The following is a 55,709-nucleotide window of genomic DNA, read 5'->3' on the forward strand; positions in this document are numbered from 1 at the left end:
TCTTCACTCAAGTAGTTAACATGGGGCTGCCGCGCGGCGATTCCTTGACGCCGCGTATTTCATTGTCGCGCAGGAACAGGAATCAAGAGACCAGTACGACGTTGAGCTGAACTACTTCAAGTGGTTGATGCGCTATGACAGCCGCAATCTCAAAGCACTTGCGCACTATCGCGGAAGAAGCTCAGGACGCGAAAATCCAGATTACCGATACACCGATCGATCGGACCCGAACGAAAACGATCTGTGGGTATCAGTCCAGTTGATGGGCATGGTCGGCTTCCACAGGGGGCGCATTCGATTCGACGTGCACCCTCGCCTAGTCCCACAAATCCGTGACCCAAAAAAATCCCACTGGTTGAGCTTGCGTATATCGACGGCTTTCACACGCAGCCTAGCGCGCGCGATCTATGACCAAGTCCTTCCTAGTGTCCAAATGGCCGAACGGAATGGGTACCGCTGGAAGACATGCGCAACTGGCCCGGCAAAATGGGAGCGAACGCCGCCATCTTCAAATACTTCAAGCGCGACTGGCTAGAACCCGCCGTGCGTGAAATAAATGAGGTGTCGGACATCGAACTGTCCTATGAGACTAGGACCGAGTCCAGCACGTCGAAGAAAATCGACCGCATAAGGTTCCTGCTGAAGCGCAAGGATACCGCGACGCTGCGCTGGCCAGCTTGGCTGACGCCAGCCACTTGTACAAAATTCTCAAAGAAGAATTCAACCTGTCTACCAATCAGTTCAGCGAGATTTCCGAGAACCGCGAAGTCTGGACCGATGCACACATCCAGCAGGCCGTCGAATACACGCGATTCAAACTCAATCGTGACAGATAAAAAGAAGTCCCGCCGGCTACCTGATGCGAGCCCTACGCGATAACTGGAATGTCTGAAGCCGAGCGGAAGATGGTCGAGGTTCAGGCGAAGCTACTTACCGAAGAAACTGCGCGGATGTCATAAAAACCGAAATCCAGAGTTCGGTTGCACGCAGCATCGCTTCGCGCGAAGAAGAAGTCCGAGCACGTATGAACGAGGAGTCGCGTAAGGGCCGCGAACACTTCAACGCGGCGGACGCCAAAACCCGCAAGGAACTGGTCCGCGCATGGGTTGCGTCGCGGGAGGGCAAGCTGATGCTGCGTCGTATGAAGCTCGAGGCCGCGACTGTAGCGGAAGAGGATGTCGTCGCGAATACGGAACTGGTTTGGTACTTGGGGCAATTCGTATTCGGGCGCATGAATTCGTCTCGCGCATCGGCGTGAGTCTCAGCATGAGCACCTGCGTGTTTCTAAGCGGTTCACTGTCGCGAGCTTTTTGAATCACCGGCGGCCTTGGGAATGTCCGCGTCGGATGAACTTTGAGCCACCGCGCCTATCGAGCTTTGAGCCGGGGTGGAGACGGCCTAAAGAAGGACCGGTTGTGGATAAGTGTATGGGTTTGCGGAGTGGTTGTCCTCCTTCGTATGAGGTTGTATTGAGGAGTGGAAGCCGCCTCTGGCTACACGAACCTGTCCGCATTTTTGTGTGCGAGGCGGTTAGCGGAGTTACCCGCGTGCGTTGGTAAAACGCTCACCAAACAGAATAGCGAACTGGTTCATGGCGGAGGACCAGTCGAATGCCGCCCGTACAGACTTCGCCAGCACGTTGCGCAATGCCAGCCACAGTAGCTTGATGGCGGCCTCGTCGTTGGGAAGTGGCCGCGGGTCTTGTCGATTTCATCCGTGGTGTAGACGACACGGCGTATGTCGGGCGGAAACACGAAGAACGTGTGTGACGTTCTCCCAGGCCCGTCGCCACGACTGCACGATGGTCGGATACTTCGCGCCCCATGGCCCTTCGGCAAAGGCCTCCAGGGCCTGCTGCGCGGCCTGTTCGTTCGCGGCGGCATAGACGGACGCAGCGCTGCGGCGACGCCTTTGCGGTCCTTGTAGCTGGCGTATTCCAGGCTGTTGCGGATCAGGTGCACGATGCAGGTCTGCACGGCCGTGCGCGGGTACGCCGTGCCGATCGCCGCGGTCAGCCCCTTCAGGCCGTCGACCACCGCGATCAGGATGTCCTGGCAGCCCGGGTCTTCAGTTCATTGAACACCTTCAGCCAGAACTTCGCACCTTCGGTCTGCTCGATCCACAGGCCGGGCACGTCGCGCGCTGACCGTCGGCCTGAATGCCCAGCGCCAGATACACCGCCTTATTGCTCACCACACCGTCGCCACGGATCTTCACGCGCAGCGCGTCGAAGACACCCACCGGATACATCGGCTCAAGTGGACGGCTTTGCCAGGCAAGCGTTTCGGCCATCACCTCATCGGTGACCGAACTGATGAAGTCGGGCGAGACCTCGGTGCCATAGCTTTCGGCCAGAGAAACGCCTGGATCTCGCGCACGCTCATGCCGCGTGCGTACATGGCAATGATGCGTTCGTCGAAGCCCGTGAAACGGCGGCTCGTGCCAGGGAATGCAGGATCGGCTTCGAAGCGGCCTCACGGTCGCGCGCAGATCGACCCGCACGGGGCCACGCTCGGTGATGAGTGTCTTGCCGCTGGCGCCGTTGCGTTCATTGGTCTGCTCAGCAGGCTTGGGCTGGCCGGGCCGGTAGCCCAGATGCATGTTCATTTCGGCGCCCATCGCGCGTTCGATGGAGCGCCTTGTTGAACGCCAGCATCAGGTCCTGGAACCTCGGCGGGCGTCATCGGACCCTTCACCAGTTCATCCAGCAGCGCTTCAGGCAGTTCAGGCAGCGGCCCGCGGCCGCTGCCTGAGACGCGACGGTGCGTTTCTTTTCATCGGCATATCCATGACCTTGCTCCCTCATGATATGCCCCGCCCACGAAATTACGGATAGGTCCTGATCTCGTCGACGAACCGGCTATGAAGATAAGTGCCTTCATGGACCGGCCGACCGGTGTGCGTCGAGCTTGGGTCGACCGCCACCTTCATAGAACACACCACGTAAATCGACGTGGCACAAAAGAATGTCGAGTGCGCAGGGAGTTTTGGTTGTCCGCGAATTCCTTCGATAGTCGACCCCAACGCAGAAAGAAGCGGGTGTGCCATTCAGCCCACGGCTGGATTCACGTGAGCCGAACGCAAGGTCGTCCGGACTTCAGTCATCGTCGATTAACGATTCCCGGCGGAAAATGCCCTCGTCGAACTGCGAAGCTGTTGTTACGTCCGAGCTTTGCAGACCCTTTGCGCGCGTTGCCGCATTCGCGCAGAGCATCGAGACGTCGCTAGAGTTCCTTTTTGCAATAATTGACAATATCGATGTAAATCGAAAGTTCATGCCGGGGATATTACCGTTTGGCAATAAAGACCGTGAGCCGGCTCACGTCCTAGGCGCCAGAGCGGGACCTCCTGAACGAAAACCTTCGACCTGTTGTGGCTCCGTCGCGTCATTGGATGTCGGCGGCCGTCGATTTCAAGAGGTGAAAGGCAGGGCTTTTTTGTGAAGCTTTCGACATTAAGGCCGTTAGCCGGCTCCCCCCCAAATCGTAGCCAAGTGATACGTCTATAAAGCGCTCGAAATTCGCGTCTCTTTTGCATGATTTCCTTCCTGCCCGACGCTGATTCAATTGAGTCGGCACAAATGATCGACCGTCATCTTTATTCCGCATAAAAAACAGATAGCGCTCTCGACAGCGCCAGGTGGAATATTCCGAAGAGGACCCAGAGGGAATCATCTTCGATATGGGCGCGCGTAGACAGCGTCAAGCAGCCGCGGCCGGTCAGCGACAACTATTTTGGCCGGTCAACGGGTGTAGTTGTCGATGGCTAATTCATAGTTGTCGCGCCTCCATCGTATTGTCGTCGGGTAGTTGTCGCCGGCGCGCGCTCTGTTGTCGCTGGCCTTTTCGACGGCGGATAAGCTTTCCACATTCAGTTCGAAGATCGTCGAAGTGATGCACGAGCCGGTCGATGGGCGCGACCGTCATGCCGGGGTCAGGGAACACGTCATTCCAGCCCGAGAACGGTTGATTGGCCGTTATCAGAAGACTTTTACGCTCGTACCTCTCGGCAATCAGTTTCGAAACAGCACGCTGGTCTCGGCCTGGTCCTTGCGCGCGTATGACAGGTCATCAAGGACGATGAGATCGAAGCGGTCGAGCTTGGCCAGCGCAGAAGGCAACTGCAGGCTCTGGCGTGCCGCCTGCAGCTTCTTGGACGAGTTTCGCTGGTGCGCGTGAACAGCACGCGGTATCCGACGTCGATCAGGGCCGTGCCCGATGGCCGAACCTAGATGGCTTTTCCCGGACCCCAGGCGAACCTGCAACACACTGCCCATCAATCATTGCGACGATGTCGTTGTCCGCTATCCGTTTCACCCGCGCTTCGGCGAGCGCGTTAATGTCATTGGAATGAATCGCTATCGAGGCGAGTCGTACCTGATCATCATGCAACCCGATGGCAACTCGCGCTCATCTTCCGCCGTGGATGACCGGCGAAGCAGCAACTCGCAATGTTCTATCGTTGTGCAAGCCGGAATTACCGCATCGGGGCGTTGATCGAACTTCAACGCCTGGTCAGCGCCGCTTATCTTCTTCAGTGTTGTCAACGCACAGGGGATACGTGTGATGCCGCAACAGTTGATGGTGCAGCACGATCTGTTCGAGGGGAGCAGCGAGGAAGGACCTCGCCCGCAGAGGTGGTTAGCGGACGTAGTGGCGCAGTTGACACTGTTGATGCAGTCGGTGATCGATGCAATCGAGTGGAGGTGCGCGATGAACAAGATCCGCGCTGAGCATCTCTCCGCGCCTCGCCTATGTTATCGTTCGTCAGTCGACCGTGGACCAAGTGCAGCATAATCGTGAGAGCCAGTTACGTCAGTATGGACTCGCCGATCGTGCCCGCGTGCTCGGCTGGCCTGAGGTGACGTCATCGATGACGACCTGGGGCCGCCTCGGGCTCGGGTATCCATCGGGCCCGGCTTCGAGCGCTTGCTGGCCGCCCTTTGGGAGCGGCGCGGTGGCGCAGTATTTCTGTATCGAAGCGTCCCGGCTCGCGCGCAACGGGCGTGACTGCACACGTTGCCTCGAATTCTGTCGGCTTCGTCGGAACCGATCCTGGTGGATGAAGATGGTGTATATGATCCGCGCGAGCCTAACGACCGCCTGCTGCTGGCATGAAGGGCACGTTATCCGAGATGGAACTCTCGACGTTTCGTCAACGCTCCAAGCCGCGCTGGATCAGAAGGCCAAGCGCGGGGGAGTTGTTCATGACCGCACCGATTGGCTACATGCGTGTTTCCGAACAACCGCATCGAGAAGGATCCGGATCTACGTATTCGTGAAGCGCTCGATCTGGTGTTTCGGAAGTTTTCGCGAGTTTTGGTAGTTGAGGCAGGTTTTAATCTGGTTTCGACAGGAGCGCATTGAGCTACCGGCGGCAAGCTATGGCCCGGAGGGCCGTTATATTGTCTGGAAACTACCGGTCTATAACACCCTGTGGCAATGTCCTGACGAATCCCAACCTACGGCGGGGCATACGCATTCGGCAAGACCAAAGACGATTGTGCGCATTGAGAGCGGTCGCAAGCGGCTGTACAGCGGCACCCACGTCAATCGCGAAGAAATGGCAGGTCTTGATCGTCGAACACCACGCGGGATACATTAGCTGGGACGAGTACGAGGAGCAATCGCAAATTGATCACCGACAACGCCAACATGAAGGGCAACATGGTTCGGGGGTGCGGTCAAACGCGGCGGTTTTGCTGTTGGCCGGTCTCATCCGCTGCGGCCATTGCGGTCGCAAACTGCACGTCGCGTATTCAGGCACCAAGGGCGACCATCGGCCCGCTATAAGCTGTCAGGGCAGCATGATCAATCATGGCGGCCCACCGCTGCATCTCGTTCGGTGCGGTGCGCGTAGACCAACGCGTCGCTGAGGGAAGTTCTACACCGACTTGAACCATTGGGCATTCGCGCATCGCTGGACGCCATTGAGCGCAAGCGCCTGAGTGAGGATGAGCGAGTCCGGCACAAGGAACTGGCGCTCGAACAGGCACGTTATGAAGCTGCTCGGGCGCGTCGGCAGTACGATGCGATCGATCCCGATAACCGGCTGGTAGCCTCCGAGCTTGAGCGTCGGTGGAACGACGCGTTGGCAAACACAAGCGCAGCGGCAGTGCGAACTGGATGCGCTGCGCGAGCAGCCTGCAGACTCACTCAGCGCCACCGCGCGCGACGAGCTCATGAGATTAGGAACTGACCTGCCCAGGTTGTGGAATCACCCTGCCAGTGCCATCGAGATCAAGAAACGTATCTTGCGCACCGTGCTCAAAGAGATTGTCGTCACCAAGCAGGACCACACCATCCGGGCGCTCCTACACTGGCAAGGGGGCGATCACACCGAGCTCGAATTTGAAACGAACCGGACCGGTCAACATCGCTGGGCCACTGACGTCGAAACGATCGACATCGTTCGAGCCTTGGCGAGAACGCTTGCAGACCAAGGCATCGCTGCTGTCGTTAATCGTTTAGGCAAACGCACGGCGAAAGGGCTTTCATGGACAGCGGCGCGAATTTGTATCTTGCGCAAAGACCATGCGATAGCCGCTTATCGCGAGGGAGAGCGGCAAGAGCGCAATGAGCTGAATGTGACGGAAGTCGCGGCGCTATTAGGCATCAGTACACCGACCGTCTTCCGGCTGATCCGCATCAAGCGATTGCCTGCCACGCAGGCGTGTCTTGGCGCACCGTGGATTTTACGGCGCGTCGATGTCGAAACGTTTATCACAGCAAGAAGTGCCATCGAGGGTCCGCAATCAGCTGACCCGAATCAACTATCCATTGATCTTCAATAACATAGGGAGGTGAGCATTATGTCTCGTGTCCGGGTGGCCCGAACAGAAGGACCGTGGCGCCTTTCTCCAGCCATGACTCGCCAGTGGCCAGCGCCGTGACATGGGCCTTCGACACCATTGGCACGGCGCTGAAGTCGAAGGTGGCGAGCGTCTTGGTCGGGTCCATCTGCGACTCGGTGCGGTGCCGCTCGATGCGTCGTTTGGCGCGCTCAGCCAGCTCGTGCTCAAGCAGTGCGCCAAGCAGTCGCGTGGCCTGCCAGCCTTCCTTATCCGAGCGCTCGGCGAACTCGGGCCACAACCTGCCGATCGTTGGCAAGCGCAGCTCGTTGAGCATCAGGGCCAGGCGGCCACCATCATGTGCGGGCGCGTTCATGCTGCCATCTCCTCGAGCAGTTCGTCATAGACGGCAACGGGCGGCATCTGAACCTCCACCTCAGGACACGAGGCCTCACGGGGTGCGTACTGCTCACGCAGCGCCTTGAGATCGGGCAGCTTGCCGGCTTCCAGCAATACGTCAAGCTGTCCGGCCAGTACGGCCTCCACGCCGTGCAGGCCGGCGAGTTCAAGCAGGCCAACCATCGTCTTGCATGCTTCGCGTTGCGACAGGCGGGCGTCGAGTTGTTCCCAGGTCCGGCGGTAGGCCTCGCGCGGGAACAGTGCGTCACGAAACGCGAGCCCCTTGAATGCCTGCGGTTTGCGCTTCAGGGAGCCAATGAAGTGGCGGTAATCAAGCGCGTGACGGTTGTCGTGGGCACGGGAGCCCCGTGCGGTGCTGTGCACCAGCACGCCAGACAGGTAGCAGTCGAGCCGGTCGCCGTAGACGCGCACCTTTAGCCGGTGACCAATCAGGCGCGACGGCGCACTGTAGAGGATGCCGCGCACCGTGAACGTGCTGCAGCGGGTCACAGGAGCCTCCTCCTCGACGAAGTCGGTGGTACGGTACTCCGGCAGATCCTGAAGCTGCTGGCGCTCGATACGGAACGCGGCTGCGTTGCGCCGGTTTCGACGCATCACCTGCTCGCGGATGAATTCATCGTAGGCGGCACGATCAGCGAAGTCGCGATGGCCACGAAGCATCAAGGCCTGATCGACCGCATCCTTCAGATACCGGTGCGAGGATTCGACACTCCCGTTCTCATGACCCAGACCGCGATTGTTGCGCGTGCCCTGCATGTCGTAGTGATCGAGCAGCGCCTTGTAACGGGTCGTGAAGTCCTCCTTCTCGCTCAGGTTCTTGAAGGCGGCCGACAGGCTGTCGGTGCGATGCTCGCGCGGGCAACCTCCCGCCTGCCACAGGGCGTTCTGCAATCCGGTTGCGAGGGCCTCGAAACTCTCACCGCCCTCCACCACGCAGGCGTACTCCCAGCGTGAGAACGCCAGCACGAAGTGATACAGCCGGTGCTCGAACGGTGCGCCGCCAATCGTCACGCACAGCTTGCTCATATCGGTGAAGTCCGACAGCCCGCGCACGCCGGGCTGATGCTCCTGGGGGAAGAAGATCTCCTGACTGGGGCCTTCAAGTGCCCGCCATTGATGAATGCGCCGCTCCAGCGTGCGGCGCATGCCGTCGGGATAGCGCTCCGGGTGATCCTCCTGCAGCTTGCGCAGGATTGTGATGCCCATCAGATGGGGGGCGTTACGCAGTAGCGGCATGATCTCGCTGTCCCAAACATCGGCGAACGGGTCGGGACGGGTGCGCCAGGACCGCCGGGGCTTCTGGGATGGCAGAGTCGCGTCACGCTCGATGCGGCGTGCGCTACGCACGCTTATTCCAGCCTTGGCGGCCGCGACTTCCTGCGGATGGTGTTTGCGCTTGTTCATGTAAAGGCGAACCTGTTGGTCGGTAATGCGGGTTCCAGACATGAGCTGATCGCTTCTTCTTTAGGAATCGATCAGCCATCCTATTGCCCCGCCGACGCGGCGCCGCCGGTGGTTCGTCGTCTCCGGCGGCTACGCCGCCTGCGACCCCTCACCACCGGCCAAACCAATCGTCAACGACCGGCCGAGATAATTGTCGCCGCCCACGCGCGTCTGCGCACTGAAGCGAATCACTGGAAGCTATTCGCCTTCTTTCTGCTCTTCGTTGCCGGTGGGGCGGTGTACACCCGGAATCCGCCGCCGTCCGTGGTTAAAGCTTACGGTGTGTCTTCCGACGCTAACGGCCATGCGGTTGTCAGACAGTTGACGGCCTATAAGCCGGATGACCAGGCGATCCGTACCGCGTTGAAAGAGACAGTAGAGAGCTGGTTCACGATTGAGCCAGTACTGACAGACGATATCCAGGCTTCGCGTATGGCGCGAAACATCAATGCCGTCAAGGCCATGATGGTCGGCAATGCGCGTAACCAGTTCGCCGACTGGATCAAGGCCGACGCTCCGTTTCAGGCTATCACGCTCAACCCCAAGCTCGTGCGGGAGCCACGCGTCTTCAACGTCGCATTGCTTGAGGACTCGACGGCGGTCGTTGAGTTCACAACCAGCACGACGCAATCACCAACGGACAAGCCGGTCGTGCAGAAATACGCGCTGACTTTCCGCTATCAGATCGTCCCGCCCACTGCCGAAGACGCTCTCGGCCGCAATCCGTTCGGGCTCTTCTATCCGTTGTTCTCCATGCAGAAGACCCAATGATGAACGCCAGCCGAACGCTTGTCTCACTGGTGGCCGCCGCGCTGTGCCTTGGCGCTATGTGTCAGTCCGCCAGTGCCGCGAGAAAAAGCGGCGCGCCGTCGGGTGCGTCGTTCGATATCGCGAACGCCATGAGCGATCCGATGAGCCCAGTTAATCCCTACAACGCTGGCACCGATCCGGTCACGATGCCCGGTGATGCGCGTATGGCGGTGTTCCCGTACAGCCGGGATCAGATCTACCGGATCATGACCGCGCCGTTGAAGAACACGACCATCGAACTCGCGCCCGGTGAGCGGCTGACCACGGACCCAGCGATGGGCGACTCGGTGCAATGGATCGTCGACACCGACGGAGGCAACCATGTATTCGTGAAGCCGATCAAACCCGGCCTCGTCAACACGTTGCACCTGACGACGAACCTGCGCGAATACGATATGACGCTTGTCTCGTCGCCGATGGGCGGATTGTTCTATCAGACCGTCCGCTTCAATTACCCGGGCTCCTTGATGGCAAAGGTGCGTGCGCGCGAAGAGGCCGGCTATGAGTCACGTGACGGACAAAGCTCAACTAACGATTCCGGTCCCATTGGCGTGTCTCCGGACAAGCTGAACTTCGATTACACCGTTTCTGGCTCCGCGTCGTTTCGGCCTGAAACAGTGTTTGACGATGGCAAGTCTGTCTGGCTGCGCCTGCCAGCCGACGCCCCGTTTTGCGTTCCGATCGTGAAGGATCACGGTGATGTCGTCAGCCCGAACTTCATCCGCCGCGGGCAATACATCGTCATTCAGGAAATGGCGAAGGAAATCGTGCTGCGCGCGCCGAACGAGGAAGTGACCATCAAGCGCGGGCGTCCGGGCCTGTTCGGATTTTGAGCTGAGTTATGGCCAACCAGAACGGACAACCGGATAGCGACCGGGCGACGATCGTGAAGGGCAAGTCGCCGCGCAATGTGCTGATCAGTGCAGGCGTGGTGGTGGCCGTTGTTATCGGCGCGCTCGGCTTCTATTATCAGGTGCAGGAAGGCAACAAGGCCGAGGAGGAAGCGAAACTCCAGAAGAAGGCCAAGCAGGCCGAGATTGTCGACAAGTCGAACAACACCCAGGATCTGAACAAGACCATCGACGACCAGATGGCTGCGGCTCGCCGCCAGGCAGCGTCGGAAGCTCGGGCTGCGGCGCCGCGATCGCAACCGGCCGGAGGCACTGGCGCATCACCGGCGCTGAACGCCGATACGTTTCTCGGCGATCAGCACACGGAGCAGGCGAAGTCGCAGGCCGACTCAGACGCGGTCTTCGCCTCGCCGATATTCCGCGCTGGCCTGAAGGTCAAGGACACCGGCCCCCAGCAGGCACCGCAGATCCCGGGGATCCTCACCCCTGCGCAGGTCGCCGCACAACAGGCCGCGGCGCAGCAGGCGGCAGCCGGCTCGGTAGGTGACCGGGTGGCAGCTGCGCTGTCGGCTGCTGGCGTTGGTGGACAACAGGGTGCGCGCGCCTACTCGAGTCAGAACCACGACGGCGCCTTCATCAGGAATGCCGCGACTCAGTCCGGAGACGGTCAGGACTTCGCGCGTACCGGTTTTGTCGGGCAGGCGCACGGCTGCGTCCTGTCGCCCCCGCATCACATCCCGGTGCTGTCAATCGAAGGGCTGAATTCGGACCGGCCCGGCACGGCTGCGCTGGTCGTCGAAAAGGACGTCTACGACAGCATCCGTGGCGACTGCCTGATGATTCCGAAGGGGAGCATGATTACCGCCCCCTACAGTTCCGACATTCAGCCTGGCCAGGAAAGCATTCTCGTCGCCGCTACCGAGATGCGTCTGCCGAACGGCAAGCACGTGCCGCTGTTCGGCGCGCAGGGCGCCGATGCCGATGGGAAAGCGGGCTTTTCCGGCGACGTCAACAATCACTTCCTGAAGATCTTTGGGACATCGTTCCTCGTCGCGGTCCTGCTGCGCAAGTTTGACGGCGGTGACACCTCCACAACGACGGGGCCGCTTGGCGTCACGCAGGTCGGCAGTACGGCGGGACAGGTCGCTGCGACAACCGCGCAGTCCGTGCTCGACCGCTACAAGAACATCCCGCCGACGATCACCGACGAGCCGGGTGAGCGCCGTTTCATGTTGAAGGTCAATCGCGACATTTACATGGAGCCGTACCGTGATCAGTAAGCGATCTGCTCTTGGCTTGCTGATCGCGGTGTTCCTTCCGGTCGCGCATGCCGCAACGATTGAAGAGGTCATTAGCCCGACCAGCGTTGTGCTCGCCAACGGCACAGCGCGGACAATTGCGGCGATCGATGGCAAGCCGGTGTTCTATTGCGGGCTTCAGGCCTTCGAATCGTGGGCGGCGCACCTCGTTGGTCAGCCGGTCGGGAGCAATCCGGAGACCGGGATCACCGTGGCGGTGGATGCGCGCGGGGTTTCGCTGGCCCGGTTGCTCGTGAGCAAAGGCTGGCTCCAGCCTCCGACGCTTGATGAAGAAGCACAGGCAGCTAGCACGGAGAGACGCGGAGGTTGGGCGTGCGCGGGCGCGGTCGCGCCGTTCGAAATCATGCACAGCAGTGTCGATCCGAAGGTCCTCGCGGGTATCGCGCTGAACGAATCGGGACTCAATGGTCGGGCTTGGCCGTGGACGTTGAATATTGCCGGGCGAGGCTTTTTCTTCAAAACACGCGAAGACGCCTATCGCGTGGTGATGTCGTTGATCGCGCACGGCCGCAGCGACTTCGACGTGGGGATCATGCAAATAAATTGGGGATACCACGCCCGGCGATTCGCCTCGCCGTGGGATGCCCTCGCGCCTGCGACGAGCATTCGCGTTGCTGAAGACATCCTCAACGAGAACTACAGCAAGACGCATTCGGTTGCAAAGGCAATCGCCTACTACCACAGCGCCAATCCGGTTCCGGGCCAGGCGTATCTCGCGCGCTTCGCTCGACACCTCAATCAGATCCAGGCCGGACTATGAAGCACACCGTTTCCCGCATAGCCTTCGCGTGTGCCGCGCTCTCGGTGGCGATCGCGTCGCACGCTGCAAACACCGACCCGTTTGACTTCGATTACGAGATCGCCGGTGGCATTGCCGAGCGCCCCGCGCTCATCTTCAACGATGGATCCAAGACATACATCCAGCCGCGCGCCGGCCAGGTCATCACTGCCGCGGGCGGTCATCAGGAAGGGCCGTATGTTGTCGTCGACGGTACACCCGAAACGATCACGTACACGGTGGCTGGTCGCTCGGCCAGCGCGCGTTGGACCAAAGCAAACGCCTTTATCGGCGCCGGCGCACGCGGACCACTCGCAGCGTTGCGTGACGACCAGCCGGCTGCGTTCGACGGCTTCACGAATCGACTTGTGCTGATCGGCTCGCACGGGTCGCTTGAGCCGGTGCGTGTACTGAACGGCTCGATGCCCGTCGCGACGATCGTCAAGGCGTTGGTACCGCAAGGTTGGACTGGCGCTGCGCAGAAAGATGTGGATCTGACCGAAAGCACTGGTTTCGCTACCCGGGCCGGCGAGAACTGGATGCAGGCACTTGATCGCCTGATGGCGCAAAGCGGCCTCTACGCCGACGTCGATTTCACGGCGCGTCATGTCAGATTGCATCGTGAAGCGCCCAAGTCCGGCGCGCTCAATTACGCGGCTGGCCAGAAACCGCCAGCAGATGCGATCGGGCAAATGGTTGCAGCCAGGGAAGGCGCGGCAGGCGGCTCAGTCGTACCTGCGCCGCAACCCTCAATGCTCGCGCAGTACTTCGGCGCACAGGCGATCCGCGATGGCGACGACACGCACACCCAGATCCGGTTCGCGGCAAAGCCTGCAACCGAACTGACGTTCAGGACGCCGGAGGGTCGGTCGCTGCATCCGAAATGGGACGACGGTGCTCAAGTAGTGACGGTCGAGCGCGCCGGACGCATGCTCGTTTCCGATGGTACGCGCACGGTCCAGGTGGGCCGGTCAGCGGGTACGGTGTACGACTTTGATGCGGCGAGCGCAGCGCATCTTGAGGCGGTGTTCGACCGCGACGGCCAGACGTTCTTCAAGTTCGCCGACTCCGTCGTCCAGGTGCATGTGAGCGACGTCAAACACCTGGGCTCCGGTGAGCAGAAGGGCCGCTACTACATGTTCAACGGCACGGCCGACCAGTTCATCGTGACGGCCGATGGCACCACCGTCAATGTCACGCGCCGTCACGACGTGAAGTATTTCGAGCGTCCCGCTGCGGGCGCTCCGGCGACAGCGTCCGCCACGGCTGCGGTGGCGAAATCATGATGCGCGTGATTCCTGTCCTCGTTGCTGCCGCTCCTGCACTGTGCGGGCCGCTCGCGCACGCTGACTGCCTCGACGACGCTGCCGCGTACCGGCATGTGAGTACGCAGCTTGTCCATGCGATTGCACAGCACGAATCGGGGATGCGTGCGAACGCAGTGAACCTGAACAGCAACGGTACCGAAGACATCGGCCTGATGCAGATCAATTCATCGTGGCTTCCGCGACTCGCGCGTTACGGAATCCACCGTCAGGATCTTTTCAACGCGTGTGTGAACGGCTACGTCGGCACGTGGATTCTTGCATCGAACATCCGGCAGTTTGGGCCTACATGGAAGGCCGTCGGTGCCTATAACGCGGTCTCGACACAGAAGCAGCTGATCTACGCGAACGCCATTTATCGCCGCCTGCAGCGGCTGGGGCAACAACAATGAATGTGACCATCGAACGTAATGACCCGGTGTGCGTAATCACGCGCGTTCTCGCAGTCATGCTCCTGCTGGCCGGACCCGGATGGACGAGCGCGGCGAACGGCCCGGGTCAGTCGCGCGTCGGCGCGCCCGCTGGTGACGGCTGGCAGGTTCTGTCCAGTGTTCCGGCCGCCAATGTGTCCGGCGAGCCGCCCGTTGTCGCTGCCGGCGCTTCGACCTCGCCCCTCACTGCCGCCCCGCCGTCGATGGCCGTGGCACCGGTTGTTTTGCCGACAGCGACAGCGGCTTCCGGCGGTGCGCTGACATTTTCCGTGTCGCCATCGGATCGCAATCTGCGCAACGCCCTCGACCGCTGGTTGCAGACCCAGGGCTGGCAACTCGCGTGGAAGGTCGACGATGACCTGCCGCTCGAATTCAACGCAACGTTTACGGGCGACTTCACGTCAGTGCTTGTTCAGGTCATGAAAGCAACGAACCACATGCGCGTGCCAACCCGCATCTGCCGTCATTCGAACAACGTCATCCGCGTCGTGGCACGCGCGGCCAACTGTCAGGAGTAACCGATGCGCCACGCTTTCATGTTGAGGACTGCCATTGCGGCTACGTGCTCGCTTGTCATCGCAGGCTGCGCTGTCACGCAAGGCGATGTCAACTCGGCCTACGACTCGGCCAACAGCACGGCGAGTGCTGCCATGAATAATCTGCCCGGCTCGATGGCGCTCGTTGAAGATGTGCCCACGGCGTTTCTCGGCGATCGCCTCGTGCCGGTCGCGTATGAAGCGACGCTGCCGGCGACGTTTCGCGAAAAGCGCATCACGATGCCCGCGAACCTCGACATCAACCAGATCGCTAACCTGGTTTCAGCCGCAACGGGGTATTCCGTTCATCTAAGTCCCGATGTCTTCGTGCCGCGGAGCTCGCTCGTGCCGCGCGAGGGTGGATCGTCGGATGGCAAGTCATCGTCGTCACCATCGGGTGGAAACGGCACGAACAACTATGAGAAGCCGGCTTATGCGCAGGTGTTTGACGGCCCGGCGGGCGAGTACCTGACCCGCATGACGGAGGACCTGGGGCTCGACTGGTCGTTCGATGGCTCGACCATCAATATCACGCGCTTTGTGACCCGCATGTACCAGATCGCCGCGATCCCCGGCAAGGTCTCCATCAAGTCCACCATGTCCAAGGGCATGGACACCTCGACGGGCAATCAGGCGAATGGCAGCGGAGGTGGAGGAAGCGGTGACACGGGTTCTTTCTCGGCTCAGACCTCGACGGGCCGTCAGGGTGAGTTCGACCAGATCCAGTCGATCACTGACGCGCTGAACAAGCTGCGCTCGCCGATGGGCCGCGTTAACGTCAACCCGCAGAGCCGTCTCGTCATGGTGCACGACACGCGCGAGGCCGCAGATGCGATGGGCAAGCTGCTCGCGCAGGAAAACGCGGTATCGACGCGTCAGGTGGCGATCCGCGTGCGTACCGTGCAGATTGCGCTCAATCGCGGCACCCAGGCGGGCGCCAATGCCGATGTCGCGTTCAACGCAATCGAGGGCGGTCTCGCCAAGTATGCGATCAGCTTCGTGTCGCCCACGTCGCTGTCGTCCGGTGGCGGCACGCTCGGCATGTCAGTGTTGCGCCCGAATGCGCCGTTCTCCGGCACCAATGCGGTCATCAATGCACTGAACCAGTACGGGCGCACGGTGCAGGACAACACGCAGACCAAGCTCACCCTCAATGGCCTGCCGGTGTCCATCGCTTCGTTCCAGAGCGACGATTACCTGCGATCGACGACGTCCTCCGCAGGTAGCCTGACGGCAACCTCGGGCGGCGTTCCCGGCCTGAACCCGGGCACGGTGACGACAGGCGACTTCGTCAACATCCTGCCGTCCGTGAACGATCACAACCAGATTGTGCTCGCGTACTGGAGCGACAGTTCCAAGCTGAACGGTCCGTTCACCGAGAAGTCGGTCGGCTCTGGCGAGACGCAACAGACCATCCAGCTTGCGCATACCGTGGGCAGCAAGGACGATCAGATCGTCGCACTGGCCGATGGCCAGACGGTTGTGCTGTACGGCGAAATGACCGATCACGCCGACAGCACGACCAATGGTGGCATCGGCGGCATCACGGGTCTGTGGAACAAGGCGAAGACCTTCCAGGTCATCATGCTGACGGCTTCCGTCGTCCCGTCGATGTGAGAGGCCTCATGCACATCACGGATCCACTGCCGCGCGAAAAGAACGCGCGTCTTGTCTTCGGGCTCGAGTGGCGCGCGTACCCGTCGCGGCAGATGCGGGCGGAACGCCGTCGCTATGCCGATGACTTCGGCGCGACGCACTATGTCGAATACAGGATCGGCAAGGACGTCATCGGCGGCTTCTGCGCGCCGGAGATAGCCGAGCTCAAGGGCGCCAAGCTTTACTCGGGCGCCGCGCGCATTGCGCAGCATGACCGCGTTAAGGGCAAGGCGGCTGTGGCCGTCCTGCTGCAGGACGATCAGCGTGTGCACGTCGTGTTCGTGGTACGCGGGGTCGTGCGCAGCGATGAGGTGCTCACTGTACCGCAGGCCCGCGAGAGGAAGCTCACCATCGAGCAGGAATGTCTGAAGCTGAACCTGCCGCTCACGACGCTCGGCTCCGGGCCGGCCGTGGGAGACGTCGACGAGAGCTTCGGCGCCGCTGCGCTGCTTGATGCGCGCAGAAGCGCGCGCATTGGCAAGGTGCCCGCCAGCGTTCCTTCCATTGTGCCCATCGTGGTTATTGGTGCGGCGCTGATCTTCGGCGGCATCCAACTGGTCGACATCCTCAATCCGCCGCCGCCGCCGGCGCCGCGCGAGCCGTCGTTCGAGGAGAAGTATGCCTCGCAGGTGCGTCAGACGTTCGCCGCAAAGATGCCGCGCGCGAATCTGCTTGCGCCCGCGCTGCTTGCGACGCTCGGCAACAGCGAAACGGTCGTTGCAGGCTTCGTGTTCGAGAAGGCGGTGTGCGGCACACAGGGCTCTTGCGCACTGACGCTGCGCCGGTATGGCGGCAGCTTCGACGATCTTCGTCAGGCGGCCCCTGAGTCGATGCGCCCGCTGCATTTTGATGCGGACGGTCTGCATGCCGGGGCTCGCGGTCCTCAGGTTCCCGCAGTCGCGTTCGTGGCTGAAAAAGACCAAGGCAACTGGCCTACAGAGCAGGGACTGATCGACGCCTTGCAGACACCGCCGCAAAAGCTTTCCGCAAAGCCGTTCGAACTCGACAGCTACGGCTACACCGTGCACATCGAGCCTCCGAAGCCACTTCTTGCGGTTCCGATGGGTGCCAACGATTCCCGCCCGGCGCAGATGATCCGCGTGGGCGAATGGACCATCAGCGGATACCGGTGGCAATCGCCGTTGCTGGCGAGGCTGCCGTCGAACATGACACTGGACACGATGACCGTTGAGCTGAAGCTCGGAGAGGCTGGCGCGAATACATCGCAAAACGGCGGGACGGTCATCCAGAACGGCATCCATTTCACAGCCAGGGGCAAATACTATGTTCTCAACTAAAGTCCCGTCGGCGCTTGCGTGCGCATTGATGATTGGTTCGGTCGCCGTCCATGCCCAGCCGAAGCCGAAGGCGATGCATCCACAGGCGGTCGGTTCACATGTGCCGTCGGCAGACCTCGACCTGAGCACGGAATCTCCGGTGGCCGATGCAGCTGCCCATACGAGCGTGGCCTCGCAGCCTGCAGTCTCTCAGTCCGCAGCGTCACAGTCCGCGACCGCCACGCCTGTGTCCGCTGGGCCTGCGTCGGCAACGGTGCCGGCAGAGTCCCGCCTTTCCATCGAGGATGTGGACCGGATCGCGCGTTCGTCCATCGCGCGGCAACTGGCGGGCAACGGGAGTGCGCTGCCCGGTGGTGTGGCTCTGAATGGCGCCGCTCCGGCGGCGGCGCCCGCCAATGCTCCTGCACCTCCCGTAAATAGCAAACCGGCGCCTGTTCGTTCGCGCGCAGAGCCCGTGCGATTCGTTGGCGCCTTCAGCGACGTGAGCGGGCAGTCCGTGCTCTACGAGTATCGCAATGCATCGTATCCCGCACACGTTGGCGCCAGGCTTCTTAACGGTTGGACAGTGAAGCGCGTCGACGGCTTCGTGGTGACCGTTGCTGACGGGGCGGGAAAGGGCGCGCGTACATGGACCGAAACGATCAGTGGCGGCACCCCCGCGCAGGACGCCCAGCAATCGGGGGCGAGCGGGCTGGCGGTTGGAGGGTTGCCGGATCTGTCGGGCCCGCTGCCGCCGTCGTTGCCTATTTCCGCTGTTGCTCGCTAACAAGGGACGCTGACCATGAGTATGTTTTCTGGAATCGAAAAGAACGAGCCGTCCACTGGCGGCATCTTCGGGCGTTTGCGCGCGTTTCGGGCGGGTTTCTCGGAGGACTCGGCGTCGTCCATGCCGATCGCCGGGGCGGGGGCCGCGACACCAGACGTGGCGGACCGCGAGCCGCGCTTCGCGAGTAAGGCCATGAAGGTGAAAGCCGAACCGGTGGAAGCGAAGCCGGGGCAACCGATGACGCTCGGTATGCGCTTGCGGATGGCCGACATTAGTGACGTCGACGCGCACGAGGACGGCGATCCGGATACCTTGCGTTCAGCGGACGCCCAGATGTTCGGCCAGCATGGGAACGAACTCCCAGCGAGAGCAGACGAGCGACCAGTAGATGATGGCAACGCGAGATTCTCTGCCACTGCTGCTGACGCGGCGCCCGCAACGTCCACGAACGACATCGAGGCAACGGTTGAAGTCGCCGCCGAGGATGCGCGTCGTCCAGCTTATCCGGAGGCTGACCTGCGCGCGAAGCCGGAACTGCCCGAACTGGATGATGGCAATGCATCCGCACCGCTGGCAGACGAGGTGCACGAAATTCATGCGCATGCCGAGCCGGTAGTGCAGCAGGAACCGGAATTGATCCCGGTTGGCCTGCCGCAACTGCCGTCGGCCGAAGCGCTCGCATTCAAGCGTATCCTGAGCGAGCGCGGCGCCGATGCAACGTTGCGCATCACCGATGCGGCTCGCCGTGAGTTCGTGGCGGTGGAAGTGCAGGCCGGTATGGCGATCGTCGTGACGACCCAGGCGTTCCACGAGTCGGCGCTGTACCCGACGTACCTGAAGGATCTCGAACGCGCCGATATCAAGGTACATGAAGAGATGATCGCGAGCGAGGCAGTCATCTCCGCGATCTACGGGCGCGAGCGCAATCGCTCCGCGGCCATCGTCCCGGAAACGTCGCGCGCAATTGGCACGTTTCGCGATGTGGCGGAGGCCGCACATGAATATGGTGCCGGCGACATCCACTACGAGTACCGCGACTTTAACGACGACGTCGAAGTGCGTTTTCGCGTGAACGGTGACCTTTACACCTATCGCAAACTGTCCAAGTCGCTGGTGCGCCGCGCCCTGTCCGCGTCCTATCAGGATCTCGTTGCACGCAACACGAATTCGGGCGAGACATTCCAGCCGAGCGCGCCGCAGTCGGCCATGATCCCGCTCGTTGTGCACACGGACATCCTTAACGTCCGCTGGCAGAGCTCGCCGCTCGTCGGCGGCTTCGACGTTGCGCTGCGCCTGCTCGACGGCAACTTCCGCAATCTCAAGCTGCTGATGCCGGACCAGATGGGTCTCACACGCAGCCAGTTGAAGATCCTTGACTCGTTATGCAACGTGAGTGGCGGGGTATCGATTTTCACCGGTGAAACCGGGTCAGCGAAATCGACACTGCTGCGCGCGCTTTCCTACATGCTGTCGTCGCGCGACCTGCGCAAGCAGTATGTCGTGAGCGAACCATCGGAGTACCCGCATCCGTGGCTGTCGGAAATTTCGATACCGCGCCGGCCGGACGAGTCGGACGAGGACGCGAGTCGCAAAGGGGCAGAGGTCATTCGCACACTGATGCGGATGGACCCGGATGACCTGACCGTCAATGAGATCCGCGACCGCGTGATGGCGGCTCTCGTCGCGGAGCTGGCACTGACCGGTCACCCGGTTCGAACAACCCTGCACGCGGACAGTGCGATCGGCGCATTCATGCGGCTCGCAGGCGGCCGTCTGCAGTTGCCGATGGACGAAATGTCCTCTGAGAAGTTCGTCAACGCCGTCGCCAACCAGAAGCTGATTCCGCTGCTGTGCCCGCATTGCAAGGTTCCCGCGCGTGACGTGCTGAGCGCAACGCAGGTCGACACGCTCGAGAAGAAGTTCGGGCTCGATACGTCGACGATGGCATGTCGCGATGAAGCCGGTTGCGAGCACTGCCGCCTGAAGGGCCTTTTCACCCGCGCGGGCAAGGTCGCCGCCGGTACCAAAGGGCAGACGCTTGCGATGGAGATCTTCCGGCCGACGCTGGAATTCCTCGACCTCGTGGCGGTACGCGACTGGCGCGGCGCGGAGAGGGTATGGCGGTCGACGCGCGTGTCCGGATTTGGCGATGAAGACATGACGGGCAAGACGATCTATGAGCACGCGCTTTACAAGGCGTCGCAAGGGATCATCGACCCGCGCTTCATCGATACGACGATGCGCTCGTTCGACGAATACAAGGTTTTCGCAGACCGTGACGGGAGGATGCCGTCGTGATCAAGGGACTCGTCTACACAGTCTTCATGATGCTGCCGCAGAAAGAACGCATGCGCGTGGCGATCTGGCGTTTCAGCAAACTGCGCGAGGGCTTCTATCGCGAAACGCGGCTTGATGTGGCCGCGAAAGGTCTGCGCAATCGGGAGACGCTGCACGAGCGGCTGACGACGCTGGAGAAGCGCCACCGCAATCGCAAGGGACTGGCGTGGCCGATCTTCCATGCTATCGCCAAACGGATGGTGGCGGGGGACAACTTCGCGAACGCGATGAGGCCGTACATCCCGACCGACGAATACGCGCTGCTGGAAATCGCCGGTGCATCGACGCAACAGGATGCTGCGATCCGTGGCCTCGAACTCGCGGAGATGGCGGCGAACGCGAAAGCGGTACTGGCCACAACGACATCGCTGCAGATGGCCTACCCGGCGCTGCTGATCGTCTACATGTACCTGTACGCGATGCTGTTCGGCGGCACGATCTTTCCGGCCGTTGAAGATACGAGGCCGGTTTCAGAGTGGTCCCCGTTTGCGCAGGTGCTTTATGCGTTCGACAGCTTTGCGTACCACTACTGGTGGCTCAGCGGTTCGATCGTCGGCGGACTTGTCTTCGGATATTTTCATTCGCTCAAGCGCTGGACTGGGCACCTACGAAACAAGGTCGATTCGATGCCGTTGATGTGGCGCAACCGGCGCGATCTGCGCGCCGCTTTGCTGATCGTCTCGCTTGCGGGCCTCTTCGACTCGAACCTCACGCTGCGCGCGTCCCTCGACCGGCTCACGAAGACGGCAGATCCGTGGCTCAAATGGCATCTGAACCGGATGGGCCGCAGGCTCACCCAGCGTCCGGACCAGACGATGCGCGCACTCGACACCGGCATCTTTTCCGAAACGGTGATGGACACCATTGCGGACGCGGCCGGTCGTGACCAGTTCGTGCAGGCGATCAAGTCGCTCGGTCGCAACTCACTGGATCGCGTGGTCGCGACGGTCCGCCGTAACGCCCGCATCACGCACTACGTGCTGCTCGGCTTTGCAGTCTCACTCTTTTTCGTTTTCGGCATCGGGTCGTACGTTGCGACTGGTGCTGTCAGCTTCGATTCGTCATCGTCGGCTGGTGCCAATTACTGAGGAATAAATGAACATGAACAACACGATACCAAAGGCAAGCGCTTCTACCGCGGCGATCTTATCGGCCTCAGCAGAGCGTAAATCGTCACTGACGCGGATGGGCCGCCGCCGCCGGCAGTCGGGCGAACTGTCGCTGATCGAGGGAGCGGCCGTGATGGCTGGCGCGGCGCTGCTCGCGCTTGTCGTCTATCAGGGCCGTTCATTCGTGATGGATCGTATCCACGCCCATCAGTTTAAGAGCGAAGCGCAGCTTATTCGCAGCGGCATCCAGGACGCCACCTCGAGCGACGTCGATTTCTCAAGCGAGACGCAGCAGACGCTTGCGAAGAACCATGCATTTGACTCGGCGAATTCGCGCGTCAACACGTCCACCGGCGCGCTTACGGGGATTTTTGGCGGTGCGGTGACCGCGGTGCCGGGAACGATCGCGTCGACTGATGACGCCATGGTCGTGACGTATCCGGTGCCGAGTACGGTGTGCTCCCTGTCGATCGGTGCTGTCGCTGGGGCTTATGCGAAAGTCACCGTCAATGGGACAACCGTGTACGACCCGAACACGCCGTTCAGCGGTGCGACTGCAGGTACCGCATGCGCTTCGGCGGGTGCGACCGCCAGCATCGGCATGTACGCCACGCACAATAACTAAGGAAGCCGGGGCATGTTCAGCATCGTTGAGATGGTGGTTGTGCTGGTCGCTGCGGCATTGATGACGGTCGTAGGTATCAAGGAGGACGCAGCGAAGCGGCGCAACCAGGTGCTGGCGGCCGAAGGGCAGAACGAGGCGGTCATCAACGCGGCGCTTGGTAACTGGGTGACGAAAAACTACGCGACGCTCACGCAGAACGGTCCGGTTGCAGTGGTGCCTGCGACGGAGCTGCCCACGCTCAACGATCTGTTCACGCAGGGCAACCTTCAGCAACCGCACGCGAATGGTCCGTTCTGGGGCGGGGTGTACGTCATCAGTATGAGCGTCGGACCGTCGACGTGTTCCGTGAGTGCAGGGGACTGCCATGTCACCTACGTGCTGTACCCGTCAAAGCCGGTGACGCGTGGCGGTAATCCCGATGTGATCGGCGCATCCATCATCGCGCAGGCTGGAGGCAACGCGTTCGGCTTTTCGAAGACGCAAAACTCCGGAACCGTTACGGGCATCAACGGTGCATGGAATGCGACCAATCCGCTGGCGGGCAACCCGGCTGCGGTAGTCCTCGCTACGAACGGCCCGACGTCTGATGGTAACTCGGTCTACATCCGGCGAGACGGCGCGCTGACGTGGACCGGTGATCAGAACGTCAATCACGTCAGCCTTCACAACGTCCATAACCTCGACGCGGAAGGCACTATCAGTGCGGCGAACATCGGCGCGACTGCTGCAATCGCGGCGAGCGGGGCGGTGTCCGCCGGTTCGACGGTCAGCGCTGGTACGACCGTCTCCACCGGAAACGTGGGCTGGCCGCGAGTAGCCTGCCCGAAGATAAGCGCGATGACAGGCGCGAGCGACAACTCGGGCCTGATGCTGTCGTGTCAGAACGTGTCGGGTGTTCTGCAGTGGATGCCGATCGGCGGTCCCAAGCTCTGGTACGGCTACACGAACATTCCGGGCGGCGGCGGTACGTACGTGCCCAGTCCGAATTGTCCTGCGGGCGGGACACCGCAACTGGTGGTGTCGGGCCAAAGCATGTACACGGACCCGACTGCCGTCATCAATTACCCAACGGCCGGAAGCGGGCCATGGACGGTCTATATCACGGACGGTAGCGGAAATGTCATTAGCGGAAGTGCCGTCGCGACAACGTTCTGCACTTATTGAAGGGATGGGAAATGAGCTTTATCAAGATTTGCATCAGGGTCGCACTGCTTATTGGCGTTTTGATGGGCGGCAGCGCGGTGATGGCGGGACCGGTACGGTGCTCTGTGAACAATCAGGACTCCACGTGTGTCGGGCATCTCACTACTACATGGCAGACGCCGCCAACGTGTCCTAATCAGCCTGGATGGACTGCGACCGCACCAGCGCAATGGATCGGGTCCCAGTACTCAGCGCCACAGTGCAATTACCAAGCCCCTCCGACTTGTCCATCGGGATACGACCAGATTGGTCCATCATGGAACGGTAGCAGTTGGGTCGGATTGAGTTGCACTCCGCGTTCGCCGCCAGATCCGACCGCAAGCTGCATGGCTAACGTTCCAGCGGGTTGGACAATCAGTGGAAGGACTTCGAATTACCAAAATATGAGTTTTCCCGCAGGTACATCGGGTCTTTTCTTCACTGGCACAGGCGACACATGGGTCGACAAATGCGGAACTTCCCATGTCAACACTGTCTTAATCTGTGAAGTCCGCACAGCCGACAACGGTTTTATCAAATGGGCGCAAGACGTCAACTACAACGTCGGGAGTTGTGGGCATTAGCGACATTCGGATTAAAAAATCCCGTGGGGCCATAGCCGCACGGGATTTTTCCATTTCGCTCCACGCCGAGAGGTCAGAGCCCCGCGTAGTGCAGCTTAGCCGATCACATTGCCCGTGGTGAAGGTGAAGTTCCTAGAGAACGCCTTACCGTTGATCGTGCCAGTGAGGGTCACCGCATAGGTGGTGTTTGCGATCAGCGACGTCGTCGGATAGGCCACCGCTTCGAACGCAGGAATCAGCTTGTTCGGGTCATTGGCCGAATTGAGCACTTGCAGGTTGATGACGTGGCCGTTCGAGTCCGTCATGGTGCCCGACTGAAGCGTGACGACATCGGTGGCGTTACCAGAAACAGCTACCGGCTGCCCAAACGCGCCAGACGTGTTGGGGGGCGTCGGCGTTTCGCCAGTCCCCGTATATGCGACGCCCGTCGTGCCTTGGCACGGGAAGGTCAGGGGAAGATTGCTCCCCATCGTTTGCATGTTAGCAATCGTCATCGACGACAAGATTTGCGGAAACCCGTTGAAGGTCAATTCGGTCCAGCCAACACCGACCTCGGTGACCGGCCAGACGCCTACAGCAATGTGATACACGCCAGACAACCACTCGTTTGCAATCTGCGCACCATACTGAGATTCCGACAGAGTCGCATTTGTGTAATAACCTGCGCTAACTCCGTCGGAATAGGTGATCGAGGCATTCGGAAATCGGAAGTGCACTGCGCGATCAGTGTATGACGCGCCGGTGAATCCCGCCTTGGTGGAATCTTCCGTGTCCGTAATCAGGCCGCCGTTTTGCGCCATGTACGCGGAATGGGCCTGTGCAGCCTGGTCGAGAACGGTGTTCTCAGTGAGAGCCGGAAAGCCGCATTGCTGGCGTTGCTGGTTGATTGTGTTGAAAACGGCCAGTTGTGCGCTTGTGCTTGCGTACTGCGGCGTGGTGACATTGCCGGCCGTTGCTGAGCTAGCCGGGGCCGCCGGCGCCGCACCTGTGACATTGCCATTGCCGCCACCACCGCCGCCGCATGCCGAAAGAGCGATTGCTGCTGCAAACGAGACGGCGGCCAGTACTGAAATATTCGTTTGTTTCATTATTGTGCTTCCTCGATTTCATGTGGTCGTGCCCCTTGCGCGACCTTGATTTCATCTTATAGAGCGGCTACGAAAGTCAAGTCGCCGCTGGTTGCTGAACCTACTGTGGCCGGTTAGCTCCGCTGCCCGAATTTTGGCCGACATTCTATGAGTTAACGGATATTCCCGGCCGGAGTTAAGCCCATGCGCCCAAACGATAAAAAACCCGCCGGCGGTGGGTTCTCAGTGACGCTTGCGGCGCCGGTGGAATATGCGAAGACCGATGAACGCGACCACGAGGGCCGCACCCGTGGCTTCGGGCATTGCCTTGGCGAACCCGGGTACCAGGTTGCAGCCCATGTAGAAGCTGAACAGGGCGATCGCAACGCGACCGAACCAGGGCACGCTCAGAGCGGAGAGGAGGCGCGAAGGCCGCGCTGCCGACCAATCGCTATACTCCTCGTTGACCTTCTCGAGATTGAACTGGTCCGCCGTTTGAGCCCGCTCACTCTTATAGAACTGCTCGTAGCGGTCGAACCGACCGTCGCCGCGTCCATCGAGCCACGCCGCGTTACTCTCCCGCGCAAGGTAGTCGAAGTCCTGCATTTTCATCGGAGTCCATCCTCCCTGACTAATGCATGATCCCGGCGTGCCGGGCAACGGCGCCGACAGCGTTTGCGATCACATGTCCGTCGTCTTCGGCGTGAAAGACCCCCGTTTCGGGATTCCGCCAACCGAACTGGGCCTTGCCGTCGGTACTGAAAATTACGAGCCCCGCGGGCAACTCCTTCAAGGCGGTGTCAGGCGTCATTGGCCTTCCTCCGTGCGGCGCGCCGCTTGATGCCGAGCTGCTGTTGGCATGCGGGACAACTGAACCGGTTATGCATTTCAATCTTGGCGTCGTTATTCGAGACGACATAGTGCGTGCTGCAGGTCCGGCAAGGCGCGATCGTGAGACGCGCATCGGCCGCCATTGACCGGATCAGGTTCCAGCCACGATCCGCAGAAATTACGCGGTTACCGCCAAACAGGCGATCGTAGACGTCATTGGTCGCGATCAAAGCTTCTGGCGGCAAAGCACCCATTGCGACCGCTGAACGATAGAGCCACGCATAGACCGTCGCATGCAGTCGATGCTGCGGGGTTTCGACGAACCAGGGCAGGGAATTGGCGGTGTTGCCACAGGGCGAGCTTTTACCGTGAATCTTAAAATAGAGCCCGCGCATCTGATTCTGCGTAAGGTTGAACAGGGCGGTCGCCGTCGATGCACGCAGTCCATACGCGAGCAGGGCACCCGCGAAAGCCTCGTTCTTTGCGCGGCCGAGTCGAAGCTCGCCCCATCGCGCGTCACTGGGGAGGTCGCCCACCCGCGCCGGCGACGTGAACATTATCTGATGCGCGATCATCTCGTCGGTCAATGTGCTACCCACGAACTCGTACCAGAACGACTGGCTGCTGAAACGCCAGCGGAACAGAGGAAGGCCATTCATCCGCTGCAAGGCCAGATTGAGCCGATATGAGGGGACGGTGAGTAGGTACTTGGCCACGTCGGTCGCAATGCCGAGCAATGGCGCGGCGAGCACGCTCATATTGAGAATCTGCGTGGCAAGCGAGAGAAACGCCACGTTCTGGTGCCCGACAGCATACGATGCCAGAGAGTCGAGTTCCGGCGTCTTCCGTCGCAGGATGTCCACCGCCACCGTCGTCGCCGTATCGTCGACAAAACAGCGCCAGTCCTCGACAGTCTGAAGGGTCGGCTCCACCATCAGAAATGGTGCGCGCAACAAATTGCGCAGGGACGACTGATTCAACTGGAGCTGATCAAGATCCTTTGGCTCGACGTTGAAGACCTCGTTGAAGCGACTGTCCTGTTGCAGCAGCCACTTCATGTGGTCAACCATGTTGAAGTTCGCCACCTGGATCTGTTCGGTGAGCCAATCCGGGACGTAAAGACGGTCGACCGCGCGATAATTTTCTTTATTTTCCATTGCTACTACCTGTATCTCTCATTGCTGGGCGGGTGGGAATCACGTGGCGTTGGCTGCAGCCAGTAACTCCTGGTGGAAGCTGCCGACGTGATCGGCAAAGGCTGCGAAAAGATTCGCAAACGGTGCGACCGACCCGCCGGCGGTGACGAGAAGCTGTGTCGTCTTGTATTTCTGCATGAACGAGCCGAACTCGACCATCAGTTCCCGGATGTGTCGCTCGATAGTCTCTTTCGATTCGATCTCGGCCAGTTGCTGCTTGCGCCGTTCTTCGAGCGATGCGACCTCCGCCTGCAGGTTCTCCATCTGCCAAGTCGCTTCCTTCACCTGAGTCATGAGGCCGTCGGCCGCTTCCTGGAGGTGCTTGATGTTCTCGGGCGGTCCGCTGACGACGACCTCTTTCGTCTGGACCCGGTTTGCTGCTTCAGCGAGTTGACGCAGCAAGGTGTCACGTTCCCGTTCGAGTTTGGAGATCTCCGTGTGCATTGTGCTGACTGAACGGTTCGCGACATCGAGGTCAACCATCGTTTTCTTTTTCTTTTCCTTGTCCTGCTCGATCTGGAGACGCAGGTGCTTGGTTTCTTCGGTGAGGTACTGGTTTTCGTTGCGAGCGTCGTCGAGTTGGCCGACGACCTCCGATAATTGGCTTTTCACCACATCGAGGCTCGCATCTTTCTCGGCGAGTTTGGTCTTGTAGCTCTCGATGATCTGCTTCACTTCCCGCTTGCTTAGGTCGGGGTTCTCCTTCTTTGCCTCGATAACAGCGTCGATGACCTCATCGTCCTGGCTTACGAGCAACTGCATGTCCGTGATTGTCAGCATTTCAACGGCGCCGGCGTTGGTGCTAAAGCGCAGATAGGAACGGATATATACCTTGACGATGTCGTGTTTTTTCCTGAACACCTGCTCGACGTATTTGTAGAAGGCCTGTGCGGCCTTGTTGCGCACGTGCCGGCTGTCACCAAGGGACGCCACATAGTGGCCCTCGATCCGACTGCGCAGATTGAAGAGGATGCCCCCGATGCGCATATGTTCCTCAAGGATCTTCCGAGTAGAGTGCGCAATCTCATTGCTTTCAGACGCGATGATTGCCCGCAGCGACTCCGGGACTTCGCTACCGAAGAACTGGCGCACCGTCTGCGCGATCTCGGTTTCGTCCGGTACATGAGCAAAAGCGAGTGGTGCGGACCCGACCGCCGACAGGTCACCGCTGTTGTCGGCCCCCTCAGCCAAGGTCGGGTCGAAATCAGGCTCGTTGGTATTCTGAAGTTCTTTGGGATGGCTCACGTTCATTTCCGGAAGTGTGGGTTCGATGCTGCGTGACGCCGTGCGTGTGGGGCGCCAAACGACGTCAGGATGGAAGACGCGCTTTCGGCCAGAAGGCGGCCGGTCTGAGGAGGGCCAAGGTATTTTTCGTTCTTCATAGTAGAAGCCTTTTGATTGATCGTTCTATTGGCGCGAATCCGGACGGGCGTCTGACTCTTGACCCGCGAGGTCTTTCAGTTCCCCTGAATCCCAGCCCAGAATACGCTCCGTTTCGCGTTCGTCACCCCAAAAAGCGGCGCAAAAATACGCGCCATTCGTCTAATCATCAGACGAATACATGCGGCAACATTTGGATCGGCAGCAGCGACCGAAACTTTAGGAAAGAATCACTTAAATTTTAGGGTTAACCCTCCGTCTTTCGCGATGCTTTCTGAGGGCCAGTTCATCTGTACTCGCGATTCGCTGCACTGCGGCCCACGCCTTGGCCACGTCTACGACGGCGGCCGTGCCCGCAGCATGCCGAGCGCGTCTGTCCCTTAGCCACTGGGCGAGGTCGGTCCGACGCAATATGCTGACGGGTAGGTCCGGCGATAGAACGCACCCGTCGTTGGCGAATACGCCCGCGCCTTCTATTGGCCACACCGGTGGCAACGTCCCGCGGAGGAACGCGAGTTTCGAGCGGTTCTGGCTGAGAGGGGACTTGCGCGCCTGTGGCTCTCCATCGGCGCCAATTCGTATCAACACATCCGCACTGGCTCCCGGTTCGATCAAACCCGTCCAGTTCTTCGTTTCGAAAATGAAAATTCCAAAGGGTGTGATGGCCAGATGATCGACCTCGGCGGTGGGAAACTCGGTGCCGGGCGCATGGTTAAGCAGAATGGGGCCGGAATGCAAATAGAAGTTGCTACCGCAAAGCCAGGTCAGGACCTCGACTAACTCCGCCTGCACGCGTGCCTCCCCCTCGTCGCCGCTGCGGTCGCTTCGTAGCGTGGGGATCGGCGACGCTCCGCGGGCGCCAAGCTTCGGAAGCCGTGGGCGCAAGGCCCGCCATACAAAGTAGGCTATCGCGGCCAGAACGAACAGGCTTGTACTCATGACTCACTCCAGATGTCAGACAGTGAGTCAAGCTTGCCAGGAGAATGACAAAGTCAAGCGGCCGGGGCATTCGGATACCGGGTTTTAACGCGGACGATGGCAACGTCCGCCGAGGCGACACCACCTTTCTCTGCGGTTGCGCTCCCGATCCTCGTTATTGCCTCAAAAGCTCCAGTTTTTCTGGAGCTTTTAGGGTTAAGCCCGTGAGCCGGCTCGTCCTGCCGCATCGGGGGCGCCAGGCGCGAAAAACATAAGCCGCATGAAGTTTGCGAGCATTCGGGCCCGTCAGGTGCCCACCCACCGGTAATCTCGTTCTATCTCCCGCGTCGGCTCGACGCATCGAACGTGCGTGCAGGTCTTCGCGCGCCTACCAGTTACGTTTCCCACCTGATTCGCGACACGCTGGCCCTTCCGTGCGCGCCCCCAACCGGGTGCGCACGAAAGCGCCTGGCGCCGAGTTTCCTTGCTCGTTGAGCATCGAAATCACCGGACGTTGTCCGGACATTCCCTTGTGACTTTTTCTGGAGAGAAAAATGCTGAAAGTCCTGTTCAAGAACGCGATCACTTCACCAGCGAAGCTGCTTGCGCTCTGCTTCGTCGTGTACCTCGCGACGATCTCGTTTGCCGTTGTCGGATTTCTCCTTCTGCTCAGCATGCGCTGGTTGATGGTGACGATGAAGAAAAAGGCGAAGGCGATCGAAGCAGCTGAGGCAGAAGCCGAAACCGCGCGTGCCGAAGCGGAGAAGCTCGCAGCATCCCGCCAGATGGCCGCGAACGGGAGCGTGCAAGACGTGCCTGTAGCGACCGCATCGAACGACAGCGTGGCGGCACCGATGCCGATGAAGCGATACGCAAAGTCGGCCGTCATCATTCCTTTCAAGACCGGTACCCAGTAAGTCGGGTCACCGCCACAACCTACCGTCACCTTGGCCTTCGCCTCGGTGACGGCACCTGAACCCCGCCGGGATCCCATTCCCGGTCACGGGACATGAGATTGCCGGCACCACGGGAGCAATCTCATGGAAATGCATGTGGCTGCCTGGCAGCTGGACATGTTCGGCGAATCCTCGCCGGTAGTTGTCACCCCTTCAAAGCCCGAGCCTTTGCCTGACCCGCATCTGTGGGGCGCAGCAGTGCGCGAAAAGATGGTCGACGCATTGATCTCGCTAGCGAGCGACAGTCGTCGCGGCGACAGCATGCCCGAGTCGTTGATGGACTGTGCGGCGCTGCTGTCCGAACGCCTTCGCAATCGCAAGATCGACCTGGATGACTATCGCGCAACCCTCGGATGGATCATGGGTTACTGGGAGGGCGCCTTGCCCTATGTCTACGTGTGCAAAGTCAATGGTGTCGATCCCGAGACGATGCAGGACGTGATCCTGACCACGCCGCTGCTTGAGCGCGATCTTCTCGAACTGCGCCGCATGTGCTTCGGCACCCTGTTGTAGGAGGCTATGTGCGAAACACTGCGACACTTTTCACCCGCGTGCTCGCGGATCTCTTCCCAGGCAAATCTGCCACTCAACATCCCCACCAACAGTCGTCACCAGAATCAGCCATGTCGCCGATGACGTCGACCGCGGCTGCCGCTCCTGATAACGGTACAGCCGCAAGCGTCGTGGGACAGGGCGCCGGGAACGAAACGGTAGTAACGATAGGCGATACGCCGCATCTGTTTGTGAACGAGGGCGACCACATCGTCCAGTTCACGCCGGCTTTTGACGACCACACGGAAGAGACCGAGTTTGGCATGAAGATCGTGCCTGACCTCGAGCCTCACTGGTCCAGGGTGGCTGTCCATCGTTGCCCGCTCAAGATCGCTATTGCTACCGCGATACGTCAGGGAAACAACGCTGTCGTGAGCCCTGCAGTGAAGGCGACGCCGGAAGTCTCCGGCAACGGCTCGCAATCACTACTTCCGGAGACGGAGGAAGAACGCTTCGACGCCGGCGACGTGAGCCCGGTGCGCCGGCGTCGCGAACAGTCGGTGGACGCGTCTACGGTGGTTGGCCGGATTGTTTCCTGGGGCGAAGAGAAGTTTCCCGACCGAAAGAAACCCGGGCGGCTCTACAAATCGTTTGCCATTCATATCGACACCACGTCCGGCGAGCGGACACTGCAAGGCGAGGGCCTGAAGGAGGCCATAGCGGAATGCAGGTGCGTAGTCGGTGACGTTGTGTCTGTCAGGCGCCTTCGCAAGATCAAGGTGCCTGCAATCAGAGCGGATGGCTCGGCAATGGTCAAGGATGGCAAGCCGGTCATGTGGGACAAATGGCTCTGGTCAATCACTAAATAGAGGTAATTCAAATGGCATCTGTAAATAAGGTGATCCTCGTCGGCAATCTCGGCGCTGACCCGGAAGTGCGTTATCTCCCTAGCGGCGATGCTGTGGCTAACATTCGACTTGCCACAACGGACCGTTACAAGGACAAGGCGTCGGCCGAAATGAAGGAAGCCACGGAATGGCATCGTGTTTCCTTCTTTGGTCGGCTTGCCGAGATCGTTTCGGAATACCTGAAAAAGGGTTCGTCGGTCTATATCGAAGGCCGTATTCGCACGCGCAAATGGCAGGCGCAGGATGGCACCGATCGTTACTCGACCGAGATCGTGGCTGAGCAGATGCAGATGCTTGGCGGTCGTAGCAGTCAAGACGATGGCGACGGTGGCTTTGAGCAGCGAACCAGCGGTCGCGCCCAACACCCGGCGCCGTCGTCGCGGTCAACTGGATCCCGCGCGGCTGATGACGTTGGAACTCGTGCTCATCCTCCGCAACCTTTGCATGGTGGCGGTGGCGGTATGCGAGCACCAGCGGGCGGCGGATTCGATGACATGGATGACATCCCCTTCGGCCCTGCTTACGCACGGGCCGCTTGGTCTGCAATCTGATCCCGGAAACTCTCACCGATCTGTCAGCTTCACTCCCGTATCTCCTCACCATCGCAACGGCACACCTTCGGGTGTGTCGTGCGACGGATTTCCTGCCCAGCGGTTCTCGCCGATTCTCTTGCCTCATAGCACGTCTGCTGAAAAAAGCTGCCCGCTCGCGCGCGGGCCGCTTTTTTGAGCACGCGTTTTCACGCCTGTCTCAGGCACCGACCAAACCCACTCACTTAAAGGAGAGTGATTCATGACTGTACGAGCAAAAGAGCTGACGCCAGACCAGTACGCGTGGCTTCAGCGCGCGTTGGCCGGGTTCTCGCGTTCCCCGGAGCAATGGATTTCGCTCCTTGTGAGCTATGGCGTGCCTGCAGACCGTCTCACCGGCGACGCATGTGCTTGCCCTATATGTGGCGGAGACGATCGCTTCACCTACGACAACAAGCGTGGGCGTGGCGATTGGGTATGCCGTAAATGTGATCACGGAAAGGCTATGGCAGGTGATGGCCTCCAGTTGATCACCCGCCTGAACAGCATCGGGCTGTATCGGCTGAAGCGTCAACTGGACGGTGGACCTGCACCGCGTGCGCTCAACGGCGCTCCAGTGGCCAAGGCGCCCCGGCCGAAGCGCAAACCGGACGCGACGTTTATCGCAAACCGCCTCAATTCGATGTGGGATTCAGCAAAACCCGTATCGAGCGGCGATCTCGCGATGCGTTACCTCGGCGCACGTGTACCGGGATTACGGATGGCATCATCGCCGGCATTGCGGCTTGGCATGCTGGAGTACCGGCATGAGAAGAAGCCTATCGGCAGCTGGCCGGGCATCCTCGCCCGGTTCGAATTGCCCGATGGCCGGCTCGGTACGTTGCATCGAACCTTTCTGGAGCGATCTACGCCAGCTAAAGCGCGGATCGTGTCGGGCGATGGCGAGATTCTCGACAACAAGCTGAACGACATGACGCTCAATCCCCTCCGGGGTGGCGCCGTGCGATTGATGGAGCCTGTAGACGGCGAAATCGGGGTGGCTGAGGGTCTGGAAACGGCCTGTGCTGCATATATGGAGTCCGGTGTTCCAATGTGGTACTGCCTGAATATCGGTCTGCTACGTCAGTTTGTGGTGCCGGATGGATCGGGTATCCGCGTTGTCCATATTTTCGTCGACTTTGACGACATCGACCCGAAGACGGGAAAGTCGATAGGCGTCGCAGGCGGGCTCGAACTCGCGAAGCGCCTCAAGGCAGAGGGTTTTACTGTCTTTGTGCATCGTCCCCGCGTGCGAGGAACCGATTTCACCGACCAATGGTGTGCGCGTCTCGCCAATGTTGTTTTAGCGGACATATCTCGCGCGTCGAAAACCGATACGCAACACCTCGCTGCCGTCTAACGAGCATCGATCTTCAATCGCGGCTTCGGCCGTATTTCTTCAGTTCCGCCCGATGGGGATATTCTCCCCATCGGGGACTGTCTCGTCGGGCCAATTTCTTTGGAGTAGAAAATGGCTTCGTTCCAGGTTCTCGTTGGTGGGTTTGCAATCGTCGCAACGAACGGCGCAGAAGGTGGTCGTCAGCGTGTCGGCAAGTCGGATGCGGTCGCGTTCGACGTGATCGACCGCAAGGATCGCGGCAACATGCATTACGCATGTCGTGATCAGTCTTTTGGCGATGCGTGGGATTTTTGCGCACGCCGTCTTCTTGTTACTGCGGCTCCCCGGTCGCACTGATCATGTAAAGCAAAACGGCTCCACCAGGTATGGTGGAGCCGTTTTTTTTTTGTTCATCGCAAGCATTCATTTCATGATCGCGACGCACACAACTACAAGATAGAAAAAGGGTTTCCAGAGCCGCCAGAGCTCGGTTGACCACAAGGCGCCCACACCGCCCGCAATAAGAATCAGCGCACAGAAGTCGGCATTCACATGCAGGTTCACCAGCCCCGCGCCGACGATCCAGACGAAGATCGAGAGTGCGAAGATGATCGCGCGTCGCGCGAGAAAGGGTAGAGCGGTGAACTTCCTGTAGTACGGTACCAGCAGGTCAATAGCATCCATCCCTCAGCCTCCTTATTCCGGCTTGCATACCACGCTGCGACGTCGCCGCTGTACCAGCCCGCGACACACGCTGCAGCAACCGCGGCGATCAGCAGCCATGAGCGCGGCTCACTCAGTGGCAGACCGTTGTGCAGAATTTCCATCAGTTCAAGCATAACTCCTCCTCATCGCTGTGTTGCACCGGTGCGCGGCGCGGCGCGCCGCGTGTCCCGATGTCATGACCTATCTTCGCATTCCGGGAGAGAAGTCAAGGCGCGCTCAGCCGAATGCACCGAACGCCTCGCCGATTCCCTGGACGTCGTAAGCCTGAGCTTCGCCACTTTCGTTGGGCACGAACGGGGGCACGGGCTCTGAGCTCAAAGCTGTGCCTGTCTCAACGCTGGGCCGCGTGTCCCGTTGAAGTTGCGGCTCCGCTGGAGTCCCGTCCCAGGACTGCACGGCGGCTGACGGCGCTACCCGATAGGTAGACTTGCCCATCGAAGCGGCGCTTTCCCGCAAGGCGGCTTCCGCGAGAGACCTCAGGATCGCCGCTCGCTCCCGATACGACGATGCCTCGCTCAGCCGGGCGTGCAGAAGCGGGGTGGTTACCGCGTCGATGACCAGCTTCATGTCGAACTTGCCGTTCATGCTTTTGCGGCTGCGCGCTCGCGGGCGAGGCCTGCTTCGCCAACAATGAGGAAGCCCTTCGCGTTGGCGGTGCACGGCGCCTCGATGACCTCGATTGCCACACGCGGGAAACCCTTTCGTATCGCGGACGCATACAGCGGGGCGCCCCCGCCTGACAGCACGATCGAACGCGCACTGGTCAACGGGCCGACGTTGTTCTTGATTTCTTCGACCACACCGGTGATGACGGGCTGAGACTTTTCAAGATATGGGTCGAGATTGATGGGCTGGCCGTAAAAGAAAAACGGCTTTTTCTCGCGCAGTGCCTTGTCGATAAGCTCGACGTCCTCCACCTTTTCGCTCTGATCCTTGCCGATGAGCTCCGCGATGCGTTGGTAGACTTGCGATGCGCCGCCCGGCATACCGTTGCTGCGCTTGTCATCCATAGTGAAGCCGTTGGCGTAGACCCAGTCCGTCGTGAAATATCCAACGTCGATGACCAGGTGCGCATTGTCGCGGCCGAACTCGCTTTGACGGTTCGCCGATGCCGCTACGAGAGAGCCCAGCGGCTGCGGGATTACCACGACCTTGTCGATCGTCACCCGACCGGGGCCGTAATCGAAGGTCCCTGTGAACTGGTCGCGCAACGCGCCTGAATATTTACTCATAGTGTGAACAGGCAACCCGAGCAGCAGCCGTTCGACATGAGTTACTCCCGCGAAATGGATCGCGCCAAAGAGCAGGGCCTCGTAGTTATTTGAAGCGACGAAATCGTTCGAAAGCGCGCGGCCGGTGTTGCCATAGGCGGCTGTGAGCGATACGTCGGGGCCGACCTCGTATTCGATCTGATCGATCACGATCGTAGCAACCTTGCGCGTCGTGAGCACGCTATCGCCATAACCCGAAAGCGCGTGGCTTGCGGCGAGCGGGGCGAGTGAGGGAAACATACCCGTAGCGATTGTGCCGCTTGCAGCACGGTGAGCGTATTTGGTGTTGCCGTAGCCAACGTCGATTGCGAAGACGGAAGTTTTCAAGATGACTCCATTCACTGAGGTGGTCCGCGCGTCGAAGTGGTAGTTAACTGACAGATAAGTGCCAGTGGATTCGCCTTCGGCGCGAGGGGCCGGCGATCTATCAGATAACTGATACTTAAGTGTCAGTTCGTAGCGATGCGCCGGGACTATCGATAGAACTGACACTTTTCTATCAGTTCTGCCTGGTTTCCAGTCTATCCAGAGGCTGGCGAAGTCAAGTCGGCGAAAGCCGAGCGGTTCCGCCCAGCTTTTGACGGGAGAGTTGCGCCAATCCGGGTCTATGCTAGGCACACCTACCGCGTCTCTGACGCATCGAAAAAGAGTGCGAGGCACTCGCTCGTCCATACACCCAAGCCCGCAACGGGCCATAGAACACCAAGCTGACCGGGCCGCACACTGATGCGGCCTTTTTTTGAATCAGATCAAGTCCATAGTGGTCCACGTTGAGGACCCCCGGACACTGCGATATCCATACGATTGGCGGCGGTTTGCCGCGTTGTGACGCGTTGAGGACATGTGGAGAGACCGGACACCGGACACTTTCCACGTCTCAGCGGCGTCTGAACACGCCCTTACAGCTACGGCTGGGTGCGCTCACGAAACCCGATACACCGCGGTTGAGATGAGTGACTTGGGGGCGGGGGAAGCCTTGCGGACCGGAAAGACCGGATCTCCGCGATTCCCTGACGGAAGAAGAAACGGCGTACCGCGGCCGTACAAGAACGCGTAACGGGATTTCCCCGGCAGGAGCACGCAACCGAAAAACGGTAGTGCTGGCAGGGTAGCCACGAAGCTGCACACAGCGGAGCGATCCGCCAAGCGCAAGCGCCGCGAGGCGACGCGCGAAACGCCGGGGGTGGATTGCGCGAAGCGCTATTCATGCTGGCAGGCAGCAGGTTGGACGGTCGGACGCATGCTCTTCCCATGTGTCTGGTCGATCGGATGGAATCGCTAAAGGATTGGAAGGCAGGACCCCGCGCCGGGGATACGGCGCAGCCGCCGAAAACAGGCGGGGGAACGAATAACAAACCCGTGCGGTCGGGTGACAGCATCAGGTAGGGATGCTGCGACCGTAGGGTCGGATAATGTCTCGAAGGCAGCGCGGCAGCGTTGCAAAGGATTTCGGATGGCGGCAATTCTCAACGTAAGGGCAATCGTCAATAGCTATGGTTTTGGTCCCGAACTCCGGGATGCGTTGCTCAAGCTTTTTGACGAGAACGTGGCGCGCGTTCATAGCACCACGCGGATAAGCGGCCGTGCGTTGTCGATCAAGACGCAGGAATATCGGGTGGCCAAACTGTGCAAGGCTTTTAGGGAACTACTGGACGGCGGCTTTTTCCTGCGGACGCCCTGGTCTCTGAAACACAAGCATGTGGCGTTTCTGGTCAGTTCGTGGGTCGCGGCCGGACAGACTGGCGGCACCATTGAAAACAAGCTGACCTATCTTCGCGCGATAGCGCAATGGATGGGCAAGACGAATCTGGTCGGCTCGCTTGACGACTATGCGGACCGCGATGCTCTCGGTCTCAAGCGAAGTTATGTGGCGACGGAGGACAAGTCATGGATAGCACATGGCGTCGACGCTGCGGCGAAGATCGAGCAGATTGCGCGAACGTGCCCACATACGGCTGTCCAGCTCAAGTTGCAGGCCGCATTCGGCTTGCGCATCGAGGAGAGTTTCATGCTCCGTCCAGCTGAGGCCGCGCGCAATCCACGGTTGCTTGCCGTGACGCGTGGCACGAAGGGTGGCCGGCCACGCGAGGTCCCGATAGAGACGAAAATCGGAATCCTTGAAGAAGCGGCGACGCTCAGCAACGGGCTGACGGGCTCGACAGTGCCGGCCGACAGGACCCTACGCCAATGGCGAGACTGGTATTACTACGTTCTCGAGAAACATGGCATCACCAAGCGGGGGATGGGGATAACGAGTCACGGCTTGCGCCACGAGTATCTGCAGACGCTCTATAAAGAGACCACTGGCGTGCCGGCAGCTATCAAGGGAGTAGATGCGAGGCCAGATCCGAAGTTGCACGAAGAGGCGATGCGGCGGGTTGTCGAAGCGGCGGGGCATAGCCGGGTGGCCAAAGCGAACGCATACCTGTCCACTTTCGCGAAGCAGGACCGGCTGCAGAGGAAGCTGCCATCACTGGACGAAGTGCGCTCGGCGCTAATGAACACCGATGGAAACAAGAGTCATGCGGCGGCCGCTTTGGGCATCTCCAGGCAAGCGCTGTATCGCATTCTGGGGGCGCATGCTTCCCTCGCGGTGGCCGACTCGCAACGCCACGAATGACACCCGAAAGAGGGCTTCATACGCCCTCCGGGCGCGACGGCGGAACAGGCACAATAAATCGTCTCTCTGGTTCTGGTTGCGGGCCCCCCCGGGAACGCCAGAACCACTTTCGAAGCCGGCTCCTGCAGCTGGCTTTTTTTTCTGCTGTCCATGAGGCTGGCAGCCACTGTCCGCCTCTTTAATGAACGTCTCTAACCCAGGAGTGTCGATGAAGTCCCCCAAAGATGACCTCGTTATAACGACGACCGACGGCAAGCCGCCTCGCGATTCGATTTTCGAGAAAATATGCGATTGGCCTTGGGCAGTTATCGCGTCAGTGTTCGGACTGATAGCGGCGGGGATCGCCTATTCACTCGGCGACGCCTATTACAACGCCTACCTAGGAAAATTCGCAGTCTTCAACGGCGCTTTTCCGGCGGATCACCCAACACATTTCGTGCTGGCCGTCTGGGGTGGGCTGCACGCGACTATCCTCTTTCAGAACTGGCTTGGCGGACATGTGACGAAGCTACTCGTCATGACCGTCGTGTTTTTGATCTACTTTGCGGCATTGCCTGTTGCGTTCGCGGTGATATCGCCGTTTCTCGCCAGTAGCAAAGTCCGTGTAAAGGGAGCGCGCGCACTACTGACAGGCCACCCGCGCCTACGCGAATACATCGGGATGGTGATGGCCATCCTATTTTTTCTCGTTAGCGCCTTTTGGTTTTGCCTGTTTGTTCCTCCGCTGATATCGATCCCCTCGGCGATAGGTCAGGCGGTTGGTGAGGACGTCGCGAAGAATGACATCCGGGAATTTGACAAGGGTTGTGAGCACTCCAGGATGACGTGTTATCAAGCGATCAGTAACGGGAAAGAGATTGCGCGGGGATTTGTCGTCGCACAATCGCCCGATCGCGTTGCGCTTTACGACATGGGCAAGACAATCCAGATCCCGCTTGCAGACGTGGTGCTGCGGACGCTGGACACAGCACCAGCACCAGCACAAGCATCGGCACCAGCGCAGAGTCCTAACCAATAAAAGATGGGCGCCGCGCGCCGATAACCTTGGTCGCGCGTTCCTTCGAGCCCAACCTCGATACCGAGGATGCTAAAGAACCGGCGCCGAGTTGCCGTAATCCGGGGCACCAGGTAGCTGATCCCTGCCCGGTGTGTGTTTAAAGGTCTTGGGCCAACGCCTGTTACTGGCGTTGGCTTTTTTATGGCTCGCCTTCAAAGAATCGCCCTTGACCAGAGCCGCGGCATCTGGGTATATGCGCTACCAGCGGTCGCGGTCCGGCATTCCGTCAACCGCAAGTGCGATCCGGTCTTCAAACAGGCAATCGTCGTGTTCCGGTGGCGTTGGGATCTTCGGGAACTGGACGTAGCGCTGGCCGTCGATATCTACCCATTTCGCAAGCTGGACAAGCTTTCGGTATCGGGCGGCGTCCTGCAGGACCGGGTCTATCGGCCAGCTCTCGATCGTTGAAACGCTGGCGTCGACCAGCCGTTGCGCGAGCGCGGAAAAGATGGGGCCGCGCGTTTCCCAGTCGTCAGCATTGCGGGCAAGCATGTCGATGACCATCTGCATGTCGCACGCACCCAGTTCCTTCTCAATCAGATCGCGCAGGTCGCCTTCCGTGACTTTCGGTCGCGCGAGGCGCCTGTTCCAGATCCGCGCTGCCTCGTTTAGAGCAGCTGCTTCGTCCGAGCCTATCGGTATCCAGGGCGTCGACATACCGCAATCGGCGCAGTGAACGCACGCGAGCTTCTCGGTTTGGGGGGCGAATGGGGGCCGCGGTGTGACGTCTCCGATTTTTGGCGGGCCGGCCTCGCGGCCAAACTTTCCATAGTCGAAGCCGGGCTGGCCGATCTCAGCGACGACACGTTGGGAGAATCCAACCGTGCCGCGGCCACCGCAGTGGTCGCAGGGATAGAGCTGTTCGTACATTTTGGGGGCGTCGGTGTTTGGTTTGAATTATCGTCGTACACCGCGCGCGCGAGAAGCCGAATTTACATTTGGAAAGGACCTTTCCTTGCGATAGGGTTACTTTGAGGGAAATCGTCGTGCAGGCGGTCATCGAGATGACGACCGGCGGCCTTTTTGCCGATCCTGTCGATCGTCTGACGAAATGTGTTCGGCCCCAGTGAGTTCCAGCGACCGTTGTAGTCGAAGAATCCGCTGGCGATATTGCGCCGGTCCCGATCGATGAGGTCGTTGCCAGCGCAACTGTATCCTGGTGCCCACTCGCCCCATTGCTTGAAGTGGAAAGCGACGCCGGCGTCGTCGCGCTGGTCGCGCAGGGAGCGCGCCCAGGACGGATGCATTGGGCGCGCTCCGCGGCCACTTTCTCCGCCAACGAAAACGCCGTCGATCATCGGTGGCGCCTGCAACTGCCCCGGCTTACCCCACGGACCGATCCAGTCGTAGAGGCTTACTTCTCCGAGCAACGGCTCCATCGATAGAAACCGGATGCTGGCAGGGGCGTCAATGAGTTTGGGAATGTCGCGATTTGCTTCGTCCTGGTTGACAAATGTCGCGCCGAGCCACACGTTCTCAGGCGTCCCATCGGGAAACATCGCTTTCAACATAGGCCCTGCGTTGCCGATACGTTTGGTAAGCAGTAGCCATATGAGATGGGGGGTGCTCCGGATGAGTTCGGCGAAACGTTTCCGTTCTCCTTCCGGTGCGGCATTATCAATCGGGTCGCATACGCTCGGGAAAACCTTCCTGTAACGGCCGGCTCCGGCGGCGTCGGCGTTCCATCGCAGCGGCTTTTTCCAGTGCGTCTCGCTGTAGGTCCGTCGCGGCGCGCCGGGGCCCCAGTTGCTTCCGCTACGCAGCCATCGGTTCATCGCCTCCGCGTAGCAGTGATCGCAGCCCGGGCCTACCTTCTGGCAGCCCTCCCACGGACTCCACGTGCTGTCCGTCCATTCAATCGCGGTGCTTGTGCCCATGTCCGGTAATCCTCAGGCCGTTTCGAAATCAGGACGTGAAGCTGCGAGGGTGCCGCAGCGCCGGGCGCGTGCTTCGAGACCATCAAGCCATCTTAGATGCGCCTCGTCGTTCGCAGCGTCGTGAAGGGAGGGAGCGATCATATGGTCCAGCGCGCACGCGGTGACGTTTATCCTGGCAAACGTCCGGTCGTCAGGAACAATCCAGAAATACCAGCGCTGGACGAAATACCACCACGTCTTCGCCCGCTCAAGTTCGCCCCACGTGGCTGTGAAATCGAGCACCGATCCGACGGCGCTGAAGAAGACGCAGCGTACGCCATCCTCATGCAGAGAGGCCACGACCACCTGTCGTCCGCTGGAAATGGATTGCGGATCGTGCGATGCGCAGCCGAGCGCCGGAAATCGCCCGACCCAGTCCAGGGAGCGCGATGTCGCGCGGTCCAGAAAGAACGACTTGCCTTGCATACGAACTCCGATGTTATGTCGCCCGCTCAGGGACGGGGATGAATTGAGTGTGCGCGTCTCATTCGGAAGTCAAGTGAGCGGGGCACACGCTTGCGGCTACCGATGTTTGTTTGCGGGCGGGAGCCGGACGGCTTCGAGCACCTCGCGATCGACGTTCCATTCGACGACCGGGATCTGCCGCGCCGAGCGCAGAGCGCGCTTCTGTTCCTTGCGAGCTTCGTAATGCTCGATACCGTTCATCCCGTAGACCTCAACGTGAGTGTCGATGGGCGTGTCACGCAACACGAAGTCGGGCAGCATGTCGTCGCCGTCGTTCAGACGAACCGGTTTTTGAAAATCCCGGCCCTCCGCGACCAGCCGGTTGGCCATAGCAACCTCTGGCATGGAGTCGCATGGCAGGAAAGCGCGGGAGCACAGCATGGCCGCGAGATCGACGAGCTTCAGGTGACCCTTTGGTGTGCGCTCAACGAGAAGGAGGGCAATGACCCGCGCCGCGCGATCGCCAAGCGCACGCCACGCGTGCGGATACGTCCGCGCCGCGTGATCGACCAGGGTTGTGCTGGCGTAGTACTTACGTGCGCTTTGTCGGAGGCTCAATGCGTGCCCATACTGAGTGGGCGAAACTTCGTTGATCTCGCCGATGACCAGTCCTCGCTTCGTCCTCCCATTGTTGACGTCCAGGCGACTGATAAAGGCGTCGAATTCAGCGTTTATTGCCGCACGATCGGCTTCGTCAAACCGGCGCATGATGTGCAGAACATCCTGTGCGTTGGCGCCATTGATAAGCGCGGTTCCGACCTCGGCGAGGAGCTGAGCAGTGCATTGCCCCCAATGACGGGATGTCGTCGTGCCTGTCCACTGGTTGAGGCCAGCTTCGGCCCATAGCGTCTGCAGGAATGCGAGCAAGCTGGCCGAGCGGCGGGTCGTGCGGTTAGACGGCGTCGCCGGCGAGCCGCGTGACCCGATAGTCGCTTCGCGCAGAATAAGCGAGGCGTCGAGTTTGACATTCAGCCCGGCGGGCGTCGCGAGTATTGCTGCCTTCGCGTCAGAGCCGCTCACAGGCTTTGTGATGTCGGGGTCCTTAAAAAATGCGCAGCCTCGCTTATGCCGGTGACCGTCGTCCGGCCACCCGGCCAGATGGAGCAGAGAGCCGTAACGGCGAATCACGAGCTGGAGAGGCGGGGATTGGGTCGCGCACTCACAGGTGGCATAGCCGGGTGTGACCTTTGCGCGCTCAAGGCGCCTCACGTACCGGGCAGGGTTTTCCTGCACGTCGGTCAGCGGGAATGTGCCGCCGTCGAAACTCACGTTGACCATAATGGACCGCCATAGAAAATGGCCGCAACGGCGGCCATGGCTTTGAATGGGATATGGGACAGGGCTAAGTCACCGGCTCGAACGGCTTTTCCCGGAGGCGCGCAGATCTTCGGAGATTTGCTGCAGCCATCTGCTCGAGCCGTCGCGCGTTCTGCCCAATGTGAACGAGTGGTGCGCTTCCTCGGTTGGCTGGTACTCGCGGCCCGTAGATCTGTCCGTCAGAAACCAGTTACCGTTCGACAGTCGGAGCACGTGGCAGCCGGGGTAGCGCTGCTCCATTGCGACTTGTTCCCTGTGTTCACGACGCATGCGAATCTCTTCTCGAAGCGAGTGCAGTCGCCCGAGCCCCAGCAGTGTTCCTGCGACACCCGCGATAACAACCGCGATAACAGCGGTGGGCGCCCACGATGACCAGTGCAGGGCAGATGCCAGAGCGCTCAGAGCGCGCCACGCGGCGGTCAGAAGTAGGAGACAACCGACGATCGGCACGATGACGAATTCAACGAACATGGACGCCTCACGCTGGCTGGACACGGCCGACCGTGCGGGTCGCAGGACTGAAATACAGCTTGCCTTCGCTGGCGCAATTGATCTTGAGTCGAATGCGACGGTGAACAGCGCTGCGAAAGACGTTCGCAAGCCCAAGGTCAACGCCGAAGCTGAAGCTGGTTGCGATGACGAACATGAATACTATCTGCGTGGCAACCAGAATCTGGGTCGCAGCACGCGCGAGGTCTGCCGGCTGCAGACGGACGATCATGGACATCGTAGTCTGGAAGGTAGCGGGGGAAATCCACGCTGAGACCACGCAGATCCAGAAAAGCATCAGCGGCACCAATATGAGTGCGGCAAGCGTGCCGCGACCTGCGAAGCCAATGATGTTCGCGAACTGGGCCGCGTAGTTTCGAGGATCACGAAGTGAGTCAAGCTTCAGCGAAATGGCGTCGATCGACGCGATCGAGCCGACCTGCGCACCGTTAATATAAACAGCAAGAAACGCATCGGGGTCTGTCGCGTTCAGGCTCGCGACGAGCTTGCGAACCGCGTGGCGCCGCGACATCTCAGCGAAGATGCCGGCCAGGACGGCAACAACCACGGGTTGAATGACTCCGTCAGCGCTGCAGATCGGGACAAGAAATGCAAAAACCAATGCTGAAACGGTTGCGACGAATGCCGCGCTGCCGGCTGAGTTCACAGGGTAGTTAGCGTTTGCCATAGGGTATCCAGTGGTCTGTGTCTGATTGGGTGTGAGGAAAGGACCGCGCGCTCACACGATGACTTCAACGTCGGTGTCCGGCCCTCGCCAGAACGAGCCGTTGAAGTCGTCCAGCACGATTACCGTCCCGGAGATCCGGTCATGGCGAGTGACGAAGCCTTCGCGGAGCCGCGCGTTCCCAGCGGGGTAGCGCACGCGTCGCCTCCATAGTGGCGTGACCACCTTCGGCTGGGATGAGGATTGCGGCATTGGGTTGGGCTCGGGATTCATGTCCGCGCGCGCGGGTGTAAGTCATTCTGCTGCCGCAGGCGCAGGCGGCGGAAAGCAAAAGACTCCACGTTTGCCGTAGCTTTCCGGTACCGGTACTGGTACCGGTCGCGGAAGCCTGCCGCATACTCCGACTCTCATTCCGTCGCGCGAAGCGGATGCAGCGTCAGCTTGTACTGGTCCCGCAGAGCCATGGTTATGGAGTCGCCGGTCGTGACCTTTACCGTCTTGCTGTCGCTCCAGCCGTGCGAAAGTGGGCGCTGTGTAGCGAAACCGTCGTGCTGAATCGTCTGCATGCCGTCTAACGTCTCGCGATTCACCCATGCGGTCAGCGACACCGTCTCGGGAGTTGCATCGTCGAGAGCAAGCTGTAGCGTATTGCCGATATCGACCGTGTCGACGTCGCACTTTGGCTCGTTACTGACGAGGCCCGAGTCCGGGCGGCAGGACGCGACGTAACTCACACGCACATAGCTTGTCATCATCTGGACGGGATTGCGTCGCGAAAGCGTTGTACGTCCCGTTTCCACTACCTCGCCGGTCGGGCCAGCCAGCCGGTACTCGAGCGTGTAGGAGGTCGGCGCTACGTCGGCGGCCAGGGCGGCGCTCGCGCCAGAAAAGAGAGAAGCAGTCATAGAACAGGCGAGGAGGGTCTTGATCATTTGGGGTTTTCCTATAAGTAAGCATCAGGGCAATCGCGCCCACACCGATTCTGTAGCGATTTCAGGGAAGTCAAGCGCCCGACAGGGACAGAGATCCACGCGTCTTTGCGGTGCATCGCCACCGCTTTCCGGTTTCCGTCCCGGGCTGAAAGCTATATGGTTTTCTGGAGCTTTTGCGGTTAAGACCGTGAGCCGGCTCACGGGGGCGTCGCTCCTGCACGCGTTAGAGGTGGACTGTTCGCATCGCCCTATGGGCGGGGCGAGAAGGGGTCGTAGGGCCAGGTAATCCACAGAGTTATCAAACGAATCTGTGGATATCTTCGCTCTGATTCGTGCGCGATTGCGGGCGAAAGGCACGCCAAAGTCGTGCTCATTCGAGCGTGCATGGCAGGCTCGACCCGATACCATCGTTGCATCTCTCGCGTCCCTGACGCATCGACCACCCGCCTGCGACAAGCCGGCGGTCTTCATTTACCCCGACGGGCTCCACACCCGTTGCGGGCGTGCTCCCATCCAATCGTAGGAGCTCGCATGAATCGCCAACGTCTTTTCTCTTTCGGACTGATGGTCTGGCAGACGCATGGTCTTTCTCATGACCAACTGCTGCGGATCGTTGGCGCGAAAAAGCGTTACTCGCCACAGTTCCGCGCGGCAGCGCTACGCCATCTGGTCGCTGCCGCTCCGGTTTCGATCACCGGGGGCCGTCCTTTCGCCGAGCGGCGCCGTCGCGTGCGCGCTCATTACCGCGTCTAGCCAGCAGTATTCACTCACCCAACGGGGCCACCCCGTTGGGGATGTGCCCCGGATTACCTATGGAATCCGGCATGTTTAACCACTTTATCCAGACCTTTATCGACGCCCAGACTGCTGCATGGCGTCACTACAGTGCAGTCGCCGCAACTGAAAAACGCCTCTTTAGCGATAGTCACGACCCCGCCGTGCGCGTGCCAGCTACCACCCAGGTGGTCGACGAGCTACGGCGCACGTACGAGACGCTGGCCATGCGCATTATCTTCAAGGCTCGCGACGAATTTACGGTCGGGGCGAAGCGGCCGGTGATCCATCGTGCAACGATCTTCGAGGCAGCCGGCTTCGATATCGAGCGCTCGCTTGCGCTGGGCGAGGTCCCCGACTTCGACTGGCTGTATGCGGTTCTCCGCGCGAGACTCGGCGCGGGGGAGTGTTCGCTGTGAGCCGAAAATCTGCGCAACGCAAACACGACCTGACTGCCGATTCCGCGCAAAAGGAACTCGTCAAACTCATCCAGTCGTTTTCTCACTGTCACCGTCTTCACGCGGTGTTCTCCGACTTCGTGGAACTGAGCGCGCTCGCGATCAGCAACAGTGTCGATCGCGCGCAGTTCGAAACGCGAGAGAAACGCTACCTCGACATCGTTGGAAAGTACAAGCGGGACGAAGTTGACCGGTTCCCGCAGATGCTCGGTCTGCTTGTCGAGTCGTTTGAACAGCGCGTCGCGGTGCTCGGCAAGCAAACGTCCGACGGCCTGCCTGTTAGCGGTGGACTGACGGACGTCCTTGGCGAAACCTACATGATGCTGGGGCTCGGCAATGACCGGACGGGGCAGTTCTTCACGCCTTTCAGCGTGTCCCGGATGATGTCGATGATGGTGATGGGAGACGTTGGTGCGGAGGTTGCGCGCCGCGGATTTATCCGGGTGAATGAACCGGCCTGTGGTGCGGGCGGCATGGTAATCGCGGCCGCAGACTCGCTGCTCGCTGCTGGCACGAACTATCAGCAAGCGATGCACGCAACATGCATAGATATTGATGCCTGCTGCGTGCATATGACATACGTCCAGTTGTCGCTACTGCATGTACCTGCAACGGTCGTGCACGGCAACGCGCTGTCGATGGAGGTGTGGGGCACCTGGTACACGCCGGCACACATTCTCGGCGGCTGGACGTTCAAACTGCGGCGGCGACTCGAAGCGGATCTGCTTCGCGAGGCTGTTGCTCCCGAACGGCAACCCGTGGCGGAAGCCGCAGGGACGCACAAGATTGAGGCGGAGGCCGCTTTCGCGGCTGAAGCTGAGACGTCGGACGTGGCGGTGCTGGAACGCGATCTGGTGACCGCCGTGGTTGAGCGAAGCGCGGGCGATCGAATGTCGCTAGCCGACCTTTTCGAGCAGTCGCTGGCGAGCGGTACGCGAGAGCGCACCGTGTTCGACACGATCGACCAGTTGACCCTCTTCTGAGAGCAAGGCCCACCCGATAACGGTGGGCCTTTTTTTTCGAAAGCGGGGCGGAATTCTCAATCTTTTCGGTCTGGACGCGGCTTCTTAAGACGTTATCTTAGCCATACCTACCGCGTCTCTGACGCATCGACCGCGCCGGCACTGCCCGGCTTTTCATCTTTGACCCCATCGGGAACCACTCCCGACCGGGGGCAGGTTCCCTCTTCGGAGAACCTGCAATGCAACAACAACTTACTGCTCCCCTCAAGCGCATCAAAATCGGTCGCAATCCCCGCACGTACTTCGATCCGAAGGCGATGTCGGAGCTGACTGAGTCGATCCGGGCACACGGCGTTGACACGCCGATCATCGTCCGTCCGGTCGTTGAGGACGATTTTGACTATGAGGTTATCGCCGGTGGCCGTCGCTATCGCGGCGCCATGGAAGCTCACGGCGAAGACTTTCCGATGCCCATCGTCGTAAAGGACGTCGACGACGTCGAAGCGCGGCGTATTGCGCTTACTGAAAACATCCAGCGCGACGACCTGTCTCCCACCGAGGAAGCCCGTGACGCTGCGGAGCTGCTCGGTCTGCAGGGCGGCGATCGCGACGTGACGGCCAAGATTCTTGGCTGGTCGCGCGCGACGCTGGATAGCCGTCTTGCGCTCCTGAACTGCTCGACGGCGGTGCTCGATGCATTGAGCGAGCGAAAGATCAATATCGCTCACGCCGAACTGCTGGCGGCACTCTCGAAAGAGAATCAGGACAAGGTCCTGCCTGTCGTTGTCGCTGAGAAGCGGTCGGCCGCTGATGTGCGCAAGCTGGTGGAATCGGCGTCGTGCGCGTTGGCTCCTGCCATCTTCGACAAGACGGACTGTGCGGGGTGCCCGCACAACTCGTCAACGCAGGCACAGATGTTTGGCGAAGCGATCGGTACGGGAAACTGTACTAACCGCACCTGCTTCAACGAGAAAACGGAGAAGCAGCTTGAAGCGACAGCGGCAGGCCTGCGCGATGAGTTCCAGACCGTTCGTATCGTGCGGGCAGGGGACAACAATACGCGCGTGCAACTGGCTGTCGACGGCACGAACGGCGTTGGTCTCGAACAGGCGAAAGCCTGTCACGGTTGCGCAAATTACGGCGCGGCAGTGAGCGGCCTCCCTGATTCGGTCGGTAAGGTTTATCGCGGCCAATGCTTCGACACCGTCTGCAACATGAAGAAGGTGGCGGCTCGCATCCAGGCTGAAAAGGCTGCAAAACAGCCGGAGAAGGCCGAAGGTGCGAAGTCGGCGCCGGCGGCGAAGAGCGCGAACAGCGCGGGCAGCAAGTCAGCCAGTGCACCGGCCTCCACCAATCCCTCGGTCACGGTCATCGCCGAGTCCGAGAAGGTGAAGGCGTATCGCGTGAAGCTCTGGCGCAAAGCGCTGCGCGTGGACATCGGCATGAATCACGAACTGGCTCGCCAGTACCTGATTGCAATCGTGCTCAGTGGCCACGCCCGTCAGATCGATGACGCGTCGTTCCGCAAGTTTTTCGAGCGGATCGCGGAGGGTGAAGCACCGCTCGCCAATCTGCCTAAAGCGATCGACGCCGTGCAGGCAACGAACGAAAGCAAGCAGGCCGACCTGATGATCGCAATGCTGTTCGCAGCGATCGAAGGGCTCGAGGTGACCAACCTCACCCAGCTTTGCAAGTCGCACAAGCTGGATCTGAAAAAGCACTGGAAGCTCGACAAGGAGTTTCTGGAGCTGATCACGAAGTCCGAAATGACCGTTCTCGCCGACGAGCTTGGCATTCGTGCCGCGCTTGGCGACAACTTCAAAAAGGTCTTCGCGAAATCCAAGCCGGAAGTCATCGAGGCGTTGCTCAAGGTCGAAGGTTTCGACTACGCGGGCAAGCTGCCGAAGGTTCTGAAGTTCTGATCTGGCGGGGCGCGTTCAGCGCCCCGTTCCCCCTCTATATGTATACGCCGCCCCGCGCGGCTTTTTTTAATTTTCTGGAGTCTCTTATGTTTCAGCAACTCGAAGCGCTTGTGCGTTCGTCCGGCAAGGTTGTCATGACCCTGCAGGCGTCCGGCGACCAGCTGGCGGTGTTTGTCGTGCCGCACGGCGCGACGGACCCGGCCTTGCGCCAGCCGCTCGTCCTCACGGCGACGGCAATTGAACTCGACGAGGGTTTCGCCAATGCACTGTTGACCTATGCGGGTTCGCACAAATCGCTCGAGGAACAGGTTGCCGTCACGGCGGCGATCCTCGACGAAGCGAAGAAGTCGCAGGTCGGCAAGGCGCAGAAGGCGTTGCAGGGCGGTTCGAAAAAGGTGCAACCCGCGCCGGCTTCGAACAGCGCGGCGGACGAAGACGAGAGCGAAGACGAAGACGAGGCGCAAGCGTCGGATTCGACTCCCGCATCGGCAACAGCCGCACCCGCATCGGCATCGGCCGAGCCGAAGGGCACGGATCTCCTGTCGCTTCTCGGTTAAGGAGATTTCCCATGTCTATCTCCATCGCCGCAGTGATCCGCGAATTTGCCTACAACGGCATGAACCTGCTCGATCCGGGCCCCGCGTTCACGCCCGACCAGGTTCGCGATCTTTACACCGCGCAGTATCCGGAACTGACGACGGCCGCCGTAGACGGGCCCGAGATCAAGGACACGGTGATGCGCTACACGTTCGTCCGCGCGGCGGGTGCAAAAGGCTCTCATGCGTAGAGACGCTTTGCTCAAGGCCCTGTCCGGTAAGGATGCGGCATTCAACCAGGAACCGCCCGAGAGGGCGGTTTTTTTATATGACGAGGAAGCCCGCTCATGCTCTTCGATCCTGCAACAACTGATTCGCACCTCGCTCTCGGCGCCGGTGGGTCGTGGCAACCGCCACGCGCTGCCGTTGCCCGACGTGGATCTGCCGTTGATTTTCTGACGCTTCCGGACGTCGCCGACGATGTTCCTGTCGAGGCGCGCGTGAAGTGGCGTGCGGACGTTTCCCTGACGGGACTCGCCAGAAAGCATTTCCTGCATGGTCCGTTGCTCGCCGCTGACGTGAGCAATCCGATTGATGCGGGGGACGCGTTCCAGCAGGCTTTTTTTGCCTGGGTGAAGCGCCAAACCGCATCGCTCAAGCGCATCACGCTAAAACCGTGTCTCTTCGACAGCCTCGCAGTGCGGGATGTTCTCCAGCACACGGGCACCGCGAACAACGACGAAGATCCTTCGTCGCTGTTCTTTACGCTGGAGTCGCCCGAGGAGTGGCTCTGTTCCTTCGGGCCAATGGTGGGCAGGTTACGCGCGGCGCACCCGTTGCTCCTGCGTACGGTCATGTCTGTCATCAATCGTGCTGCCTGGCGCACGGTCTGGCTGCGTACGCCGGACTGGTTCATGTACGAGTTCGCTTGCTGGTACTGGGAAGGCGACGAGAGCATCACCGACGCGGATGCGGAGGAGATGCTCAAGGAGCGATTCGGCGAAGACGCAGAGGCGCGAAAAGCGTATCTGCCTTCGACGGTCAAGCCAATGCTCTGTCCTGAGGATGCGGAACCGTCCGTCTTCTCGGGCGGTCGCTGGCGGCTTCGTCAGGCGTTGACCGATGACGAGCTGCTCACCCTGCGCAACAGAAGCAAAGGAACGGTTCGGCGTGTCTGCACCGAACTGCTCAGGCTTAACCGCCTGATGCACGGCACGCGCCGACGAAAGCTGTTTAACGCTTCGTATGAGACGAACCCCGTCTACGCGGGATGCGGGATTGTTTTCGATGGCAACGAGTTCATCGGCGACATCCTCGACTGTCATTTCGATAGCGAAGCCCAGAGCGGTGAGGTCACGACCTATCACGGCTTTATCGCATTGGGCGACAACGCGCGTGCGATCCGCCGGCAATACGCCGACTGGACGCTCGCGTTTTCAATCCTCAAACGTCTCGACAGCCTGCTGGCGCTCGTGACGCATATTCTTTAAGGAGTTTCCCATGACCGGTATTACGACTGGCCGCGCCAGCGCGGATGTGTCACTTCAGTCCGCGTTGCTGCTGTATGGCGCAAGGCCTGAGGAAACGGTGTTCGCCACGGCGCACCCGATCGCTCTTGTGAAAGGTCGTCCCACGATCGGCGCTGGACGGCCATTGCAACGTGACGCGCTCATTTCGGCGTTGACGAAGCTCGCGGAACACGCTGCACCGAAAGCGGAATTTCTGCCGCCAACAGTGCTGGGGATGTCTCCCGCCGCTGTTACGTGGTGGTGCCCGCCGGCATTACGTAGGGTGTTCTTCAAGTGCGCGACGCTTGGCGAACGCTCGGCGATCGTGCCGCATCCCGGCCTGGTGTTTCAGGCGTCGAACGTCGGTTTTCGCGTCTTCGCAGTCGCGGACGCAGATCGGCCCACCGCCGGAACAAAGCTGTTCGAGCCGCCTTATTTCAACACCTGGGACAACGGCGGTATCTGCATTGGGACTGCACGTGTTCCAAAGCGCGTCGACGTCGCGTCGATTCCCCGCTGGGAAGCGGGTTTCTTTGAGTCGGCATTCACCCATCCAAACGCAGGCGGCAAGCGCGTGAGCTATACGGATGGTGAATACGCCTTCTGGCGCGACATGCTCGACGGCAAGTTCGGCGAAGCGTTCCCGATGGAGTGTCTTGTGCCAACGAAGTTTGCAGCGCTGGCGCTGGTGAATGGTCGGGTTGGGGGTGTGGCATGAATGCACTCGATACGGTTCTGCAGAAGTCATTCCCGTCCGTTATGGTGCCGCGCAGTGAGGCGGTGGAACCCATGACTACAGACGGTGAACGGCTGCTGACTGCCGCCAACGGTATCTGGCTCGAAGTGCAGCGGCCGTGGATTCGTGTGGTTCGCCGCATCGCGCGGTATGACGTGGCCACCGCGATTCCTTACGGGGAGATCGCCGAATCGACGGAACTGCTGTGCGGCGCCATACCCGCGGAGCACGTCGCTGCTTTCTACCGGATGGCGCACGCTGCGCTGCCCAATGAAGCGGGGGCGTGGATCGTCTGGAATCGGCACACCGGTCAGTTTCGCACGGTGTCGCTGCCTTCGTTGTCGCATGGTCCGGGTCATCTCAGGTACGAGCGACCCTTGCTGGATGAAGGCGAAAGCGTTGTGGTGGACTGCCATTCGCATGGTTCGGGCGACGCATTTTTCTCTCGCACGGACAACGATGATGACCGGCATGACGTGAAGCTCGCGCTCGTGCTCGGTAATTGTGATCGTTCGCCGTCGACGGCATTCCGTCTGTGTGTGAAGGGGATTTTCGAGAAGCAGGGCGGAATTCCCGGAACGTGGCACGTGGCGTTGAAAGCGGAGGTGACGGCATGAACACCGCCATCAGACACTGCATCCCTCAACACATGCTCACGCAGGCCTGGCGGGTGGTCGTCGTGGGGGCGGGTGGCACCGGTAGCGCATTGCTACCAAGCCTCGCGCGCCTGCATCACGCAATGATCGAGCTCGGACACCCCGGCGGAATCGAATGCACGGTGTACGACGATGACACGGTCAGCGAAACGAATGTCGGCCGGCAGGGGTTTTATCCGAACGACGTTGGCCAGTACAAGGCGCTGCTGCTTGTGAACCGGCTCAACAACCTGATGGGCACGCGCTGGGTGGCCGAAGCACGCCGTGTTGATTCGAATGTCCGCCTTCAGGCGGACCTCGTGATCGGTTGCGTCGACACCCGGCGCGCGCGCCACGCGATTGTGCAGTCTGCAAAGCGTGGATCGTGCCGCTATTACCTCGACTGCGGCAATGAGACGGATCGCGGCCAGGTCATTCTCGGCGAGTTCGGAAAGGCACGGCATGACAGGCTGCCCCATGTGGGCGATCTGTTTCCGGACCTGCTGAATGCGAAGAATGATAAAGGTGATGATATGCCTTCCTGTTCGATGGCCGACGCGCTGCGCAAGCAGTCGCTGGTCATCAATCAGGCGATCTCGGTGCAGGCGTTCAATCTGTTGTGGACGCTGTTTCGCACCGGGTCGCTCGACTGGTCGGCGGTATTCGTGAACCTCACAACGGGGCGAACGAACCCGGTTGCCACTGATCCTGCTGCATGGGCTCGCTTCGGGTACGAAGCGCCGAAGCTGGCGGAGAAGAAGGCTCGCAGGAGCCGGAAAAAATCCGCCGTAATCTGATATGCCGCTTCCTTCGGGAAGCGGCTTTTTTTTAACCGGAGAATCATGAAACAAGCGATTGTTGATTGCCTGTCGCAGCACGGGTGGGCCAAGGACCGGATTGTGGACGCGTTCAGCAAGACGTTCGAGACCGTTGTCGCGCCGAAGCGGGCCAGCATCTGGCTAAGATTCGAGCGCGAGTGTGATCGCTGGTGGCTCACCGACGGCGAATTCACCAGCGCGGGCGAGAATGTATTGGCGGGTAGCTTTGCGATATTCCCCAGCGGCATGCCTCATATCGAGATCGAGGCCACTGTCGCGGCGCTCGTTGCGGGTATGGAAGGCAGCATTGCTGGGGCGTATTCGGTCCGGCTGCTTGGCCAACGCGCGCGGGAGGGATCGCCGGATGCATTCGGCCACCGAGGCTGAATTTCCGCTGTTTGCGTTGTACCAGTGCATCGGAAGCCCAAAAACGTGTTGTTTGGGCGACGCTCTACTGAACTTATGACGACGAGCGCCGTTCCCTCCGGGGAATGGCGTTTTTTTTCGTCCGCTCAATCCCGCTGTCCGATCGCGTAGTCTCAGAAGGCGAACGCGGCTTGCGTCGTGACTGCACCTGCTACGTCGTCGCGTGGGCGCGTTGCTGGTTGTGTGGAGCTACGCGCGGCGATTAGTTCGTCACACCGCTGTACGACCGAGTCGGCCGTCCCGTGCCCGATGTCAATGCCGACGAGTTTCGCGACGCGGGTGCGAACGCTTGCGAGCAGCACTGCCTCGTCGTAGGTTGTCCTTTCCGCCACTAACGCCGATCGCGGCGACCGCGTTTTGATCGAGCAGCGCATTAACCCTCCGGTGTGGTGGTCACAAAGCGCGCGAGCCCGGCAACCGTTTTATGCAGCGAGCGGTGCAGTGTCGACAGGGTAATGATCTGGGATGACATGGCGGCTAGAAGTGGACTTGATGATCCATCTTCGTAGCCGCCAGAAAAAGTCAAGGCGTCGGCGCCGGGTACCCCCAATCGGTGAAAGCGAGGCTGGATCCACGAGGTTTCCAGGCTTCGGCGGCTCAGATGTGCCCTAGGCTCACCCTATCACCCGCGCTTCTGCGCATCGAAAGAACACTCCAGCTTGCTGGGGTGCTCGAACCTTTGACCGGCAATGTCGGTCCTCCACGACGGTTCAAACCCGTCTGCCTACCCTGTTGGGAGCCATCCCAACGGGACCGGCTCCTTTTTTTTCTGGAGCCGCACCATGTTGCAGCAAGTCACTTTCTCGCCGGAACTCGTCAAGGCTTTGGCAATCTCTGCCAGTCCCCTCAAGGTTTCGGAGAAGTGGGGTTTCCGCGAAAACCAACGTGTCGTCGCGCAAGCCATTGCGAAATTGCCGATCCAGACTTACTCGGCCACGATTCTGTATGTCTGGGAAGATGGAACAGCAACCGTGAAATTCGATCACCAGATCCCTTTTGATACCGAGCGTGAGCTCGTCCAAAGCGGTCGCGTCGACCTGCATTACCTCACCCGCATTTCGTCGTAACCGCGTCTGTCCGATGCGTCAGGTGAAACCACCTGTCGCACTCATCCAATCCTTTTGGGAGCCAATCCCAACGGGAACCGGCTCCCGTTTTCTGTGGAGCTGTTCCATGTCGAATCGTAAACACACGGCCACGGCCGTTTCGTCCAAGTTCGTTCTGATCGTCGCCGCCGCTCTCGCTCTAACGGGCTGCGCACTGGTCATTTTCGGCTGCGCGTTCGAAGCGCAGAGTCAACTCGATCTGCTGCGCGCATCCGGACCGGCTGCTCTCGATACCTATCTGGCGCATGTCGGTTCGCATCAATTGTCATTCGCTGCGCTCATGGTTGAGTCCGTTACCGGACACGGCTACGCGTACAGCGCGTTCATACAAGGCGTCGGCCTCTGGTTTGTCTTCGTTCTCGCACCGCTCTCGGTCGTGCTGCTCACCGCAGCGCGCTGGTTTGCTGTTCGCGAACGGAGCACGAGCCTTCGCC

At 60.3% G+C, this 55,709-nt stretch carries 58 protein-coding genes and 2 pseudogenes (1 of these 60 running past the window's edge); 38 read left to right on the forward strand and 22 right to left on the reverse strand.

What is annotated here, in order from left to right; translation table 11 throughout:
• Nucleotides 1-1,258, forward strand: a pseudogene (locus tag B0G80_RS43815) (replication initiation protein); the annotation flags it as partial.
• 281 nt (nt 1,259-1,539) lie between these two features.
• Here B0G80_RS43815 and B0G80_RS43820 read toward each other — a convergent pair.
• The 3 genes and pseudogenes from B0G80_RS43820 to B0G80_RS48410 form a co-directional block, all read right to left on the reverse strand.
• Nucleotides 1,540-2,806: pseudogene (locus B0G80_RS43820) on the reverse strand (IS256 family transposase).
• A 964-nt stretch (nt 2,807-3,770) separates the two neighbouring features.
• Entirely contained in the window at nt 3,771-4,061 is a 291-nt protein-coding gene (locus B0G80_RS48405; RefSeq protein WP_408969584.1) for an ATP-binding protein, read from the reverse strand.
• Nucleotides 4,013-4,276 carry an ATP-binding protein gene (locus B0G80_RS48410; protein WP_408969529.1) on the reverse strand — a complete coding sequence of 88 codons (264 nt, stop codon included), beginning with the start codon at nt 4,274-4,276 and terminating at the stop codon, nt 4,013-4,015. The genes B0G80_RS48405 and B0G80_RS48410 overlap by 49 nt, the downstream gene beginning before the upstream one ends.
• Nucleotides 4,277-6,067: 1,791 nt before the next feature.
• Here B0G80_RS48410 and B0G80_RS46570 point away from each other — a divergent pair.
• Complete coding sequence (locus B0G80_RS46570; RefSeq protein ID WP_220377537.1) at nt 6,068-6,793, forward strand: helix-turn-helix domain-containing protein; 726 nt, start codon at nt 6,068-6,070, stop codon at nt 6,791-6,793.
• 16 nt (nt 6,794-6,809) lie between these two features.
• Here the strand turns inward: B0G80_RS46570 and B0G80_RS43840 are convergent, their stop codons facing one another.
• A complete protein-coding gene (locus B0G80_RS43840; protein ID WP_309568775.1) occupies nt 6,810-7,166 on the reverse strand; it encodes an ATP-binding protein in 357 nt (118 codons plus the stop codon).
• Nucleotides 7,163-8,656 carry an IS21 family transposase gene (gene istA, locus B0G80_RS43845; protein ID WP_116120046.1) on the reverse strand — a complete coding sequence of 498 codons (1,494 nt, stop codon included), beginning with the start codon at nt 8,654-8,656 and terminating at the stop codon, nt 7,163-7,165. Before istA ends, B0G80_RS43840 begins: the two co-directional genes overlap by 4 nt.
• Between istA and B0G80_RS43850 the strand changes: the two genes are divergently transcribed.
• The 14 genes from B0G80_RS43850 to B0G80_RS43915 all read left to right on the forward strand — a co-directional run bounded on the left by B0G80_RS43850 (nt 8,630) and on the right by B0G80_RS43915 (nt 23,658).
• Entirely contained in the window at nt 8,630-9,424 is a 795-nt protein-coding gene (locus B0G80_RS43850) for a type IV secretion system protein (protein ID WP_258879278.1), read from the forward strand. The genes istA and B0G80_RS43850 overlap by 27 nt on opposite strands.
• Complete coding sequence (locus B0G80_RS43855) at nt 9,421-10,296, forward strand: TrbG/VirB9 family P-type conjugative transfer protein (RefSeq protein WP_116123977.1); 876 nt, start codon at nt 9,421-9,423, stop codon at nt 10,294-10,296. The genes B0G80_RS43850 and B0G80_RS43855 overlap by 4 nt, the downstream gene beginning before the upstream one ends.
• 8 nt (nt 10,297-10,304) lie before the next feature.
• Nucleotides 10,305-11,594 carry a TrbI/VirB10 family protein gene (locus tag B0G80_RS43860; RefSeq protein WP_116123978.1) on the forward strand — a complete coding sequence of 430 codons (1,290 nt, stop codon included), beginning with the start codon at nt 10,305-10,307 and terminating at the stop codon, nt 11,592-11,594.
• A complete protein-coding gene (locus B0G80_RS43865; RefSeq protein ID WP_116124157.1) occupies nt 11,587-12,393 on the forward strand; it encodes a transglycosylase SLT domain-containing protein in 807 nt (268 codons plus the stop codon). Before B0G80_RS43860 ends, B0G80_RS43865 begins: the two co-directional genes overlap by 8 nt.
• A complete protein-coding gene (locus B0G80_RS43870; protein ID WP_116123979.1) occupies nt 12,390-13,697 on the forward strand; it encodes a TrbG/VirB9 family P-type conjugative transfer protein in 1,308 nt (435 codons plus the stop codon). Before B0G80_RS43865 ends, B0G80_RS43870 begins: the two co-directional genes overlap by 4 nt.
• On the forward strand, nt 13,694-14,128 hold the full coding sequence (locus B0G80_RS43875; protein ID WP_116123980.1) for a lytic transglycosylase domain-containing protein: 435 nt from the start codon (nt 13,694-13,696) through the stop codon (nt 14,126-14,128). Before B0G80_RS43870 ends, B0G80_RS43875 begins: the two co-directional genes overlap by 4 nt.
• Nucleotides 14,125-14,685 carry a toxin co-regulated pilus biosynthesis Q family protein gene (locus tag B0G80_RS43880; RefSeq protein WP_116123981.1) on the forward strand — a complete coding sequence of 187 codons (561 nt, stop codon included), beginning with the start codon at nt 14,125-14,127 and terminating at the stop codon, nt 14,683-14,685. The genes B0G80_RS43875 and B0G80_RS43880 overlap by 4 nt, the downstream gene beginning before the upstream one ends.
• A 3-nt stretch (nt 14,686-14,688) precedes the next feature.
• Entirely contained in the window at nt 14,689-16,320 is a 1,632-nt protein-coding gene (locus tag B0G80_RS43885; protein WP_116123982.1) for a type II secretory pathway protein, read from the forward strand.
• 8 nt (nt 16,321-16,328) lie between these two features.
• Nucleotides 16,329-17,657: a hypothetical protein gene (locus tag B0G80_RS43890; RefSeq protein WP_116123983.1), complete on the forward strand. Its 1,329-nt coding sequence runs from the start codon at nt 16,329-16,331 to the stop codon at nt 17,655-17,657.
• Nucleotides 17,644-18,423 carry a hypothetical protein gene (locus B0G80_RS43895; protein ID WP_116123984.1) on the forward strand — a complete coding sequence of 260 codons (780 nt, stop codon included), beginning with the start codon at nt 17,644-17,646 and terminating at the stop codon, nt 18,421-18,423. The genes B0G80_RS43890 and B0G80_RS43895 overlap by 14 nt, the downstream gene beginning before the upstream one ends.
• 15 nt (nt 18,424-18,438) lie before the next feature.
• Nucleotides 18,439-20,721: an ATPase, T2SS/T4P/T4SS family gene (locus B0G80_RS43900; protein WP_116123985.1), complete on the forward strand. Its 2,283-nt coding sequence runs from the start codon at nt 18,439-18,441 to the stop codon at nt 20,719-20,721.
• Nucleotides 20,718-21,848, forward strand: coding sequence for a type II secretion system protein (locus tag B0G80_RS43905; RefSeq protein ID WP_116123986.1), 1,131 nt, complete (start codon nt 20,718-20,720; stop codon nt 21,846-21,848). Before B0G80_RS43900 ends, B0G80_RS43905 begins: the two co-directional genes overlap by 4 nt.
• A 97-nt stretch (nt 21,849-21,945) precedes the next feature.
• A complete protein-coding gene (locus tag B0G80_RS43910; protein ID WP_258879302.1) occupies nt 21,946-22,494 on the forward strand; it encodes a type 4 pilus major pilin in 549 nt (182 codons plus the stop codon).
• Nucleotides 22,495-22,506: 12 nt separating this feature from the next.
• The gene (locus B0G80_RS43915) at nt 22,507-23,658 is read left to right on the forward strand and encodes a hypothetical protein (protein WP_116123987.1); all 1,152 of its coding nucleotides are present in this window, start codon (nt 22,507-22,509) and stop codon (nt 23,656-23,658) included.
• Between the two features lie 697 nt (nt 23,659-24,355).
• Here B0G80_RS43915 and B0G80_RS43920 read toward each other — a convergent pair.
• The 6 genes from B0G80_RS43920 to B0G80_RS43945 all read right to left on the reverse strand — a co-directional run bounded on the left by B0G80_RS43920 (nt 24,356) and on the right by B0G80_RS43945 (nt 29,673).
• Nucleotides 24,356-25,348: a CAP domain-containing protein gene (locus B0G80_RS43920; RefSeq protein ID WP_116123988.1), complete on the reverse strand. Its 993-nt coding sequence runs from the start codon at nt 25,346-25,348 to the stop codon at nt 24,356-24,358.
• 222 nt (nt 25,349-25,570) lie between these two features.
• Nucleotides 25,571-25,939, reverse strand: a complete 369-nt coding sequence (locus tag B0G80_RS43925) for a hypothetical protein (protein WP_309568820.1) — start codon at nt 25,937-25,939, stop codon at nt 25,571-25,573.
• Nucleotides 25,940-25,958: 19 nt separating this feature from the next.
• Entirely contained in the window at nt 25,959-26,138 is a 180-nt protein-coding gene (locus B0G80_RS43930; protein WP_116123989.1) for a hypothetical protein, read from the reverse strand.
• Nucleotides 26,128-27,315: a FlhC family transcriptional regulator gene (locus tag B0G80_RS43935; protein ID WP_116123990.1), complete on the reverse strand. Its 1,188-nt coding sequence runs from the start codon at nt 27,313-27,315 to the stop codon at nt 26,128-26,130. Before B0G80_RS43935 ends, B0G80_RS43930 begins: the two co-directional genes overlap by 11 nt.
• A 39-nt stretch (nt 27,316-27,354) precedes the next feature.
• Entirely contained in the window at nt 27,355-28,599 is a 1,245-nt protein-coding gene (locus tag B0G80_RS43940) for a hypothetical protein (protein WP_147310008.1), read from the reverse strand.
• A gap of 369 nt (nt 28,600-28,968) precedes the next feature.
• Complete coding sequence (locus tag B0G80_RS43945) at nt 28,969-29,673, reverse strand: nuclease-related domain-containing protein (protein WP_116123992.1); 705 nt, start codon at nt 29,671-29,673, stop codon at nt 28,969-28,971.
• A gap of 533 nt (nt 29,674-30,206) precedes the next feature.
• Here B0G80_RS43945 and B0G80_RS43950 point away from each other — a divergent pair.
• The 6 genes from B0G80_RS43950 to B0G80_RS43975 all read left to right on the forward strand — a co-directional run bounded on the left by B0G80_RS43950 (nt 30,207) and on the right by B0G80_RS43975 (nt 34,273).
• Nucleotides 30,207-30,569, forward strand: coding sequence for a hypothetical protein (locus tag B0G80_RS43950; RefSeq protein WP_116123993.1), 363 nt, complete (start codon nt 30,207-30,209; stop codon nt 30,567-30,569).
• 123 nt (nt 30,570-30,692) lie between these two features.
• On the forward strand, nt 30,693-31,121 hold the full coding sequence (locus B0G80_RS43955) for a hypothetical protein (protein ID WP_116123994.1): 429 nt from the start codon (nt 30,693-30,695) through the stop codon (nt 31,119-31,121).
• A 110-nt stretch (nt 31,122-31,231) separates the two neighbouring features.
• A complete protein-coding gene (locus B0G80_RS43960; protein WP_258879279.1) occupies nt 31,232-31,969 on the forward strand; it encodes a hypothetical protein in 738 nt (245 codons plus the stop codon).
• A gap of 11 nt (nt 31,970-31,980) precedes the next feature.
• Entirely contained in the window at nt 31,981-32,559 is a 579-nt protein-coding gene (locus B0G80_RS43965) for a single-stranded DNA-binding protein (protein WP_116123996.1), read from the forward strand.
• Nucleotides 32,560-32,800: 241 nt separating this feature from the next.
• Nucleotides 32,801-33,937 (forward strand): primase-helicase zinc-binding domain-containing protein, encoded by a 1,137-nt coding sequence (locus tag B0G80_RS43970; protein WP_116123997.1) that lies wholly within the window; start codon nt 32,801-32,803, stop codon nt 33,935-33,937.
• A gap of 111 nt (nt 33,938-34,048) precedes the next feature.
• Nucleotides 34,049-34,273, forward strand: coding sequence for a hypothetical protein (locus B0G80_RS43975; RefSeq protein ID WP_116123998.1), 225 nt, complete (start codon nt 34,049-34,051; stop codon nt 34,271-34,273).
• Between the two features lie 66 nt (nt 34,274-34,339).
• Here B0G80_RS43975 and B0G80_RS43980 read toward each other — a convergent pair whose 3' ends face one another.
• The 3 genes from B0G80_RS43980 to B0G80_RS43990 form a co-directional block, all read right to left on the reverse strand.
• A complete protein-coding gene (locus B0G80_RS43980; protein ID WP_116123999.1) occupies nt 34,340-34,600 on the reverse strand; it encodes a hypothetical protein in 261 nt (86 codons plus the stop codon).
• Between the two features lie 258 nt (nt 34,601-34,858).
• Nucleotides 34,859-35,227 (reverse strand): hypothetical protein, encoded by a 369-nt coding sequence (locus B0G80_RS43985; protein ID WP_116124000.1) that lies wholly within the window; start codon nt 35,225-35,227, stop codon nt 34,859-34,861.
• Nucleotides 35,224-36,240, reverse strand: coding sequence for a PRTRC system protein D (locus B0G80_RS43990; RefSeq protein ID WP_116124001.1), 1,017 nt, complete (start codon nt 36,238-36,240; stop codon nt 35,224-35,226). Before B0G80_RS43990 ends, B0G80_RS43985 begins: the two co-directional genes overlap by 4 nt.
• 1,126 nt (nt 36,241-37,366) lie before the next feature.
• Here B0G80_RS43990 and B0G80_RS43995 point away from each other — a divergent pair.
• A complete protein-coding gene (locus B0G80_RS43995) occupies nt 37,367-38,533 on the forward strand; it encodes an integrase domain-containing protein (protein ID WP_116124002.1) in 1,167 nt (388 codons plus the stop codon).
• A 208-nt stretch (nt 38,534-38,741) separates the two neighbouring features.
• Complete coding sequence (locus B0G80_RS44000; protein WP_116124003.1) at nt 38,742-39,551, forward strand: hypothetical protein; 810 nt, start codon at nt 38,742-38,744, stop codon at nt 39,549-39,551.
• Nucleotides 39,552-39,788: 237 nt separating this feature from the next.
• Here the strand turns inward: B0G80_RS44000 and B0G80_RS44005 are convergent, their stop codons facing one another.
• The 8 genes from B0G80_RS44005 to B0G80_RS44040 form a co-directional block, all read right to left on the reverse strand.
• Nucleotides 39,789-40,460, reverse strand: coding sequence for a Lar family restriction alleviation protein (locus B0G80_RS44005; RefSeq protein WP_116124004.1), 672 nt, complete (start codon nt 40,458-40,460; stop codon nt 39,789-39,791).
• A 62-nt stretch (nt 40,461-40,522) separates the two neighbouring features.
• Nucleotides 40,523-41,467 carry a phage Gp37/Gp68 family protein gene (locus B0G80_RS44010; RefSeq protein ID WP_116124005.1) on the reverse strand — a complete coding sequence of 315 codons (945 nt, stop codon included), beginning with the start codon at nt 41,465-41,467 and terminating at the stop codon, nt 40,523-40,525.
• 12 nt (nt 41,468-41,479) lie between these two features.
• Nucleotides 41,480-41,932, reverse strand: coding sequence for a hypothetical protein (locus B0G80_RS44015; protein WP_116124006.1), 453 nt, complete (start codon nt 41,930-41,932; stop codon nt 41,480-41,482).
• A gap of 96 nt (nt 41,933-42,028) precedes the next feature.
• Nucleotides 42,029-43,249, reverse strand: a complete 1,221-nt coding sequence (locus B0G80_RS44020; RefSeq protein ID WP_116124007.1) for a DUF1173 family protein — start codon at nt 43,247-43,249, stop codon at nt 42,029-42,031.
• Between the two features lie 69 nt (nt 43,250-43,318).
• On the reverse strand, nt 43,319-43,759 hold the full coding sequence (locus tag B0G80_RS44025) for a hypothetical protein (RefSeq protein WP_116124008.1): 441 nt from the start codon (nt 43,757-43,759) through the stop codon (nt 43,319-43,321).
• A gap of 7 nt (nt 43,760-43,766) precedes the next feature.
• On the reverse strand, nt 43,767-44,465 hold the full coding sequence (locus B0G80_RS44030) for a hypothetical protein (RefSeq protein WP_116124009.1): 699 nt from the start codon (nt 44,463-44,465) through the stop codon (nt 43,767-43,769).
• Between the two features lie 51 nt (nt 44,466-44,516).
• Nucleotides 44,517-44,660: a hypothetical protein gene (locus B0G80_RS44035; protein ID WP_258875824.1), complete on the reverse strand. Its 144-nt coding sequence runs from the start codon at nt 44,658-44,660 to the stop codon at nt 44,517-44,519.
• 209 nt (nt 44,661-44,869) lie between these two features.
• Entirely contained in the window at nt 44,870-45,394 is a 525-nt protein-coding gene (locus tag B0G80_RS44040) for a hypothetical protein (RefSeq protein WP_116124011.1), read from the reverse strand.
• Between the two features lie 531 nt (nt 45,395-45,925).
• Between B0G80_RS44040 and B0G80_RS44045 the strand changes: the two genes are divergently transcribed.
• The 14 genes from B0G80_RS44045 to B0G80_RS44110 all read left to right on the forward strand — a co-directional run.
• Nucleotides 45,926-46,147: a hypothetical protein gene (locus B0G80_RS44045; protein ID WP_116124012.1), complete on the forward strand. Its 222-nt coding sequence runs from the start codon at nt 45,926-45,928 to the stop codon at nt 46,145-46,147.
• A 59-nt stretch (nt 46,148-46,206) separates the two neighbouring features.
• Complete coding sequence (locus B0G80_RS44050; RefSeq protein ID WP_147310009.1) at nt 46,207-46,587, forward strand: hypothetical protein; 381 nt, start codon at nt 46,207-46,209, stop codon at nt 46,585-46,587.
• Nucleotides 46,584-47,609 (forward strand): N-6 DNA methylase, encoded by a 1,026-nt coding sequence (locus B0G80_RS44055; protein ID WP_116124160.1) that lies wholly within the window; start codon nt 46,584-46,586, stop codon nt 47,607-47,609. Before B0G80_RS44050 ends, B0G80_RS44055 begins: the two co-directional genes overlap by 4 nt.
• 218 nt (nt 47,610-47,827) lie before the next feature.
• On the forward strand, nt 47,828-49,510 hold the full coding sequence (locus B0G80_RS44060) for a PRTRC system ParB family protein (protein WP_116124014.1): 1,683 nt from the start codon (nt 47,828-47,830) through the stop codon (nt 49,508-49,510).
• Between the two features lie 86 nt (nt 49,511-49,596).
• Nucleotides 49,597-50,067 (forward strand): PRTRC system protein E, encoded by a 471-nt coding sequence (locus B0G80_RS44065; protein ID WP_116124015.1) that lies wholly within the window; start codon nt 49,597-49,599, stop codon nt 50,065-50,067.
• A gap of 11 nt (nt 50,068-50,078) precedes the next feature.
• Nucleotides 50,079-50,297, forward strand: coding sequence for a PRTRC system protein C (locus tag B0G80_RS44070; RefSeq protein WP_116124016.1), 219 nt, complete (start codon nt 50,079-50,081; stop codon nt 50,295-50,297).
• A 7-nt stretch (nt 50,298-50,304) separates the two neighbouring features.
• Nucleotides 50,305-50,505 (forward strand): hypothetical protein, encoded by a 201-nt coding sequence (locus B0G80_RS47690; protein WP_258875825.1) that lies wholly within the window; start codon nt 50,305-50,307, stop codon nt 50,503-50,505.
• Nucleotides 50,506-50,546: 41 nt separating this feature from the next.
• Nucleotides 50,547-51,536: a PRTRC system protein F gene (locus tag B0G80_RS44075; protein WP_258879280.1), complete on the forward strand. Its 990-nt coding sequence runs from the start codon at nt 50,547-50,549 to the stop codon at nt 51,534-51,536.
• Nucleotides 51,537-51,546: 10 nt separating this feature from the next.
• Nucleotides 51,547-52,272 (forward strand): PRTRC system protein B, encoded by a 726-nt coding sequence (locus tag B0G80_RS44080; protein WP_116124018.1) that lies wholly within the window; start codon nt 51,547-51,549, stop codon nt 52,270-52,272.
• Entirely contained in the window at nt 52,269-52,907 is a 639-nt protein-coding gene (locus B0G80_RS44085) for a PRTRC system protein A (RefSeq protein WP_116124019.1), read from the forward strand. The genes B0G80_RS44080 and B0G80_RS44085 overlap by 4 nt, the downstream gene beginning before the upstream one ends.
• Complete coding sequence (locus B0G80_RS44090; RefSeq protein WP_116124020.1) at nt 52,904-53,722, forward strand: PRTRC system ThiF family protein; 819 nt, start codon at nt 52,904-52,906, stop codon at nt 53,720-53,722. Before B0G80_RS44085 ends, B0G80_RS44090 begins: the two co-directional genes overlap by 4 nt.
• Before the next feature lie 45 nt (nt 53,723-53,767).
• On the forward strand, nt 53,768-54,130 hold the full coding sequence (locus B0G80_RS44095; RefSeq protein WP_116124021.1) for a hypothetical protein: 363 nt from the start codon (nt 53,768-53,770) through the stop codon (nt 54,128-54,130).
• An 821-nt stretch (nt 54,131-54,951) separates the two neighbouring features.
• Complete coding sequence (locus B0G80_RS44105; protein ID WP_116124023.1) at nt 54,952-55,236, forward strand: hypothetical protein; 285 nt, start codon at nt 54,952-54,954, stop codon at nt 55,234-55,236.
• A gap of 106 nt (nt 55,237-55,342) precedes the next feature.
• Nucleotides 55,343-55,709, forward strand: partial view of a hypothetical protein gene (locus B0G80_RS44110; RefSeq protein WP_116124024.1) — the 5' portion only. It continues 17 nt past the right edge of the window; the window shows 367 of its 384 coding nt (coding positions 1-367); it begins with the start codon at nt 55,343-55,345; its stop codon lies off the right edge, out of view.

Source organism: Paraburkholderia sp. BL6669N2 (genome assembly GCF_003387275.1).
In the GTDB taxonomy this organism is placed as follows: Bacteria; Pseudomonadota; Gammaproteobacteria; order Burkholderiales; family Burkholderiaceae; genus Paraburkholderia.

Excerpts from the sequence above, each read along its gene's own strand:
- B0G80_RS48410 (WP_408969529.1), bottom strand. The coding sequence starts at position 4,276 with ATGGGCAGTGTGTTGCAGGTTCGCCTGGGGTCCGGGAAAAGCCATCTA.
- B0G80_RS43840 (WP_309568775.1), bottom strand. The coding sequence starts at position 7,166 with ATGAACGCGCCCGCACATGATGGTGGCCGCCTGGCCCTGATGCTCAAC.
- istA (WP_116120046.1), bottom strand. The coding sequence starts at position 8,656 with ATGTCTGGAACCCGCATTACCGACCAACAGGTTCGCCTTTACATGAAC.
- B0G80_RS43855 (WP_116123977.1), top strand. The coding sequence starts at position 9,421 with ATGATGAACGCCAGCCGAACGCTTGTCTCACTGGTGGCCGCCGCGCTG.
- B0G80_RS43860 (WP_116123978.1), top strand. The coding sequence starts at position 10,305 with ATGGCCAACCAGAACGGACAACCGGATAGCGACCGGGCGACGATCGTG.
- B0G80_RS43870 (WP_116123979.1), top strand. The coding sequence starts at position 12,390 with ATGAAGCACACCGTTTCCCGCATAGCCTTCGCGTGTGCCGCGCTCTCG.
- B0G80_RS43875 (WP_116123980.1), top strand. The coding sequence starts at position 13,694 with ATGATGCGCGTGATTCCTGTCCTCGTTGCTGCCGCTCCTGCACTGTGC.
- B0G80_RS43880 (WP_116123981.1), top strand. The coding sequence starts at position 14,125 with ATGAATGTGACCATCGAACGTAATGACCCGGTGTGCGTAATCACGCGC.
- B0G80_RS43885 (WP_116123982.1), top strand. The coding sequence starts at position 14,689 with ATGCGCCACGCTTTCATGTTGAGGACTGCCATTGCGGCTACGTGCTCG.
- B0G80_RS43890 (WP_116123983.1), top strand. The coding sequence starts at position 16,329 with ATGCACATCACGGATCCACTGCCGCGCGAAAAGAACGCGCGTCTTGTC.
- B0G80_RS43895 (WP_116123984.1), top strand. The coding sequence starts at position 17,644 with ATGTTCTCAACTAAAGTCCCGTCGGCGCTTGCGTGCGCATTGATGATT.
- B0G80_RS43900 (WP_116123985.1), top strand. The coding sequence starts at position 18,439 with ATGAGTATGTTTTCTGGAATCGAAAAGAACGAGCCGTCCACTGGCGGC.
- B0G80_RS43910 (WP_258879302.1), top strand. The coding sequence starts at position 21,946 with ATGGGCCGCCGCCGCCGGCAGTCGGGCGAACTGTCGCTGATCGAGGGA.
- B0G80_RS43915 (WP_116123987.1), top strand. The coding sequence starts at position 22,507 with ATGTTCAGCATCGTTGAGATGGTGGTTGTGCTGGTCGCTGCGGCATTG.
- B0G80_RS43920 (WP_116123988.1), bottom strand. The coding sequence starts at position 25,348 with ATGAAACAAACGAATATTTCAGTACTGGCCGCCGTCTCGTTTGCAGCA.
- B0G80_RS43925 (WP_309568820.1), bottom strand. The coding sequence starts at position 25,939 with ATGAAAATGCAGGACTTCGACTACCTTGCGCGGGAGAGTAACGCGGCG.
- B0G80_RS43930 (WP_116123989.1), bottom strand. The coding sequence starts at position 26,138 with ATGACGCCTGACACCGCCTTGAAGGAGTTGCCCGCGGGGCTCGTAATT.
- B0G80_RS43935 (WP_116123990.1), bottom strand. The coding sequence starts at position 27,315 with ATGGAAAATAAAGAAAATTATCGCGCGGTCGACCGTCTTTACGTCCCG.
- B0G80_RS43945 (WP_116123992.1), bottom strand. The coding sequence starts at position 29,673 with ATGAGTACAAGCCTGTTCGTTCTGGCCGCGATAGCCTACTTTGTATGG.
- B0G80_RS43950 (WP_116123993.1), top strand. The coding sequence starts at position 30,207 with ATGCTGAAAGTCCTGTTCAAGAACGCGATCACTTCACCAGCGAAGCTG.
- B0G80_RS43955 (WP_116123994.1), top strand. The coding sequence starts at position 30,693 with ATGGAAATGCATGTGGCTGCCTGGCAGCTGGACATGTTCGGCGAATCC.
- B0G80_RS43960 (WP_258879279.1), top strand. The coding sequence starts at position 31,232 with ATGTCGCCGATGACGTCGACCGCGGCTGCCGCTCCTGATAACGGTACA.
- B0G80_RS43965 (WP_116123996.1), top strand. The coding sequence starts at position 31,981 with ATGGCATCTGTAAATAAGGTGATCCTCGTCGGCAATCTCGGCGCTGAC.
- B0G80_RS43970 (WP_116123997.1), top strand. The coding sequence starts at position 32,801 with ATGACTGTACGAGCAAAAGAGCTGACGCCAGACCAGTACGCGTGGCTT.
- B0G80_RS43975 (WP_116123998.1), top strand. The coding sequence starts at position 34,049 with ATGGCTTCGTTCCAGGTTCTCGTTGGTGGGTTTGCAATCGTCGCAACG.
- B0G80_RS43980 (WP_116123999.1), bottom strand. The coding sequence starts at position 34,600 with ATGGATGCTATTGACCTGCTGGTACCGTACTACAGGAAGTTCACCGCT.
- B0G80_RS43985 (WP_116124000.1), bottom strand. The coding sequence starts at position 35,227 with ATGAACGGCAAGTTCGACATGAAGCTGGTCATCGACGCGGTAACCACC.
- B0G80_RS43995 (WP_116124002.1), top strand. The coding sequence starts at position 37,367 with ATGGCGGCAATTCTCAACGTAAGGGCAATCGTCAATAGCTATGGTTTT.
- B0G80_RS44000 (WP_116124003.1), top strand. The coding sequence starts at position 38,742 with ATGAAGTCCCCCAAAGATGACCTCGTTATAACGACGACCGACGGCAAG.
- B0G80_RS44005 (WP_116124004.1), bottom strand. The coding sequence starts at position 40,460 with ATGTACGAACAGCTCTATCCCTGCGACCACTGCGGTGGCCGCGGCACG.
- B0G80_RS44010 (WP_116124005.1), bottom strand. The coding sequence starts at position 41,467 with ATGGGCACAAGCACCGCGATTGAATGGACGGACAGCACGTGGAGTCCG.
- B0G80_RS44015 (WP_116124006.1), bottom strand. The coding sequence starts at position 41,932 with ATGCAAGGCAAGTCGTTCTTTCTGGACCGCGCGACATCGCGCTCCCTG.
- B0G80_RS44020 (WP_116124007.1), bottom strand. The coding sequence starts at position 43,249 with ATGGTCAACGTGAGTTTCGACGGCGGCACATTCCCGCTGACCGACGTG.
- B0G80_RS44025 (WP_116124008.1), bottom strand. The coding sequence starts at position 43,759 with ATGTTCGTTGAATTCGTCATCGTGCCGATCGTCGGTTGTCTCCTACTT.
- B0G80_RS44030 (WP_116124009.1), bottom strand. The coding sequence starts at position 44,465 with ATGGCAAACGCTAACTACCCTGTGAACTCAGCCGGCAGCGCGGCATTC.
- B0G80_RS44040 (WP_116124011.1), bottom strand. The coding sequence starts at position 45,394 with ATGATCAAGACCCTCCTCGCCTGTTCTATGACTGCTTCTCTCTTTTCT.
- B0G80_RS44045 (WP_116124012.1), top strand. The coding sequence starts at position 45,926 with ATGAATCGCCAACGTCTTTTCTCTTTCGGACTGATGGTCTGGCAGACG.
- B0G80_RS44050 (WP_147310009.1), top strand. The coding sequence starts at position 46,207 with ATGGAATCCGGCATGTTTAACCACTTTATCCAGACCTTTATCGACGCC.
- B0G80_RS44060 (WP_116124014.1), top strand. The coding sequence starts at position 47,828 with ATGCAACAACAACTTACTGCTCCCCTCAAGCGCATCAAAATCGGTCGC.
- B0G80_RS44065 (WP_116124015.1), top strand. The coding sequence starts at position 49,597 with ATGTTTCAGCAACTCGAAGCGCTTGTGCGTTCGTCCGGCAAGGTTGTC.
- B0G80_RS44070 (WP_116124016.1), top strand. The coding sequence starts at position 50,079 with ATGTCTATCTCCATCGCCGCAGTGATCCGCGAATTTGCCTACAACGGC.
- B0G80_RS44080 (WP_116124018.1), top strand. The coding sequence starts at position 51,547 with ATGACCGGTATTACGACTGGCCGCGCCAGCGCGGATGTGTCACTTCAG.
- B0G80_RS44085 (WP_116124019.1), top strand. The coding sequence starts at position 52,269 with ATGAATGCACTCGATACGGTTCTGCAGAAGTCATTCCCGTCCGTTATG.
- B0G80_RS44090 (WP_116124020.1), top strand. The coding sequence starts at position 52,904 with ATGAACACCGCCATCAGACACTGCATCCCTCAACACATGCTCACGCAG.
- B0G80_RS44095 (WP_116124021.1), top strand. The coding sequence starts at position 53,768 with ATGAAACAAGCGATTGTTGATTGCCTGTCGCAGCACGGGTGGGCCAAG.
- B0G80_RS44105 (WP_116124023.1), top strand. The coding sequence starts at position 54,952 with ATGTTGCAGCAAGTCACTTTCTCGCCGGAACTCGTCAAGGCTTTGGCA.